This is a genomic window from Mycobacterium sp. URHB0044 (assembly GCF_000620625.1).
Lineage (GTDB): Bacteria > Actinomycetota > Actinomycetes > Mycobacteriales > Mycobacteriaceae > Mycobacterium.
Genome location: NZ_JIAW01000017.1, coordinates 1 through 55539, shown reverse-complemented (window position 1 = coordinate 55539; position 55539 = coordinate 1). Strand labels below are relative to the sequence as shown.

The following is a 55539-nucleotide window of genomic DNA, read 5'->3' as shown; positions in this document are numbered from 1 at the left end:
GTGACGGCGCAGCTGCGCTCGATCGCCATGGCCCGGCTCTCGGTGAGGTCAACCATGGGACGCAACGCGAATGCCCCAGTGAGCGGCAGGCCCGCTCACACCGGTCAAAACGTGCCGATGTTCGAGAACATCCAGTACCAGAACCAGATGATCAGCCCGGTTCCGCCCCACGCGGCGACATACCGAAGCACTTCCCAGACGTAGTCCACGATCCGACCTCCTCGTCGATGAATTTGGCGCGGCCGTCCGTGTCCAAACCTCTTGCACCGCAGCGGGATTTCGCACTCGCGCAAGCCGCGCGACCGTCGTGGCCTGTGCCGTCATGGTGTGATCTTTCTATTACAGTCGCTGACTGAAGTCAATAGAATGCGGTGGCCGGCGATGATCACGCTCCTCAGTCGGAGAAGATCTCGCGATTGACCGTGTGCAGGTACGGGATCGCCAGGAACGGCGTGATGTAGAAGATGTCGTAGAGCCACCAACCCACCACCGGGAGCACCACACCGGCGAACCGGACGTCGGCGAACATCGTCATGTTGAAGACGTAGACGGTCCAGATCACCACGCCCATCCAGCAGGTGACGATCATCCACTGCTGACCCCAGCGCTTCATCTGCAGGAACCCGATCCCCGCGGCGATCCGCATCGTGAAGACCGTGAGGATCAACCCGACCTCCAAGGCCTTCTCGCCCGGTCCGGCCGCACCGCCGACCCACAACTCGTTGTAATGCCAGAAGTAGCCCGCGTCGAACATGTTGCCCCACCCGTTGAGGAGCACCCTTGCTAGCAGTGAGTGGTTGCCGAATAGGTCCAACGCCCACCCGACCGTGTTGATGGCGGCGTCGATGATCACCAGGTAACCGATCAACGTGACGATCATGGGCCGGACCGACAGGCGGTCGCGCTGTGCCCGCCGCAACAACCACACTCCGCGAAGGAAGAGCGGCAGCCCGAAGATGCCCAGTGCCGCAGTGCCGATCAGCAGGGAGCCGGAGATGAGCCACTTGTCGGCCCGTCGTTGCGCCTGCCGGGACTCGTCCAGGTGGTCATCGAGTGAAGGACCGCGATCGGCCTCGATCTGATTCGTCATGAGTGAAACCGCTCCAGAGCCATGCCCCTCCTAACCAGGCCTACCGAAGGGCGCAGCCGGAGCTACGAAGCGATGTAGCGCCACGTGCATGTTTGTAACCGATCTCGGTGACTGATGTCAATGAGTGGCGAGGTTGTAGATGCGCTCCACCAAGAAGAAGGCCTAATGATCGGCGGTTTCATTACTCCGTCGCTAAAGGTCGAGCAGACAGTCACTGACAGAGCTCAACGAGCAGGCGCCGTCCGGGATCATGCTTCGAGAGCGGAAGATTGTTGGCGAAGGGCGCGTCACGCCAGGATGTCCCCCGATCGGTGGACATGGGTTTCATCCTTCGTGGCGGCCGGCTGGTGGACATACATCTCCTGACGAGTGCGACATAGTTATCTCATCGCCGGAAAACACCGGCAGAGAAAGCCAAAAGCCCACTCACCCAAGGAGATTCACATGACCACCATCGCCCGCCGGGTCGCCGCCACCGCCGCCCTGTTCGCCGCCCCCGCCCTGATCGCGCTCGGTACCGCCACCATGAGCCACGCCGACTCCACCGTCACCCAGCACGGCACCTCGATCAGCACCAGTCCCGTGCACCACGACGCCTTCCCGCACCAGGCCAACACCCCCCAGCCCGGCACCTCCGTGCACCACCACCACCAGAACGCCCGCTAAACCCCACAAACGCCGAGAGCCCGGATGCAACCGCATCCGGACACTCGGCGTCGATTACGTCGTCTCTCAACCCTTGAGCCGTGCCACTGCACGGGCCCACTCGCTGCGCACCGTGGTTAGTGCTTCCGCCGCCGTAACGGCCAGTCGGGTTTGTCCCGATATCGATGCCTGCCATTCGGCCTCATCGGGGGCCTTCGTAAACATGAAATCCCGCGGCGGTCCTCCGGTCGGCCCGTGCCGGATGAAGAGTTCCGCCGCCCCCGGCGTAATTGCGTCGGCGTCGGCCAGCGCCCACAAGTCGTAGAGGTCTCTTGGCGCGGCGCGGGAATGCCAGGCCGCCGTCTTCCACGCGGCAAAGGACTCGACAGTCGGCACGACGAGTGTCGCGGCGGGTGCATCGCCGTAGCGCTGTTCGATGGGACGTAGTTCGGCCGGCCATCGTTCGTAGCCGCGCTTGTCGAGCAACTGGACCCGTATGGAGATGCCCGTCGGAGTGCCAACGACTGCGGGTTCGATGTCGCGCGCTCCAAACGGCGGCGACCACGTGAGACGGCCATGCGTTCGCAGCAGAGCGGCGTCGATCGACCTGGCGATGCGCTCGGCGATCTCCCGGCGATCGCCGAGCGCGATCAGATCGATGTCTTCACTCAGCCGCGCGTGCAACAGGTGTGTGCGGCTCAATGCGGTTCCGCCGAAGAAGATTACGTCGTCGCGCGCACTCTTGGAGATGGCGGCGAGAACATGGGATATCGCGTGGTCGCGACGGACTTGCTCCTCGGCGACTCCGAACCGCTGGGTCTCGCGCTCCAAGTCTTGGCGAGACAGTCCGAATCCGCTTGTTGTCACGGCCGCCTCCTGCGCACTCGGTCAAAGGCGCGGCCGAGCCGTTGTGAAGCGGCGATCCGGGCCATGACGGTTTCGTCGCATCGTGGGAGGAGTGCGTCGATGGCGGCTGTCGCCTCACCCTCGAGCTTTCCGAGATTCGGCAAGTGAGCGAGGTCGAGCACCGTCTGCTCAGGCGTCGTCACCAGGCAACCGCCGAGATCGGTTTCGATCATCTCAACGTCTAGCGCGTCGACGTTTCTTACCAGGAATTGCACGCGGGCATTTCGGTCGGTCATCGTCACGGGTCTGCGTCTGCGCGGAGCGGCAATCACCGCAACAGCCACTGCACGTGGGATCGCCCGGTGAAGCCGTGCGGCAGTCGGCCCCATCAATGCGTATCGGCCTGCGCCGAACTCAGCCGCCCCGATGCCGGCTGCCGCACCCTCAAGGGTTGGCATCCACGCGCTGCCGACCCGGTCTTGTGGCACAACGGTGTAGAAGCCAACTGCGAGTCGATGGAGAAGTCCTCGCATCTCCAGTCGAGCCAGCTCCTTATGTGGCTGCGCGTAAGTCGAGACGTCCCGGGCGCGGACAGTGCGTAGCTGAGCCTGAGCGATCTCGGGCGGCACACCCAGGTAGCGGGCGCCCATGGCTCACCCCCGATCAAATCGACGCGTATTGTTACCTCTACCGTAAGAATATGCGCAGTTTCGCGTGATGTACAGAAGTCAATCGTGCCTACAAATGCAAGGACTGAATAGGGAAGCTCTGACGGGCAGCCATGGCGTCGGCGCAGCGCCTCGTGCCCCAGAACGCAATCAAGCCCCCTCCGTAGAGGGGGCTTGACGCATGGTGGCAGGTACAGGATTCGAACCTGTGTAGGCGTTAGCCGACGGATTTACAGTCCGCTCCCATTGGCCGCTCGGGCAACCTGCCGGGGTCGCGACCTCCCCCGCGACGTACCCGGGTTTGGTGCGATAAGCAGGGTACAACGATGATGGCCTCAAGACGAAAACGCACCCGACCCGAGGAGGTACGGATCCAATGGCGGATTCATCATTCGACGTCGTCAGCAAGGTCGATCGCCAGGAGGTGGACAACGCGCTGAACCAGGCCGCCAAGGAGCTGTCCACCCGCTTCGACTTCCGCGGCACCGACACCACGATCGCCTGGAAGGGTGACGAGGTCATCGAGATCGTCAGCTCCACGGAGGAGCGCGTGAAGGCCGCGATCGACGTTTTCAAGGAGAAGCTGATCCGCCGCGACATCAGCATGAAGGCCTTCGACGTCGGCGAGCCGCAGGCCAGCGGCAAGACCTACAAGGTCAGCGGCACCCTCAAGCAGGGCATCGAGAGTGAGCAGGCCAAGAAGATCACCAAGATCATCCGCGACGAAGGCCCCAAGGGCGTCAAGGCGCAGATCCAGGGCGACGAGATCCGCGTCAGCTCGAAGAAGCGCGACGACCTGCAGACGATCATCGCGTTGCTGAAACAGGCCGACCTCGACGTCGCGCTGCAGTTCGTCAACTACCGGTAGGCGCGTCCGCCGGGGCTGCAAGCCGACAATGGCCGTTGTCAACTTTGTTGACAACGGTGTTCGACCGGGCGTCTACTGAGGGTCTGTAACCAGGTAGAGGCGCGTCGAAATGCTTGTCATCGTTGGACTGTTCGTCTTGGCGATCGCCATGGTCGTCGAGGTGGTCGGCGTGCTCAACGATGCGAGCCTGTCCTACCCGTGGTTCGGGTCCGCGGTCGGTGCCGGCGCGTTGGTCGGACTGGGCGTGCTGTTGGTCGGGGCCCGGCAGGCCGTCGTCCGCGTGCACGACACTCGACGCGAAGAAGCACGCTTCCAACGGGAGACGGCGTTCATCAACCGCGACCGCACCGGCGACGCGGACCCTGCCCACGGTCACAGTCTGTAGATCCCCACCAGCTCGAGGAGCCGACATGGCTACCAAGACGACCGTTCTGACCGTCCTCGCGGCGATCGGATTCTTCATGGTCTCAAGCATTCTCGCGATCGTCTTCGTCAAGACGCGGACCAGAGAACCCGTCACCCTCGATCAGGCCGACGACATGCACCACCACCGGCATCAGGACGTACCCGTCACCGAATTCCCGCCGAGGTCGCATGCCGGCCCGAGCACGGTCGGCGAGTCGGCGGCCTCCCACAACGGACAGCGGTAGCGCGTCCGATCAGGCGGTGGCGCCGCCGAACTTTCGCTCCGACGCGGTCTCCGGTGCGTCGTCGGACGTCGCGCGCAGGAAGCGGTTCGGCAGCGACAGCTTGAAGATCGTGCGCAGCGTCAGCAGGTATTGGCGCGCAAGCGATCCGCTGGTGTAGGGCAGGTCGTACTTCTCGCACAGCGCCCGCACGCGGACGGCGATCTCCGGATAGCGGTTGCTCGGAAGGTCGGGGAAGAGATGGTGCTCGATCTGGTAGCAGAGGTTGCCACTCGAGAACGCCATCACCGGCCCCGCGTTGAAGTTCGCCGCGCCAAGCATCTGCCGCAGATACCACTCGTCGCGGGTTTCCTCGTCGAGCACCTTCGCGTCGAACTTCTCGGCGCCGTCGGGGAAGTGTCCGCAGAAGATCACCACGTTGGACCACAGGTTGCGCAGTAGGTTGGCGACGGCATTCGAGCCGAGCGTCCGGCGCCAGCGCCGCAGGCTCAGCGCCGGAAACAGGACGTAGTCCTTGACCGTCTGCCTGGCGATCTTGTTGACCAGCCGCCTGCCCTCGGCCGACTTCGCGGCTGGCGTCTCCACCCGGTCCTGCTCCGAGTACAGACCGTGCAGGGCGATGCCCCACTCGAAGGTGGCTGCCAGCAACAGGTTCCGTAGCGGCTGGAACAGATGCTCGGGCTTCCACGGCTGATCACGGGTCAACCGCATGACGCCGAAACCAAGATCGTCGTCCACGCCGACGACGTTGCTGAACACGTGATGGCGGTAATTGTGCGAGTACCGCCACTGCGACAGCGGCCCCACCATGTCCCAGTCCCAGGTGGTCGAGTGGATCTCCGGATCGTTCATCCAGTCCCACTGGCCGTGGGCGATGTTGTGGCCGAGTTCCATGTTCTCGACGGACTTCGCGTACGCCAGCGACACCGTCCCCGCCCACCAGCCTGCCCTCGAGCGACTCGTCGCGATGAGCAGGCGTGACCCGATTTCGAGCGTCCGCTGAAAGAGAATGGCGCGCCGGATGTAGGCCGCGTCCTTCGCTCCGCGGGACTCCTCGACGTCGCGTCGGATGGTGTCGAGTTCGGCGCCGAAGGCCTCGATGTCCGCTGGCGTGAGATGGGTGTACGCGGCGATGTCGGTGATGGCCATGTCTAATTCCTCGGCTCGTTGCGTCGTGCAGCGGCGAAGTCTGGGCCACCTTCGAAGATGTCTTCAGCCTACCCGTTGACGGGCATGAGGCGAGTTGGAGAAAGTCCCGCCGACGGACTCCGGCGCGGCCTCGACGTTCGCCAGTTCGTCAACTGCCGGTGAAACCGCGTGCCCCCGCAATACCCTGATCGCCATGGCACCTGCACAACGCGATCCGAACGTCGTCGTCCTCGGGGGCGGCTCCTGGGGTACCACCGTGGCGTCCATCTGCGCGCGGCGCGGTCCGACGCTGCAGTGGGTGCGCTCCGAGGACACCGCCAAGGACATCAACGACAATCACCGCAATTCGCGGTATCTCGGCGACGAGGTCGAACTCTCCCCCACGCTGCAGGCCACCACCGACTTCTCGGAGGCGGCCAACGCTGCCGACGTCGTCGTCATGGGTGTGCCGTCGCACGGTTTCCGCGCCGTGCTGCAGGAGCTCGCCAAGGAGCTACGGCCGTGGGTGCCGGTGGTGTCGCTGGTGAAGGGTCTCGAGCAGGGCACCAACATGCGGATGAGCGAGATCGTCCACGAGGTGCTGCCCGGCCACCCCGCGGGCATTCTGGCCGGACCCAACATCGCCCGTGAGGTCGCCGAGGGCTACGCCGCCGCGGCCGTGCTCGCGATGCCCGACCAGAGCCTGGCCGCCAACCTCGGAAAGCTGTTCCGTACCAAACGGTTCCGCACGTACACCACCGACGACGTGGTAGGCGTCGAGATGGCGGGCGCGCTGAAGAACGTCTACGCCATCGCCGTCGGCATGGGCTACTCGCTGGGCATCGGGGAGAACACCCGCGCGATGGTGATGGCCCGCGCGGTGCGCGAGATGTCCAAGCTCGGCGAGGCGATGGGCGGCCACCGCGACACGTTCGCGGGGCTGGCCGGCATGGGTGACCTCATCGTCACCTGCACCAGCCAGCGCAGCCGCAACCGCCACGTCGGCGAGGAACTGGGGTCCGGCAAGACCATCGACGAGATCATCTCGTCGATGAACCAGGTCGCCGAGGGCGTCAAGGCCGCCAGCGTGATCATGGAGTTCGCCGAGAAATACGGGCTGAACATGCCGATCGCCCGCGAGGTCGACGGCGTGATCAACCACGGCGCCACCGTCGAGGACGCCTACCGCGGACTGGCCGCCGAGAAGCCCGGCCACGAGGTGCACGGCTCGGGGTTCTAGACCGTCAGTTGAAGTACGGGTTGGTGCCCTCGGGGCGGTCCAGGAGCGGGTTCGACGCGTTGAGGATGAAGCTGCCCGCCGGGCTCAGCACGAAGCCGGCCTGGTCGAAGTTGTTCATGCACGTCGTGTTGACACCGTCGAAGCCACAGGTGACGTTGCGGAAGCTGATCCGCGAGCCCGCAGGCAGCGGCTTGGCGTCCGCGGCGACGCCCGCATAGATCGGGGCCGCGGCGTTCGAGAAGCCCGGTGCGCCCACCTGGCCACCACTGACCGTGTTGGCGCCCTCAGGGGCGGCGGGCAGCGCGCCGCTGCAGCCGTAGCCACCGGTCGAGCGGCTCAACACGCACGTCACGCCGTTACCGACGGTGAACGAGTAGAAGGAGCCGTCCAGCGCCGCGAACTCCGACGGCTTGACCGGAGTGAGCGCATTGACGTTTGGGGCGGGAGGGGGAGGCGGCGCGGGTTCGGGATCGGCACCGGCCATACCGGCCGCACCAATCACAGCTGCCCCCGCAGCTACCACGCCGATCAGGAATCTGCTCAGCACAGGCTCACCATAGAGGTTGCCAACATGACCCGCAGCACTACCGCCCGGTTACAGCGTCGCGGATGGAATCCGTGATTGGCAGGCGGCTGGATGGGGCATGCCGACTTTCGTATGACGACGACCGAGAACACACAGGTCCGTTGGCACGTCGGCTTGGCGATCGGCGCGCTCTGCGTTTCGGCATCGGCGGTTCTGCTTGGCCTGGCCAACACCACTCCCGCGACGGCGACCGTGGCACGAAGCGCGTTGGCCATCCCCGTCGTTGCCGCCCTGGGCCTCTTCGAGCGACGGCGCAACGGCAGGCTCGAAGCGAGCGAATACCTGCCTGCGGCGGCATGCGGTGTGTTGTTCGCCGGCGACATGCTGTGGTGGACGCAGTCCATCCCCGAGGTGGGCGCGGGGCTATCCACCGTCCTGGTCAACACGCAGATCGCGATCGTTCCCCTGCTGGCGTGGCTGGTCGATCGGGAACGCGTCGGACCACGCTTCCTGTGGTTTCTGCCGGTCATCCTGGCCGGCGTGCTGTTGGCTGGCGGAGTATTCGAGAAGGGTGTCAGCGGTACCAACCCGACCTGGGGCACCGTGCATGCGATCGCGGCCGCCCTCTGCTACTCGGGCTTCCTGTTCCTCCTACGCCGCGGCGGTCGTGGAGGTCGGCCGTTGCAGACCTACGCCGTGGTCCTGGCGTCGGCGACGATCGTCGCGGTCGCCGTGGGACTGGTGTCGAGCAGTCTTGATTTCTCGCCGGGGTGGTCGACGGCCGGGTGGCTGATCCTGGTCACCGTCACCGGCCAATTGCTCGGCTGGTTGCTCGTTGCCGGCTGCTCGCCACGGCTGCCCAGCGATGTTGGCGCCGCACTGCTCCTGCTGACCCCGATCGGTGCCGTCGCGCTGGGGGCGTTGGTGCTCGCCGAGCGACCGTCGCCGCTGCAGCTGACGGGATGCGCGGTGGTACTCGCAAGCAGCTACGTCGGGACCCGCCGCTAGTAGGTTGCCAACATCACCCGCCGGGGCCATTCGCCGGTTTAGGCTTTCCGGCAAAGAGTCGTCCGAGGGGGGCGCGTGAAGTTCAGGCCACTCTGCCGGGCAGTTACAGCCGTCGGGCTCGCCACCGGCATCGTCGTGCTCGCGACGACACAACACGAGGCGCTCGCCCCGCTGCTGGTTGCGCCCGCCGCGCTGATCGTGGTGGGCAGCTCCACCAATCAGGGCGCCGACGGCGTGGCCGACTTCTTCGGCGGACGCTTCAAACCGGCCGACGAGAACGACATCGTCACGGTCCCCTTCCCCGCGGGCCCGGCAGGCATCACGTCGGCCGTCCAGCAGCAGGCCGGTTCCCCCAACGTCATCCTGTCCTCGGGCTGGGGCGCGGCGTACGGCAGCGTCGCGTTGTCGAACATGTTCGCCACGAACGACCCGGCGCTCGCGCAGACGCTGTGGGTGCTCGACAACAACGTCGTCACCCCCAACGGTGGCTTCGGCACGCGTTATCCGTTGTTCTCGTCGCTGACCGGTGTCCCGACGCAACCGACCCCGACCAACACCGGTGTGCCGATCGTGTCGATCGCCTACGAGTACGACGTCAACTCGAATGCGCCGCAGTACGTGCTGAACCCGTTCGCCGTCGCGAACACGTTGGCTGCCTACTTCCAACGACGCCTCACCCAGCAAAACCTCGAGTTGCCGGTCAACGACGACGGCACACCCCGCTGCCCGGGCGGCGCCTCGTCGTGCACGGTGACGGTCGCGGACGGCACTTCCGACGGCATCGTCGCGCACCTCACCCGGGTCGGCAGCGTCACCTTCGTCACCTACGAGACGACGGACGGCCTGCCACTGGTCGCGCCGCTGCGCTCGCTGGGCCCGATCGGCGTCAAGCTGGCCGACGTGCTCGAGCCCGTCCTGACAGCCTTGGTGAACTGGGGCTATCCGAACAACGACCCGATCGCCGACCCGAACACCGTCCACCCCGCCCGGCTCGTCCCGTCGCTGGAGGAGAACGTCCGCTTCATCGGGCAGTTCGTGGCAGGCATCGGGGAGGGGCTCTCCCGGCTGGGCGCGCCCCCGCCTTCGCCCGCGCCTGCGCTCGACCGGACCAGCACGGTCGCGGCCATCGAGTCCGCACCCGTCACCAAGCCCGCACCCGTCACCAAGCCTGCACCCGTCGCCGAGCCGGCGGCCGACCAGGACGAGCCGAAGACCGTCGCGACCAACGTGGTGCGGGAGAGCCCGAACTTCAGCACCAACCGCGCGCCGTCGTTGGAGTCTGGGCTGCCCGAGAAGGCAGTCACACCGGTCGTCGACGAGACGACCACACCGACGGTCGAGGCGCCGACCTCTGCCGCGAAGCCCGCGGCGCCGGCCGATGAGCCGGATGCGGGAAGTGCGGCCAGCACACCGGAGCCAGCCGGCGCCGCCGCGGCGTGACTCCGTCCGTCACACCACTCAGCGAGTTGATGGTGTGTGGTTTGCCCACCTATGCGCGACTTTTTCGTCCGCCGACCGATTCCGAACCAGGAGCCGTCGCAGAAGTCGCGCATAGGTGGGCAAACGCACTATGGCCTCGGCGCCGGGGGCAGGGGGCGCAGGGGGCGCTGGGGGCCTCGGCGCCCGGGTGCAGGGGCGAGGCGGGCAGGGGCGAGGCGGGCAGAGGTTGGGCCCGGGTCCGGGGGTCGGGCGCTCGATCGTGGGGCCGCGACTGTCAGTAGTTGCCCGGTCCGCGGCCAGCCATCTGCTCCAACCGCGCGATGCGGTCCGCCATCGGCGGGTGCGTTGAGAACAGCTTCCCGATCTTCTCGCCGGCCCGGAACGGGTTGGCGATCATCAGGTGCGCCTGATCGGCCAGCTGCGGCTCCGGCGGCAGCGGCGCCTGCTGCACCCCGGCGCTGATCTTGCGCAACGCACTGGCCAGCGCCAGCGGATCGCCGGTCAGCTCGGCGCCGGACTGGTCGGCCTGGTACTCCCGCGACCGGGACACCGCAAGCCGGATGACGGTCGCGGCGATCGGGCCAAGCAGCGAAACCAAAAGAATCGCAAAGGGATTCGCGCCGCCCTCGCGGTTTCCGCCGAACATGCTGGCGAAGAAGGCCAGGTTGGCCAGCGCGGTGATCACCGACGCCATCGCACCGGCGACGCACGAGATGAGGATGTCGCGGTTGTAGACGTGCGACAACTCGTGGCCCAGCACGGCACGCAGCTCACGCTCGTTGAGTAGGCCCAAGATGCCCGACGTGCAGCACACCGCGGCGTTGCGCGGGTTGCGGCCGGTCGCGAACGCGTTGGGCGCGGCGGTGTCGCTGATGTAGAGCCGCGGCATCGGCTGATGCGCGGTGTTGGCCAGCTCGCGGACGATCTTGTACATCACCGGCGCCTGCAACTCGGTGACCGGTTGGGCGTGCATCGCCCGCAGCGCCATCTTGTCGCTGTTGAAGTACACGTACGCGTTCATGCCGACGGCGAACAACACGGCCAGGCCGAGAATGGCCCTGCTCTGGAACAGCGCGCCGATGAACACGATCAGCGCGGAGAACCCGACGAGCAGCACGAACGTCTTGAGCCGGTTCGCGTGTGGATGCCAAGTCATCGTTTGCTTCTTCCTATGAAACTGGGGAAGTCTTCGGTGACTGAACGCCGGGAGGCCCCTCCGCGGTTCCACACGGTCAGCCGTGTCGGTTCACCGTGTAGTCGACGAGGTTGGCCATGGCCAGCCGTCCCGGCACGTCGGGCAGTTTGGCCAGCTCGTCGCGGGCTTCCTTGGCGTAGCGGGCGACGGTCTCCTTGGCATGGACCATGCCGGGTGACGAACGCAACAGCCGCAGCGCCTCCGCCAGATCGTCGTCGTTCTCGACCGGCCCCACCAGCAGTTCGCGCAGCCGGTCGGCCTCGGGGCCGCTCTCGCGCAGCGCGTACAGCACCGGCAGGGTGTGCACGCCCTCGCGGAGGTCGGTGCCGGGCAGCTTGCCGGACTCCTCGGGATCGCTGTCGATGTCGATGATGTCGTCGGAGATCTGGAAGGCGGTTCCGACGATGCCGCCGAGCCGGAACAGCCGCTCGATCTGCTCGTCGTCGGCGCCGGAGAACGTCGCACCGAAGCGGCCCGACGCCGCGATCAGGCAGGCCGTCTTCTCGTACACGACCTTGAGGTAGTGCTCGACGGAGTCGACACCCTCGACCGCACCACGGGTTTCCCGCATCTGGCCGGTGACCAACTGCGCGAACGTATCGGCGATGATGCGCACCGCTTCCGGCCCCAGCCGCGACACGAGACGCGACGCCGTCGCGAACAGGTAGTCGCCGGCGAGGATCGCGATGTTGTTGCCCCACCGCGCGTTGGCGCTCTCCGCGCCGCGACGCACCTGCGCCTCGTCCATCACGTCGTCGTGGTACAGCGTGGCCAGGTGCACCAGCTCGATCACCGCACCGGCGACGCTGACCTGCCAGGCGTTGGGCTCCGGGCCGAGCTGCGCGGACAGCACCGTGAACAGCGGCCGGAACCTCTTGCCGCCTGCCTGGAACAGGTGCTGCACGGCCTCGGCCATCAGCTCATCGGCTTTGCCCAGCTCAGTGGCCATCAGCTCTTCGATGCGCGCCACCCCGTCGCGGACCTCCGCGGCGAAAGCGGCATCACCGAAGTCCACGCCCGCGACCACGGTCGCTGGTGTCTTCATGTGTCCAACATACTGGGAACTGTGAAGCGGTCCGACGTGGTGGTGATCGGTGCCGGACCCGCGGGTTCGGCCGCCGCCGCCTGGGCCGCACGCAGCGGGCGCGACGTGCTGGTGATCGACTCCGCTCAATTCCCGCGCGACAAGGCCTGCGGTGACGGGCTGACGCCGCGGGCTGTCGCAGAGCTGGAGCTGTTGGGGCTCGGCCCGTGGCTGGACGGGCGGATCCGCCACCACGGTCTGCGGATGTCGGGCTTCGGCGCCGACGTGGAGATCCCTTGGCCGGGGCCGTCATTCCCGCCGACGAGTAGCGCCGTACCGCGCACGGAGCTCGACGACCGGATCCGTTCGGTGGCAGCGGACGACGGCGCCAAGATGCTACTCGGCGTCAAAGCGGTTGGCGTCCAGCATGATTCGTCGGGCCGGGTACTATCGGTGACGCTGGACGACGGCGGCGAGATCGGCTGCACCGACCTGATCGTCGCCGACGGCGCCCGTTCCACGCTGGGCCGCGCGCTCGGTAGGACGTGGCATCAGGAGACGGTGTACGGCGTCGCGATCCGCGGCTACGTCGCCACCCCGCGCAGCGACGAGCCGTGGATCACGTCGCACCTGGAGCTGCGCTCCCCCGCAGGCGAGGTGCTGCCCGGCTACGGCTGGATCTTCCCACTTGGCAACGGCGAGGCCAACATTGGCGTCGGTGCGCTCGCAACGGCGAAACGGCCCGCCGACGCTGCGCTGCGCCCGCTCATGGCGTATTACGCCGACCTGCACCGCGACGAGTGGGGATTCGCCGGGGAGCCGCGGGCCGGTCTGTCGGCGCTGCTGCCGATGGGCGGCGCGGTGTCTGGCGTCGCCGGGCCGAACTGGATGCTGATCGGCGACGCCGCGGCATGCGTGAACCCGCTCAACGGCGAGGGCATCGACTACGGGCTCGAGACGGGCCGACTGGCCGCCGAATTGCTCGGCACGGGCGACGTCTCGCAGGCGTGGCCGGAAGAACTACGCCGCCACTACGCCCGCGGCTTCTCCGTCGCACGTCGACTTGCACTGTTGCTCACCATCCCCCGGTTCCTGCCGGCCACCGGACCGGTCGCTATGCGCTCGGAGTTCTTGATGGGCATCGCCGTCCGCGTGATGGGCAACCTCGTCACCGACGAGGACCACGACTGGATCGCGCGCGTCTGGCGGTCGGCGGGGCTGGCGTCGCGGCGGTTGGATCGCCGGCCACCGTTCAGCTAGTCGCTGCTCGACGAGGACGAGCCGGAGTCGCTCGACGACGAGCCGGAATCACTGGACGAGCCGGAGTCACTCGACGACCAGGAATCACCGGATGAGTAGTCATTCGACGACGAGCCAGAATCGGTCCACGACGAACCGGAGTCGGTCGAGGTGAATCCGGCGCTGTTGGACCAGAACGGGTCGGAGCTGCTCGACGATGAGGAGCTTTGGTCGCCGCCGCCGCTGGGCCTGCGCTTGCCGACGGCCGGTGCCTTGTCGGTCGAGCTGGTGATCGCCAACGCGATGAGCACGTCGGCCGCGGTGATGAAGAGCCCCGCCCAATAGGCCCACTTCATGTCCGCATTCGGTTCCACCGCGAAGTAGAGAACCAAGAAGATGGGCCCGACGATGCCGCACACGAACACGAACAGCTGAATCCGGACGTAGCGCCAGAAGGTGGGCATCGCCGCAGCATATCGCGCTGCGCCGGTCGAGAGCTCAGTCGACGGGTTTGCTCGCCGCGTGCAGGGCGACGATGCCGCCGGTGAGGTTGCGCCACCGCACCGCCGACCAACCGGCGGCCGAAATGCGTTGCGCCAGTTGAGCTTGCTCGGGCCACGCCCGAATCGACTCGGCGAGGTACACGTAGGCGTCCGGATTCGACGACACCGCGGTGGCGATCCGCGGCAGCGCCTGCATCAGGTACTCCTTGTAGACGGTGGAGAACAAGCCGTTCGTCGGCGTGGAGAACTCGCACACCACCAGCCGGCCGCCGGGTCGCGTCACCCGCGCCATCTCCCGCAGACCCGCCTCGTGGTCGACGACGTTGCGCAGGCCGAAGCTGATGGTCACCGCGTCGAACGTCTCGTCGGCGAACGGCAAGCGCGTCGCGTCGCCCGCCACCTTGGGCACGGCGCGGGAAGCTCCGGCCGACAGCATCCCGACCGAGAAGTCGCACGCCACACACCAGGCGCCCGACGCTGCCAACTCCACCGTCGACACCGCCGTCCCCGCAGCCAGGTCGAGCACCTTGTCGCCGGGCCCGATCTGCAACGCCGAGCGCGTCGCCCGCCGCCACAACCGGTCCTGACCCAGCGACAACACCGTGTTGGTGAGGTCGTAGCGGCGCGCGACGGCATCGAACATCGAGGCGACCTCGTGCGGGTCCTTCTCCAGCGTCGCGCGGCTCACGCTCGCAGACGCTACCTGTGAATCTGGGGCAGATGGGAATGCGAGCCCCATCCCCGAACTTGAAAACCGGTGACCAGCGAGGGAAGGGAATGAACACATGAGTGAGCAGAAGAACAAGGTCTGGTTCATCACCGGTGCTTCGCGCGGCTTCGGCCGGGAGTGGACCATCGCGGCGCTTGAACGGGGCGACCGGGTGGCGGCGACCGCGCGTGACACCGCGACGCTCGACGACCTGGTGGCCAAGTACGGCGACGCGCTGCTGGCGATCAAGCTCGACGTCAACGACCGCGAGGCCGACTTCGCCGCCGTCAAGCAGGCGCACGACCAGTTCGGCCGGCTCGACGTCGTCGTCAACAACGCCGGCTACGGGCAGTTCGGCTTCATCGAGGAATTGTCGGAGCAGGAGGCCCGCGACCAGATCGAGACGAACGTCTTCGGCGCGCTGTGGGTGACGCAGGCCGCGTTGCCGTTCCTGCGCGAGCAGCGCAGCGGACACATCATCCAGGTGTCGTCGATCGGCGGCATCACGGCGTTCCAGAACGTCGGCATCTACCACGCGTCGAAGTGGGCGCTCGAGGGCTTTTCCCAGGCGTTGGCGCAGGAGGTCGAATCGTTCGGCATCCACGTGACGCTGATCGAGCCCGGCGGATTCTCCACCGACTGGGCCGGCTCGTCGGCCAAGCGCGCCACGCCGCTGCCTGCCTACGCGGAGGCGCGCGAGGCGGCCGAGCGTGCCCGCAGCCAACGGACCGCAACCCCCGGCGACCCGAAGGCGTCCGCCGCCGCGGTGCTCAAGATCGTCGACGCCGAAAAGCCGCCGCTGCGCGTCTTCTTCGGCGCGCTGCCGCTGCAGCTCGCCAAGGCCGACTACGAGAACCGGCTCAAGACGTGGGAGGAGTGGCAGCCGGTGGCAGAGCTCGCCCAGGGCTAGGCGGCCTTGCGGCGGCCCTCGCCCTGCACGGCGTCGTAGTGGCCCAGCAGCTGGTCGCACACCACCGGCCAGGTGCGGCTCAGCACGCTGCGGCGCGCGGCCACCGAGTAGCGCGACCGCTCGGCGATCAGGTGATCGACGGCGTCGGGCAGTCGCGCCTCGAAGTCGGCGACCGGCAACAGCAAGCCGGTGTGCATGGGGGCGACCAGGTCCCGCGGTCCGCCGGCGTCGGGGGCGACGACCGGCAGACCCGAGGCCATCGCCTCCTGCACGGCCTGGCAGAACGTCTCGTGTTCGCCGGGGTGAACGAACACGTCCATGCTGGCGTAGGCGGTAGCCAACTCGGTGCCGTACAGGCCACCGGTGAAAACCGCTGAGGGCATCCGGGTTTCGAGCGCGCCACGATCGATGCCGTCGCCGACGACGACCACTTGGACGTCCCCGCGGGCGGCCAGACCGGCGAGTCGTTCGACGTGCTTCTCGGGTGCCAGGCGGCCGACGAAGCCGACGATCGGCTTGCCGTCCGGTGACCACACCGCCCGCAGCGCATCGTCGCGCGCCGAGGGCACGAAGCCGGTGACGTCGACACCCCTGCCCCAGTGGTGCACCCGCGGAATGCCATGCGCCACCAGGTTTTCCATCGCCGACGTCGAGGGCGCCAGCGTCCGGTCGGCCCGCGAGTGCAGGTGACGCGTCCACGCCCACGCGACCCGTGACATCGCGCCGACGCCATAGCTCTGTGCGAAACCCGCGATGTCGGTTTGGAATACCGCCACCGTCGGCACGTCGAGGTAGCGGGCGGCCTGCAGGCCGCCGTAGCCGAGCAGCGCAGGCGACGCGAGATGCACGACGTCGGGGTCGAATCCCCTCAGCACGCCCACCATCCGCGGCCGGGGCACGCCGAGCGGCAACGAGGTGACCTTGGGGAACATCCGCGACGGCACCCGGTGCACGCGGATGCCGTCGTGCAGCCGGTCGGCGGGTGATTCGCCACGCGGTGTGTCCGGGGCGATGACGAGCGCCTCGTGACCCGTGCGACGGAGATGCTCGATCACCCGAAGCACCGAGTTGGTGACGCCGTTGACATTCGGGAGGAAGCTTTCTGCGACGATTGCAACGCGCACGACAAGAGCGTGCCATCCGCGACTGTCGGCAAGGTTGCGGGCAGGGATACGACACGCAAAGTCTCGCCCCGAAATGGATTGGCCCCCGGCATACTGGGGCTGCTCAACCAATCGAAGGGACACCCCGATGCGCCGGACACCGGTCATTCTCGCGCTCGCGGCAAGCCTTCTGATGCTCTCGACCGCCTGCAGCCGCCAGATCACCGGCACGGCGGAGCTCAGCGCCAACCAACCGCGCACCGCCATCACCGAGGACCAATACGGCATCCGGGCCGGCGACAAGGACGCACCCATCCAGCTCGAGATCTACACCGAGCCGCAGTGCACGCACTGCGCCGACCTGCAGGCCGACTTCGGGGATCAGCTCGCCTACTACATCGGGATCGGGCAACTCGCGGTGACGTACCGCCCGATGACGTTCCTCGACTTCAAGGAGGGCGGCTACTCCGCACGCGTGGCGAAGGCGTTGTTCGCGGCCGCGGCGCCGGCAGGTCCCGAGGATGCGGGCGCCACGCCCGCGCGGGCGTTCCAGAGGTTCGTCGAGGAACTGTGGGCACACCAGGACCCCGGCACCGAAGGGCCGTCGGAGGCCGCGATGGCCGACATGGCGCGCACCGCCGGAATCCCCGGCGCCCAGGTCGACGGCATCGCGAGCGGCGCGTCCGACGTCGACACCAAGGACATGGAGGACATGAACTCCGAGTACCTGTTCGAGATCGACCCGGTGGACAGTGGAACGCCAACGGTTTACGACATGAACAAGGCCGAGAAGCTGGACGTCTACGACAACGACTGGTTGGCCAAGGTGATGGCGTCCTGACGGTCCAGCCGTCGCTGCAGGTAACCCAGGCCGATCAGGGCGGCGCCCGCGATCAACCAGCCGACCACCGCAATTGACCCGGCGGGAATGATCGCCAGCGACGCGTTGCGGTCCTGCACCCGCACCAGGTCGGGGTTGTTCTTGTCGTATTCCACGTAAATCCGCATGCCCGTGTCCAATTCGGACGGATACAGCACGCCGAGCTCCGGCCGGTAGGTGACGCGGTCGGGGGTGACGAACTCGATGGTCGAGCGACGCGGACCTGCGTCGAGCACCTCGGCGGCGGCCACGCCCATGTGCCGCTCGATCTGACGGTCGTTGCGCCACGCGCCGAACACCAACAGCAGCGACTGCAACGTCACCAGGCATGCCACGATGACGACCCCGATGCGCGTCCAGCGGATGATGCGCTGCGGGCGCGTCTCACCGGCGTCGCCGTACAGATGCGGAATCACAGTGGCGCGCAACGCCTTCAGACGTGCGGTCACCGCGTCGATCACAGCGCGGCCCTGATCGACGCGTGCAACGCCCGTAACGACGAGCGGTCGGCCTTCACCTCCAAGACCCGCATGCCGTCGAATGATTCGTTCAGCACACCGGGGAGATCGTCGACCTCGACCTGGCGGCTCTCGACGTGATACGCGCGGCAGAGCGCGCCGACGTCAACGTCGTGCGGGGTGCCGAAGATCCGGGACGACACGTCGGAGAACCGGGGATCGCCCTGCTCCAGCAGTTCGAAGATGCCGCCACCGTTGTCGTTGGACACCACGATGGTCAGGCTCTTCGGCGTCGGCTCCGTGGGCCCGATCAGCAGGCCCGAACTGTCGTGCACGAACGTCAGGTCCCCGATGAGAGCGACGGTCCGGGGCACGCGGTCACCGTCGCCCGTCCGCTCGTGGGCCAGCGCCGCGCCGATGGCCGTCGACACCGTGCCATCGATGCCAGCGACACCGCGGTTGGAGCGCACCGTGACGTTCGACCGCGCGTCGATGAGCCCGGCCAGTGCCACGTCGCGCACCGGGTTGGATGCACCGAGCACCAGCTGGTCGCCGTCGCGCAGGCCCGCGCTGACGGCGGCGGCGACGTGCAGCCCCGTCGTCAGCGGGTGCGCCTCGAGTTGGCTGCGAACCGCCTCGACGGCATTGGCGTTCGCCTCGGCGCAGCGGCGCAGCCAGCCTGGGTCGGGTGTACCGGAGGTGACCGCACGGGTGCCGGTGGCCTGCGAATTGCCGGACACGTCGGGCCAGCGCGGGCCGGTGGTCAGCGCGAACACCGGCACCGAGGGGTCCGCCAGCAGCGTCGAGACCGGACGGTGCAGCGTCGGGCGGCCGAGCATGATGACCTGCTCGGGATGCAGCTTCGGCAGGGCCAGCGGGTGCAGCGGATTCACCGCGGGCGGGGCCGTCGGTTCGGCGACGGTGGGCAGCAGCGCGAGGTTCTCCTGCACGCCTGCGCCGTGGCCGGCGATGACGACGGTGTTCGGCGTCAGGTCGATGTCCACCGGCTGGTCGAACGTCACCGGGGGCGTGTGGGTCCACGACTTGCCGTCGGGCCGGCCCGCGGGGGCGTAGTCACCGTGCTCCACCGCGTCGGGAACCAGCGGCTCGCGCAACGGGATGTCGAACTGCACCGGACCGGCATTCGCGCTGCGAGAACCCTTGGCCGCCACCAGGACTCGGCACGTCGCCGAGCGCCACTGGGCATTCAGGGCGTCCAGCCCCTCGTGCGCGCCCTCGGCGAGACCGAGGCTGATGGTGGCACGCACCTGGGTGCCGAAGTAGCCGAGCTGCTCCATCGTCTGGTTGGCGCCGGTGCCGAGCAGTTCATAGGGCCGGTTGGCGCTGAGCACGATCAGCGGCACGCGAGCGTAGTTGGCCTCGACGACGGCGGGCCCGAGGTTGGCCACCGCGGTGCCCGACGTCATGGCGACGCAGACGGGTGCTCCCGCCGCGACCGCCAATCCGATCGCCAGGTAGCCGGCGGTCCGCTCGTCGATGCGGACGTGCAGCCGCAGCCGGCCGTCGCGGTCGGCGTCGTGCAGGGCGAATGCCAGCGGCGCGTTACGGGAACCAGGGCACAGCACGACGTCGCGGACGCCGCCGCGAACGAGTTCGTCGACGACGACACGCGCCTGTGTCGTCGATGGGTTCATGACTTACAGCGTGTCACACGCCCGCGGCGAAGAATTCCAGCGCCGCAGCGTTCACGGCGTCAGGCCGCTCGATGAAGCCGAGGTGCCCGGCGTCGGGTATCTCCAGGTAGCGGCCGTTTTGCAGGACGTCGGCGACCTCCTGGCTCAGATGCGGCGGCAACACCACGTCGTCGCTGAAGCCGATCACCAACGTCGGCGCGGTGATGTTGCGGTAGGCCAGCAGCCGGTTGCCTTCCGGCGCGATCCTGGTCTGGCTGCGCAGTCCGGGCGTCGGCTTCGACGGCCACATGGTGAACATGTCGATCCAGTCCCGGACGGCGTTGTCGTCGTTGAGCGTCTTGCGCGAGAAGCTCTCCAGCAGCCGCAATTTCGCGTCGTACGTCGGGGGCAGCTCAATGCCCGCCTTCTGGAAGTCGTACTCCGCGGACCGGAAGAATTCGCGGGTGCGGTCCTCGCGACCACGGGTGGCCATCAGGACCGCCGAGGACACCAGGTCGGGGCGGGCGAACATCAGCTCCTGGGCGATGAACGAGCCCATCGACGCCGCGACCACGCGGACCGGCCCGGTGTGCAGCTTCTCGATCAGCGCCGCCGTGTCGCCGACCATCTGATCGGTGGTGAAGCCCTGTGCGTTCTCGGTGGCGCCGACACCGCGGTTGTCGAACGTGATCACGCGGTAGCCGGCCCGCTGGAAGGCGGGGACCTGGTGCAGGTGCCAGGTCCGGCCGGCTCCCCCGCGGCCGGCGATGAACAGGACGGGCTCCCCTGAGCCGCGGTCGTCGTAGGCCAAATTCACTCCGACGACCCTACTTGGAGCGATTTGTGGAGTCTCATCGGCGCTGACCACCGCTGAGACTCCACAAATCACCGGGTGGGGACTCGGTGGCGCTTCTTGCCGCGGCTGCGGGCGGCGCGGATGGATTGCTCCCACAGCAGCAGTGTGGTGGCCTTGAGCTGCGTGGGCTTCATCAGATCCTTGGAGAACAGCGCGGTCGCGGCGGCCTTCGTGGCCACCGTTGCCTTGGACAGGTGGCCGGAGTCGAAGGGCGGCTGCGGGTCGTACTCGATGCCCAGCTGGATGGCCTTGGCCGTGCCCTCGCCTGCAATCTCACCGGCCAGCCAGAAGCCCAGGTCGATGCCCGCCGACACCCCAGCGCACGTGACGATTCGGTGCGCGCCGTCGGCATCCGCCTCGACGATCCGCTCGTCGCCCACCGGCGTCACCCCGAAGGCCTTGAGCGTCGGCACGGCCAGCCAGTGCGACGTGGCCCGCTTGCCCTCGAGCAGCCCGGCCGAGGCCAGGATCACTGACCCCGAGCAGACCGACGCCGTCCACGCCGCGCTCGCGTGCGCCTGACGCACCCAGGCCAGCAGCTTCTCGTCGCGGGCGTGCTCGAAGGTGGTCATGCCGCCGGGGACCAGCAGCACGTCGGGTGACGGCGTCTCGTCGAACGAATGGGTGGCGCCGACGACGAGCACACCCGAGTCCGCGGTGATCGGGCCCGGCCCGTGCCAGACGAAGCGGACCTCGGTGCCGGGCATATTGCGCAACACCTCGTAGGGGCCGATGAAGTCCAGTGCGGTGAATCCCGGGTAGACCACGATGGCTATTTGCATGGTTTTCTCTCTTTCCTCAAGCGAAGGTCTTGCGGTACTGATCGGGCGAGATACCCAGGCGCCGAATGAAATTGCGCCGCATGGTCTCCGCGCTGCCGAAACCACATCGTTCGGCGATCACGGTGACGGTGTCGTCGGTCTCCTCCAACTGCCTACGCGCGGCTTCGGTGCGGATGCGCTCGACATAGGCTCCTGGCGCCTCGCCGACCTCGATGGTGAACACCCGGGTGAAGTGTCGGGGGCTCATGGCAGCGCGCCGGGCGAGGTCCGTAACACTGTGTGCCCCACCGGGTTCGAACTCGATGGCCTCCTGGACGTCGCGGATGGGCGCCCGTTTGGCGCGCGGCATCCACACCGGCGCGGCGAACTGGGTTTGGCCGCCGGGGCGACGCAGGTACAGCACCAGCCAGCGGGCCACGGTCTGCGCGACGTCGGTGCCGTAGTCGTCCTCGACGAGCGACAGCGCCAGGTCGATGCCGGCGGTGACGCCTGCGGCCGTCCACACGGTTTCGGAGCTGCGCACGAAGATCGGCTCGGGATCGACTCGGACGGCAGGGAATTCGCGCGCCATCTGCCCGGCGAACGCCCAGTGCGTGGTGGCGGGGCAGCCGTCGAGCAGGCCGGCCTGCGCGGCCAGGAACGCTCCGGTGCAGACGCTGACGACGCGCCGAGACGTCTTCGCGGCGCGCTGAATCCACGCGATGGCTTCGGCGTTCTGGCGGGCGGCGTCGATGCCGCCGCCACCCGGGAGCACGACGGTGTCGATCGACTGCCGCGCGTCGGGCAGCGGCTTGGCGACGATCTCCATGCCGGTGCCGGTGCTGACGGGCCTGCCGTCGAGCGAGGCGATGGTGACGTCGTAGCCGTCGTCGTAGCGTTCCTGGCTGGCCAGGTAGATGGTGGCGCCGGTGAAGACCTCGAACGGGCCGACGAGGTCGAGGGCTTGCACGCCCTCGAAGCCCACGATGACCACCGACCGTTTCACGAACTCAGTGTTCGCCACGGCGGCCGTGTCGTCTATGCCCGGGATCCCACAGATTAGGACATCAGAGTTTCTTGAGCCGGTGCACGATTCTGCTGAACGGCACCGCACCCGCCAACCCCTTGCGCAGGCTGCGCTGAGCGAACGTCATGTTCATCAGCACGATGTAGCGAACGCCGTGGTCGCGCCACTCGGCCGCCTGCTCCAACACCTCGTCCGGCGGCCCGTTCAGTGCGACCTCGCGGAGCAACGACTTGGGGATGGTCTTGATGTAGGACAGCGCGGTCTGCTCGTCCATGTCCTGCGGCAGGAAGTCCTGCGCCCCGGTGAACCCGACACCGAGCGGGTGTTGCGCGCCGTGCCGGGCGAACATCTCGTCGGACGCCAACAACCCACCCGCCTTGATCACCTCCGACTCGAGTGCCTCGTCTACGTCGGCGCGGCTGCTGCCGGTGACCACGGGGAGAAGAATCGCGGGCGTGATCGCCATCGGGTCACGGCCGGCGTCGGAGGCTGCCGTGCGTATCGCCTCCAGTCGGTGGGCGTAATCCTTCGGGGCGTGCGGGAAGGCCGGAAAGTAGCCGTCGGCGTAGCGGCCGACCGCGCGCAGCATCCGGGGCCCGTGCGCGGCAATCCAGATTTCGGGCCACCGCCCGCGGTAGGGCGGCAGGTCGAAGATGGCATTGCGCAACGGGAAGTACGGCGAATCCCGGTTGACCAGTGCGCCGCCCGAGTTCCACAGTGCCCGGATCGTGGCCAACGCCTCCTCGAAGCGGGCGACGGGCTTGGACCAGTCGACGCCGTAGGGTTCGTTGCCCTCTCGTTCACCGGCGCCGATGCCGAGGATGGCCCGTCCGTGCGTGAGCAGGTGCAGGGTCGCCGCGGCCTGGGCGGTGACGGCGGGGTTACGCCGACCGGTGTCCGTAACTCCCACACCGAGATTCAGGCGGCCGACGCGGTTGCGCGCGGCCGTGTGGCCGAGCATCGTCCACGGCTCCAGGTAGGCATCCGCCGACGGCAGTATCTTCGCTGCGCCGCAATACTTTTCGTTCCATAGCGAGCGGGGGAACAACGCGTTGAGGTGGTCGGGCACCCAGAACGAGTCGACGCGGCTGGCGACCGCACTCAGATAACTCGCCCGGGTGAAGCTGTCGGCGACAGGACGCCCCGCGATGATCTGATCCAAGATGCCCACGCGGAAGCCGGCCATGTCCGAGCCCTTCGTCGATGTCGATCGGTTCGGGCAAGTGTGTCGACACGGCGGCGCGGCGGCCTAGAGTAGCCGGCTACCTGAAAAGTAGCGGGTAGCAGGCCTTGACGCGCTCGATCCACCATTGCCGGCGCTCCGGCGACGCGGCCAACGCGTCCAGCCGCGCGGGATCCGGCGCCACTGGGCCGACGGGCAGATACCCATCGACTGGCGGCGACGGATCCACGACGTCCTCGACGAACAGTCCGCCGGTTCCCAGCCCGCAGGCGTGCCGCAGGTCGGGCAGGCACGCGGCGGCCAGTAGCCCCCGCGACATGCCGACGGCCGAGTCCAGCGCACTCGACACCACGATCGGGACGTCGATCTGACCGGCGATGCGCAGCATCGTCGCCACTCCCCCGAGCGGCGCGACCTTGAGCACCGCGATGTCGGCGGCACCCGACCGCACGACGTGCAACGGGTCCTCAGCCTTGCGGATGCTCTCGTCGGCGGCGATCGGAACGTCGACGCGGCGCCGCAGCTCGGCCAACTCGGGCACCGTCGCGCACGGTTGCTCCAGGTACTCCAGCGGCCCGTCGGCGGTCAGCGCCGCGGCCGCCTCCGTCGCCTGCTCGACGGTCCAGCCGCCGTTCGCGTCGACGCGGACCGTCGGCACGAGGGCGCGCACGGCATTGACCCGCGCGACGTCGTCGGCCAGTGTCTGGCCGGGTTCGGCGACCTTCACCTTGGCCGTGCGGGCCCCGGGAAATCGCGCGAGGACGTCGGGCACGCTTTCGGGGTCGATCGCGGGGACGGTGGCGTTGATCGGGATGCGATCGCGCACCGGCGACGGCGAATGCTCGTAGGCGGCTTCGACGGCCGACGCCAACCAGTGCGCGGCCTCGTCGGGCCTGTACTCGAGGAACGCGCCGAATTCGCCCCAGCCTGCCGGCCCGTCGAACAGCGCGACCTCGCGGACGTCGATGCCGCGGAACCGCACGCGCATGGGCAGGGCGACGACCCGCAGGCGATCCAGGAGGTCGTCGAGCGTCGGTGGCACGCAGCCAGGCTAGACCGTCGAGCGATCCCCGTACTTCTTGCGCAGGTCCTTCTTCAGGATCTTGCCGGTCGGGTTGCGCGGCAGCTCGTCGACGACCTCGACGGTCTTCGGGCACTTGTAGGCGGCCAGCCGCTCGCGCGCCCAGCTGATCAGCTCCTTGTCGGACACCACGCCCTCAAGTGAGACAACGGCTTTCACCGATTCACCCCATCTGTCGTCGGGTACGCCGATGACGGCGACCTCGGCGACGGCGGGATGTTCGGCGAGCACCCGTTCGACCTCGATCGAGTAGATGTTCTCGCCGCCGGAGATGATCATGTCCTTGAGCCGGTCCTCGACGAAGACGTACCCGCCGTCGTCCACCCGGCCGATGTCTCCGGTGCGGAACCAACCATCCTCGGTGATCGCCTCGGCCGTCGCCTCCGGCTTGTTGTGGTAACCCTTCATCAATTGCGGTGAGCGGAACCACAATTCACCCTGCTCGCCTCTCGGAACGTCCTCGAGGGTGTCCGGGTCGACGACGCGCACCTCGGCGTTGGGAACCAACGTTCCCGCGCTGGAGAGCCTCTCCTCGTGGTCCTGTTCGCGGTGCGCCTCGGGCAGCAGATGGCTGATCACGCCGCCCAACTCGGTGAGGCCGTACGCCTGGATGAAGTCGGTGTTCGGCCACGCCTTCAATCCGGCCCTCAGCAACGGCAGCGGCATCGGTGACGCCCCGTACGCGAACGTCTTCAACGTGCTGAACAGCTTGACGGCGTCGTCGCCGGACTCCAACACCTTGGCCAGCACCGCGGGCACGAGGAATGTTCTGTTGGCGCCCTTGAGGATTGCGCCGGCCAGCGACGCGCCGTCGACCTCCCGCGTCATCACGCTCGGGAAACCGTCGTGAATGCCGAACTGCACGTACGACGACCCGCCGACGTGGAACAGGGGCATCGACACCATGTTCTTGTCGCCCTCGTCGAACTCGAACCCCTCGTGCGCGTTGACGGTGTGCGCGATGATGTTCGCCTGCGTCAGCTCGACGCCCTTGGGGCGGCCGGTGGTGCCCGAGGAGTACATGATGATGGACACGTCGTCCGGCTGGACGTCGTCGCCGCGGCCGACGGGCGTCGCCCCGGCGAGCAGCGCCTCGTACTCGTCTCCCTCGCCACCTTCCGGGGTCACCTCGATGACGTGCTCGACGTTCGTGAGTTCGCCACGGATCTTGTCGATCGACGGTTTGAGTTCCTTGCCGACGATCAGCAGCTTGGCGCCGGAGTCGTTCAGGACGTAGTCGAGTTCATCGGCGGCAAGCCGAAAGTTGATGATCGCGTTGGCCGCGCCCAGCGACGCGGCGGCGATGGTCAGCTCGACACATGCCGGGTGGTTCTTGTCGAGAAACGCGACCACGTCGCCCCGCTTGACGCCATGCTCGCGAAGCGCACCGGCCAGTCGGCGCACGCGGTCGTTCCACTGCGCCCACGTCCACGTCCGGTCGAAGTAGATGAACGCCTCGGCGTCGGGTGTGGTCTCGGCCCAGTGGGCCGTTCGGTCGTCGAGGAAGCGGGGTTCAGCCAGGTCAGACATGGACGAAGCGTGCCATGGCGACTGCGGGCGGCGGCCGGGTTTCGCTCAATCGGCGTGGATGCGACGAAGGCCCCTGCGGTCGTAGATGCGCGTGACGACGCCGCCGATCACCAACCCGATCACCAGGCCGATCGCCGTCATGGTCAAGGCGCGCGCGAGGCCGGCGTCGGCGCGCCCGTCGAAGTAGAGCAGAGCCCGCGCACCGAGGAAGACCTGGTGCATGGGCTCGAACTTCGCCAGCCACCCGAAGATTCCTGGCGACGCCTCCAGCGGAATGGTGGCACCGTTCGACGGCAGGCCCAGCATGACGAAGATGAAGAGGTTCACCAGCAGCCCCATCGAGCCCAGCGCGGCGATCAACGACGTCGACGTGATGCCGACGGCCGCGATCGTGAACACCCCGTACAGCCACAGCAACCAGCCGTTGGGTATCGGCATGCCCAACCAGGTAGCGATGCCGATGTAGGCCGCGGACGTCAGCACCGCCATCACGACCATTAGCCCCCACTTGACGAGCAACGTCCTGAAGCGGGAGATGTTGACCTGCTCGGCGAATCGGTATACCGGACCCAGTTCGGCGGGCACGTAGCCCAGCATGGAGTCGACCAGGGAGCTGACGATGATGCTTCCGGTGAAGCCGGCGAGCAACAGCAGCAAGGCGTAATAGAACGCCGACAGCCCGTTGCCGGTGCCGCTGGGCAGCGGATCGTGATCGTCGACCTGGATCTCGATGGGGGCGGACAGCACGAGCGCCGCCCCGCCGGGCAGCGGTGAGCCACTCGCCTGCGCTACCTTGGCCGAAAGCTGTTGGCCGACCTTGCCATTCAGCTCCTTCATGGCCTTCGCCAGGGTTAGCCCCGCGATGCTCGAGCCCAGCTCACCCGCGCGCGGATTGGTGGAGATGGTGATGACCGGCTGAGTCGGGTGGCCGGGTTGCAGCGCGCCCTGCCCCAGCGCGTGCAGCTTGGCCGAGAAGTCTTGCGGCACCTGCACCAGTCCGTAGATGCGTGCGGTCCCCATCTGCCGGTCGGCCTCCTCGGCCGACAGCACCCGCACGTCGAACTGGTCCGGATTCAGCCCGGCCACCAGGCCGTCGACCACCTGCTTGCCTTGTGGCCCGGCGTCGGAGTTGACGACGGCGACCGGAAAGTGCCGCAGATTCGACGTCGGGTTGAGGATGCTGCCCAGATAGAGGGCGCCGAGCGTGGAGAACACGATGACCGCGACCACGATCGGCGTCAACCAGAAGCGCGGCGTGTGGATGGTGGCCAACGGATCTGGCGCAGCGTGCCGGTGATGCACGGGTTCAGGCGTCATGCGCCGAAGACCTGCCGGCCCGCGAGGTACGTCGCCCGCACTTTCAGATCGGCGATGTCCTCCGGCGGCACCGTGCGCGGATCGGCCGACAGCACCACCATGTCGGCGTACTTGCCGACCTCCAGGGAGCCGACGACGTCGTCGGCGAACAGCTGCCACGCCGCATCGATGGTCTGCGCGCGGATGGCCTGCTCCACGGTCAGCCGTTCCTCCGGGCCGAGCACCCGCCCGCTCGGCGCGGTGCGCGTGACGGCCACGCTGATGTTGCGCAGCGGCTCCTCCGGCGTGACCGGCGGATCGTTGTGCAGCGAGATCCGCATGCCCGTCTTGACCGCGGATCCGCATGGCATCCAACGGTTTCCGTGCTCGGGTCCGAACAGGCCGTCGACGATGACGTCACCCCAGTAGTGGATCTGGTCGACGAAGATGCTGCACGTGACGCCGAGGTCGTGCGCCCGCTGCAGCTGCTCGTCGGAGATGGCGCCGACGTGTTCGAGCCGCAGCCGGTGATCGGGTCTGGGGTGCTTGCGCAGTACGTCTTCGTAGACGTCGAGGATCGTGTCGACGCCGGCGTCGCCCTGTACGTGGCACGCCATCGGCCAGCCGAGCGGGAAGTACGCGCCGACGATCTCGGTGAGTTGTTCGCGGGTGTAGTTGGCGTGCCCGCAGGAGCCGGGCGTCACGCCGATGGTGCGGACCGCGTCGGTGTCCAGATACGGGAAGGACAGGTCGATGTTGCCGATCCACGGTGAACCGTCGACCCAGATCTTGATGCCGACCTGGCGGAAGACGTCGTCGCCGTTGTCCGGGGTGGCGTCGGTGGTCATCTGCGCGTTGGAGATCTCGTAGGCCCGCAGCCGGACGGTGAGGTGGTCGCGCAGCTGCTCCACCACGGGCCGGAACAGCGGGTCGAACGCCATCTCCGAGCACGTGGTGAGGCCGACGCGGTTGAGCCGGGCGCACTCGGCCAGCAGCATCGCCGGGTAGTCGCTCGGCTGAATGGCCCCCGTGAGCAACGAGAACACGGCGCCGGTCTCCTCCGCGGTGCCGTCGAGGTCGCCGTTGGCGTCGTGACCGTACTTGGCGCCCTTGGGATCCGGGGTGTCGCGGGTCAACCCGGCGCGCGCGGCGGCCGCGGAGTTGAAGTAGGCCTTGTGCCCCGAGTTGTGGATGATGACCAGCGGCGTGTCGGGGGCCATGGCGTTGAGCCACTCCAGCGTGGGCTCCGGCAAGCCCTCTTGCAGCAGCGGGTCCCAGCCGTTGAGGTACGCGCCCTCGGGCCCGCGCGTCGCCACCTCGTTCCGGACGGCATCGACGACGTCGGCCACGGCGCGCATGGTGACCGGCCGGATGTCGACCATTCGGTCGGACAGCACGATCGCCTCCGCCAACGGGTGCCCGTGGGCCTCGATCAGTCCCGGCATCAGGCAGCCGTCGCCGAGTTCGATGACGTCGGTGCCCGACCCGATCCAGCCGGCGACGTCGGCGCGACTGCCGACCGCTGCGATCCGTCCATCGGCCACCGCGAGTGCCTCCGCGGTGGGTCTCGCGTCGTCGACGGTCAGGACGGTTCCGTAAATCACCAGGTCAGCAGGCATGAAGTGGTTCCCGTGAAGTCACGGGAAGAATTCTTCTGAATTCTTTTCCGCCGCGTGTCGATTTCGGGGGGTTGCCGTTCGACGTAGTTGCGAGGGCACGATGGACGCGCCCCTTCACCACTGACAGAAGGAGACACAACGATGTCGCGTTACATGCTGATCATGCGGTCCACCCCCGAAGCCGAGCAGGCGATGGCGGAGCAGAACATCGACTTCAACGAGGTCATCGCGTCGATGGGCCGCTACAACGAGGAACTCATCAAGGCCGGCGTGATGCTGGGCGGCGAGGGACTCACCGGACCCGACGAAGGCTTCGTCGTGGACTTCAACGCCGATCCACCGGTGGTCACCGACGGCCCGTACACCGAGGCCAAGGAGCTGTTCAACGGGTTCTGGCTGCTCGAGGTGTCCTCGAAGGAAGAGGCCAAGCAGTGGGCCAGGAAGTGCCCGCTGGGCGCGGGCGTCAAGCTCGAGGTGCGCCGCGTCGCCGAGACCGACGAGTTTCCGCAGGACAACGAGTGGGTCCAGAAGGAAATCCAGTGGAAGGCCGACGTGGCCGAGAAGCTGGCCGCCGATGCCCGCAAGGCCGCCGGGCGCTGATAAATGCGGATGCGCAGCAGCTCGTTCTGTAACACGTTCTAGTCTGTCTCGTATGAGTGACGAGCTGCTGCGCCATCCCATCCACTCCGGACACCTCACCGTCGGCGCGTTGAAGCGCAACAAGGACAAGCCGGTGCTGTTCCTCGGTGACACGACGCTCACCGGCGGACAGCTCGCCGAGCGCATCAGCCAGTACATTCAGGCGTTCGAGTCGCTCGGCGCGGGCACCGGCACGGCCGTCGGCCTGCTGTCGCTGAACCGGCCCGAGGTGCTGATGATCATCGGCGCCGGCCAGACCCAGGGCTACCGGCGCACGGCACTACACCCTCTCGGCTCGCTCGACGATCACGCCTACGTGCTCTCGGACGCCGGCATCACGTCGCTGATCATCGATCCGGTGCCGATGTTCGTCGAGCGGGCGCTGGGCTTGCTGGAGAAGGTGCCCTCGCTCAAGCAGGTGCTGACCATCGGCCCGGTTCCCTCCGAACTCGCGGACGTGGCCGTGGACCTGAGCGCCGAGGCCGCGAAGTACCCGCCGAAGCCACTGGTCGCCGCGGACCTGCCGACCGATCACATCGGCGGGCTGACCTACACGGGTGGAACCACCGGCAAGCCCAAGGGCGTCATCGGCACCGTGCAGTCGATCACCACGATGACGACCATCCAGCTCGCCGAGTGGGAGTGGCCCGAGCATCCGCGCTTCCTGATGTGCACCCCGCTGTCGCATGCCGGCGCGGCGTTCTTCGTGCCGACGGTCGTCAAGGGCGGCGAGATGATCGTGCTGTCGAAGTTCGACCCCGCCGAGGTGCTGCGGGTGATCGAGGAGCAGAAGATCACCGCGACGATGCTGGTGCCGTCGATGATCTACGCGCTGATGGACCATCCGGATTCGCACACGCGCGACCTGTCGTCGCTGGAGACGGTGTACTACGGCGCCTCGGCGATGAACCCCGTGCGGCTGGCCGAGGCCATCCGGCGTTTCGGCCCGATCTTCGCGCAGTACTACGGCCAGTCCGAGGCGCCGATGGTGATCACGTACCTGGCCAAGGGCGATCACGACGAGAAGCGGCTGACGTCGTGTGGGCGCCCGACGCTGTTCTGCCGGACCGCGCTGCTCGGCGAGGACGGAAAGCCGGTGGCGCAAGGTGAAGTTGGCGAGATCTGCGTGTCGGGGCCGCTGCTGTCGGGCGGCTACTGGCACCTGCCGGAGGCGACGGCCGAGACGTTCCGCGACGGCTGGATGCATACCGGCGACCTGGCCCGCGAGGACGAGGACGGCTTCTGGTACATCGTCGACCGCACCAAGGACATGATCGTCACCGGCGGCTTCAACGTGTTCCCGCGTGAGGTCGAAGACGTTGTCGCAGAGCATCCTTCGGTTGCACAGGTGTGCGTGATCGGCACGCCCGACGAGAAGTGGGGCGAGGCCGTGACGGCCGTGGTGGTGTTGCGGCCCGACGCGCCAACCGACGACGAGTCGGTGGCGACGATGACCGCCGAGATCCAGGCCGCCGTCAAGGATCGCAAGGGTTCGGTGCAGGCGCCCAAGCAGGTGATCGTCGTCGACTCGGTGCCGGTGACCGCGCTCGGCAAGCCCGACAAGAAGGCCGTGCGCGCGCAGTTCTGGGAGGGCGCGGGCCGGGCCGTCGGGTAGGACTTTCCTGCGCGGCAGAATGGGCGCGTGGCCACCGACCTCCAGGAGACCGTCGACGCGGTGTGGCGGATGGAGGCCGCGAAGATCGTCGCGACGCTGACCCGCGCCGTCGGTGACGTCGGCCTGGCCGAGGACCTGGCGGCCGACGCGCTGGTCGACGCGCTCGAGCAGTGGCCCACCACGGGCGTGCCGCGCAACGCCGGCGCGTGGCTGACGACCGTCGCGAAGCGCAAGGCGATCGACTACTGGCGTCGGCAGGACCGCCTCGACGCCAAGTACACGACGCTGGCCCGCGAGTTGGAGACGCACGTTGATGAGGCGTGGGATCCCGACCGCATCGACGACGACGTGCTGCGGCTGATCTTCATCTCGACGCACCCCGTGCTGAGCCGGGAGAACCAGATCGCGCTGACGCTGCGGGTGGTCGGCGGTTTGACCACCGAGGAGATCGCGCGTGCGTTCCTGGCGCCCAAGGCGACGATCGCCCAACGCATCGTTCGGGCCAAGAAGACGCTCGGCGACGCGGGGGTGCCGTTCGAGGTGCCCGACCCGGCGGAATATCCGCAACGGCTCTCGGCGGTGCTTGGCGTGATCTACCTGATCTACAACGAGGGCTACTCCGCCTCGTTCGGGCAACGCTGGATCCGTGACGAATTGTGCACCGAGGCATTGCGTCTCGGCCGCAGTCTGGCGGCGCTCATCCCCGACCAGGCCGAGGTGCACGGGCTGGTGGCGCTGATGGAATTCCAGTCGTCACGGTTCGGCGCCCGCACCGACGCCCACGGTCGACCGATCCTCCTGGAGGACCAGGATCGGACGAAGTGGGACCGCGCCCAGATCCGACGCGGCGTCGCCGCACTCGAGCGCGCCGCGGAGACGTTGCAGCGCAAGGGAATCGGTTGGGGCCCCTACGCGCTGCAGGCCGCGCTGGCCGAATGTCACGCCGACGCTCCCACCGCCGCCGACACCGACTGGAAGCGCATCGTGTCGCTATACGACGGGCTGCTGCAGATCTCGCCGTCGCCCGTCATCGAACTGAACCGCGCCGTCGCGGTGGCCATGGCCTCGGGCCCCGCCGAGGGCCTCGCGCTCGTCGACGGGATCACCGGACTGAACGGCTCCTACCTGTTGCCCAGCGTGCGCGGCGAACTGTTGATGCGACTGGGCCGGCGAGGCGAGGCCGCCGCCGAGTTCGACGCCGCGGCAGCCCTGACCACGAATGAGCGAGAACGAGAAGTGTTGGCCGGCAAGGCCGAGCGCGCCCGCGGCGGCTGACGACGCTGGCTGCCAGCTAGATGTGGGAACATCTGTCGATGAACCCCCAAGATCCCGAGCAGCGCGTCGCGGAGCTCGAGCGGCAGCTGGCCGAGGCGAAGGCCACCGCGCTGTTCGAGCAACTGCGGGCGGGCGGCGGTCCAGGGGGTTACTCCAGTTGGCTGAATCCCGGTGCGCAGCAACCGGTGTCGTCGGGCGAGTACGGGGCGCCGCTCGCGTCGGCTCCCCGGAGGGTTCCGTGGGAGTTCCTGATCGCCGAGATCCTGCCGTTCCGCTGGTGGTACGTCTTCTTCCTCTTCATGGTCGCGATCCCGCCGATCATCGTGTGGATCACGCTGCCCGAAGCGTTCCTGCCGGCGGCGGTCCTTTCCCTGCTCGGCATCTATGGACTCCACGTTCGGGGCGCGATGACCCGGTTGGCGCTGCTCAAGTGGGGCCAGGTGGCAACGGTCACCGGCACCGAGGTGCTTTCGCAGGCGACGTACTTCAGTGGCACCACCTATTCCAACGTGGTCCTTCCCGTTGCGCGCGGATGGCAGGTCAGCCGCCCGATGTGGAGCGGGCCGAAGACGAAGACCCGGATTCGCTACGCGCTCGACGGCCAACAGGGCGAGCTCGTCGTCGGCGGGCGGGAGTACATCGACGGCGTGATCCTGGCCGATCAGCGGAAACCGTCGCGGGCGTTGTGCGTGACCGCGTTCCCGTACGACCTCGACCGGGACGAATCGGGCCAATGGGTCGGCAAGCTGCGGATCCGGTTGGTGATCGGGATGGTGTGCTGGTTGCTCATCATGGTCGGCTGGATTGGCCTGGCCGTGTTCTTGTTCTCGGCGTCGAAGACGGCCGTCACGGCGGGCGTCTCCCCCGCACCCCGTACGACGGTGCGAATCCCCACTTCGTCGGTCATCCCGGAACCGGGCGCGGAGGTGTTGGTCAGCGGCGCCAATCAATACGAGAGCATCACCTGCAACCTCAACGCGGTGACGGTCAGCGGCTCCGCGGACACCGTCGACATCACCGGGCACTGCCTCAGCGTCACCGTCTCGGGCGTCAACAACCACGTCGCCGTCGACGTCGCCGACACCATCACGGCCACGGGCAGCCACAACGTCATCACGTTCCGCGCCGGCGCGCCCGAGATCGACAACGGTGGAATGGACAACACGATCCTTCCGGGCTGACAACTGCCCATGCCCGATTGAGTTGTATTGCTTGGCTTTTCACCGTGAGCGGCGAAGCAGTGGCGGCGGATGGCACGATGACACCATGGAGCGAGTGCGCGCAGTGCTCTTCGACTTCTCCGGGACGCTCTTCCGACTGGAGGAGGACGACAGCTGGTTCGCCGGAATGGAGGTCGACGAGCGCGAGGTCGACGGTCACGTGCAGGCCGAGTTGATGCGTCGCCTCACCGCGCCGACCGGGCGGTCCGTCGACATGGACCCGAAGACCTACGAGGCGTGGGTGAACCGCGACCTGGCCCCGCACCTGCACCGTGAGGCCTACCTGCACGTGCTGCGGGAATCCGGGCTGGCCGACCATCACGCCGAGTCGCTCTACAGCCGCGTCATCGAACCGTCCAGCTGGACCCCGTATCCCGATACCGCCGCCGTGCTGGCGGGCCTGCACGACCGCGGCATCAAGACCGCGATCGTCTCCAACATCCCGTTCGACGTCCGGCCGGCGTTCCAAACGATCGGAGCGGCCGACCACGTCACGGAGTTCGTCCTCTCCTTCGAAGTCGGCGTCGTCAAGCCGAACCCCGAGATCTTCGAGACCACGCTGTCCCGGCTCGGCGTGAGCGCGGCCGAAGCCCTCATGGTGGGCGACAGCGAAGAGGCCGACGGCGCCGCTCAAACCGTCGGCTGCGGCTTCGCACTCGTCGACCCACTGCCCACGACCGAACGGCCCGACGGCCTGATCGAGGCACTGAAGGCGAACGGCATCGCCGTCTAGGATTCAGACCATGGCTGACGACACGCGTATCAAACCGCCGTGGTGGCTCAAGCCGATGAACAAGGTCTTCATGTTCATGCTGCGGCGGGGCCTGCCGATCTCGGGCAAGGAAGGTCCCGTCGTGCTGACGGTGCCCGGCCGGGCGTCGGGAGCGCCGCGCTCGACGCCCATCACGCCGATGACCGTCGATGGCAAGCGCTACGTCGTCGCCGGTTTTCCAGGGGCGGACTGGGTGAAGAACGCCCGCGCCGCCGAGACCGCGACACTGACGTCCGGCAAGGTCGCCCAGACCGTCCGCATGGTGGAACTCGGCGCCGACGAGGCCCGTCCGCTGCTGCGCCAGTTTCCGATCCTGGTGCCGACGGGCGTCAGCTTCATGAAGCGCTCCGGTCTGGTCACCGACGGCACGCCCGACGAGTTCGAGGCACTCGCCGGGCGGTGCGCCGTCTTCCGGTTCGACCCGGTGTAACGCTCGGCTACAGGTGCGGCGCCTCCTTGATCTTGCTGTCCTGCTTGCCCGCGGTCTGACAGAACGTCATCACCGACAACCGGGTACCGGTGATCTCCAGCTGAGCCGCATCGGTGCCCTTCTCGTCCTTCAGCATCTTCGCGACCGCATCGTTCTGGCCCTTTTCGTCCGAACCGATGTAGTCCTTGCACTTGGTATCCCCGCCCGTGACAGCCGGCGAGCAACCGACGAGCATCACGCCCGCAACCATGGCCGACACAATCACGCCTGCTGACCGCTTCATCGTGGTCCTCCCTGTTCGTGGTGCGGTAGCGCACCGTCGCGGCGATCTTGTACCCCTGGGCGGTGTCTGTGAAACGCCGCTCTACAGTCGACCGGGTGAGCGCTGACAACCCGTTCGACCCGTCGCTGTGGCAGCCCGTCGCCGGATTCGACCTGACCGACATCACCTACCACCGCCATGTCATCGACGGCGTCAGGCAGCCGACCGTCCGCATCGCGTTCGATCGGCCGGAGGTACGCAACGCATTTCGGCCGCACACCGTCGACGAGCTCTACCGCGTGCTCGATCACGCGCGGATGTCGTCCGACGTCGGCGTCGTGCTGCTCACCGGCAACGGGCCGTCCCCCAAGGACGGCGGCTGGGCGTTCTGCTCCGGCGGGGACCAACGCATCCGCGGCCGCACCGGCTACCAGTACGCCTCCGGCGAGACGGCCGACACCGTCGACCCCGCGCAGGCGGGCCGGCTGCACATCCTGGAGGTGCAGCGGCTGATCCGGTTCATGCCCAAGCCCGTGATTTGCCTGGTCAACGGGTGGGCCGCCGGCGGTGGCCACAGCCTGCACGTGGTGTGCGACCTGACGCTGGCCAGCCGCGAGCACGCCCGGTTCAAGCAGACCGACGCCGACGTCGGCAGCTTCGACGGCGGCTACGGCAGCGCGTATCTCGCCCGTCAGGCGGGACAGAAGTTCGCCCGCGAGATCTTCTTCCTCGGCCGCCCCTACACCGCCGAACAGATGCACGCGATGGGCGCCGTCAACGAAGTCGTCGACCACGCCGAGCTGGAAACCGTTGGGCTGCAATGGGCTTCGGAGATCAACGGCAAGTCGCCGCAGGCCGTCCGGATGCTGAAGTTCTCGTTCAACCTGATCGACGACGGGCTGGTCGGCCAGCAGGTGTTCGCCGGTGAGGCCACCCGATTGGCGTACATGACCGACGAAGCCGTCGAGGGCCGTGACGCGTTCCTGGAGAAGCGCGACCCCGACTGGTCGAACTTCCCCCGCTACTTCTAAGCGATTTGTGGAGTCTCACCGGCGGTCACCGCGTGTGAGACTCCACAAATCGCCGGGTGGGGGCGATGCTCCCGCCTTCCGACCGATGCTCTTTCGCGTCCTACGTCCGTTTTCTACATCAGGGTCGTCGTTCGACGCGGTACGCCTGAAATGACGACCGGGATGTAGAAAACGCGCTTAGCGTTGCGCAGGGGTAGTCAGGCGCTCCACTTCAGCTGCACCGACGGACGTCCTGCACTGGACAACAAGGAGAACGATTGGTCTACTGTAGGTAGATCGATCGGTCTATAGGGGTCGGCAGGCAGCGCGAAGGGGCGCGGGTCAGCTCGGTGCGCGTCGACTTCGCATAGCCCGCATCGGAAGCGGCGCCACTACATAGACTGCTCACCGGAACCGAGGTGAGCAGACGTGGTAGGGCTGGATCTACATCTCGAGCGGCCGCACGGCCGTGCGCGAGACAGCGTGATGGACGCCCTGCGCGACGCGATCCGCTCGGGCAGGCTGGCGCCGGGGACTCGGCTCCCGTCGAGCCGCACCCTGGCCGTTGATCTGGGTTTGGCGAGAAACACCGTCGCGCGGGCGTACTCGGAACTCGTCGCCGAAGGTTGGCTGACGACTCGGCACGGTTCCGGCACTGCGGTGTCGCAACGCGCGGCCGGCGTCATGCGATCGGGGGCCGCACGTCCCAAGCGACCGCCACCGCGGCGGCCGGAACACGACATGCGCCCCGGCCACCCCGACCTGTCGTCGTTTCCCCGCGAGGAGTGGAGCCGCGCCGTCAAGCGAGCGCTGCAAGCGGCGCCCTCCGAAGCGTTCGGCTACGCCGACACATACGGCAGGCCCGAGCTGCGCACCGCTCTTGCGGAATACCTCGCGCGAGCACGCGGAGTGCGGTCTCGGGCCGACAACATCGTCGTATGTTGCGGCGCCGCTGAGGGTTTGAGCCTGGTAGCCGGCGCCTTGGTCGACACCGGAGTTGGCGCACTGGCCGTGGAGGCGTTCGGCTTGCCCGAGCAACGAGCGATACTGGCCGGGCGCGGCCTGCGCTGCCCACCGCTCGCGATCGACTCCGACGGCGCCGACGTCGATGCGCTGGACGCCATGCCGGAGGTGGGCGGTGTGCTGTTGACACCGTCGCACCAGTTTCCGATCGGCGTGCCGCTGCACTCCGACCGCCGCGCCGCCGTCATCGACTGGGCGCGCAGGACCGGCGGCCTGATCATCGAGGACGACTACGACGGCGAATTCCGCTACGACCGCAGCCCCGTCGGCGCGCTGCACGGCGTCGACCCCGACCGCGTGATCTACATGGGTACGGTCAGCAAGTCGTTGGCCCCCGGGCTTCGGCTCGGCTGGCTCGTCGTGCCGGATCGGCTCGTCGAGGCGGTGGCCCGGCAGAAGGGTGATACCGAGCCGACGTGTGGCTTCGTCGATCAGTTGGCGATGGCCGAATTCATCCAATCCGGTTCGTACGACAGGCACATTCGCACGATGCGCACGCAGTACCGCCGCCGCCGTGAGCAGCTCGTGGCAGCGGTCGCCCGGTCGTCGCCGGACACCCGGGTGACCGGCATGCCCGCGGGACTGCACGTCGTCCTCGAACTTCCAGGCGGCAACGAGAGCGCCGCCGCTCGAGACCCGGCGTGGCAGCGTCTCGCCGTCGAAGGCCTCGACCTGTTCCGCCACCCCGACGCCGACACCAGCCGTGACGGCCTGGTGATCGGCTTTGCCGCGCCAGCCCCGAGCGCGTGGTCGGCAGCGCTGCAGGCGTTGACCGGCTTGCTGTGACGGCGCGAACCGTCCCCCGTTCACAGCGCAGAAGTGGCCCACGAAACCCGCTCCAGCGGGGCTAGTGTCGAGAAGATGTTGGTAGCAGGAAACATCAAGGTGTCCGATCTTCTGTCCGTCACGCCACCGCCGGTTCCCGACGGCGCGCACGCGATGACGCAACTCGTCGAACTCCCGCCCGCGGACGACGGGCCTGCGCCGCACCGTCATTCCGGCCCCGTTTTCGGATACGTTCTCGAAGGCCGGGTCCTCTTCGAGCTCGAGGGTGAGGCGCCCCGCGAAATCGTTGCAGGCGAGGCGTTCTGGGAGCCCGGCGGCGACGTGGTGCACTATCAGGTCGCGAATCTCGAAGCCGATCGCTGGAGCCGGTTCCTTGCCGTGTGCATCTGCGCACCAGACGTCGACATGATCACCATGCTCGAACCCGACGAGATCATCGCCCGCGATCACCTGCGCCACCCGAGCGCACGCCGGAACGCCGAGTGACCGCCATGCAGGCAGTCGTTGCCCGCGACCGGGCCGCCGGCATCTCCGGCCTCGAAGTCGCCGAGATGCCGTATCCACATGCCGCCGAGAACGACGTCATCGTTCAGGTCCACGCGGCGAGCTTCACACCAGGCGAGCTCGACTGGCCGGGAACGTGGACCGACCGCTCCGGGCGAGACCGGACACCGGCGATTCCCGGCCACGAAGCATCCGGCGTCGTCGCCGGACTCGGCTACGGCACCACCGGGCTGACCGTCGGCCAGCGGGTCTTCGGGTTGACCGACTGGGCCCGCAACGGCACACTCGCGGAATACGTTGCGGTGGAGGCGCGTAACCTCGCACCCCTGTCGGGCAGCGTCGACCACGTCGTCGCCGCAGCACTGCCCATTTCCGGCCTGACCGCATTGCAAGGCCTGTTCGACCACGCCCATCTCGTGACCGGGCAGACCGTCCTGATCCATGGCGCAGCAGGCGCCGTGGGATCGCTCGCGGTGCAACTTGCCCACGAAGCGGGAGCGCACGTGATCGGCACCGGACGCGCCGAGCACCGCGAAACGGTTCTCGGCCTCGGCGCCAACGACTTCCTCGATCTGCAGGGCGACCGCCTGGAGGATGTCGGCAAGGTTCACGTGGTGTTCGACGTCGTCGGTGGTGAGATCCTCGATCGTTCTGCAGCGCTGGTGCGTTCGGACGGCGTCCTCGTCACCATTGCGGAGCCGCCCCGGGTGCGGCCGGACGACGGCCGGGCGGTGTTCTTCGTCGTCGAACCGGATCGCTCCGGTCTCATCGCCCTGGAACGCCGGCTCCGGGAGGACCGGTTGCGCCCGATCGTGGGAACGGTATGCCCACTGGCACAGGCACCGTCGGCGTTCGACCCCGCCAACCGCACCGCCGGGAAGACCATCGTCCGAGTCGTGCCGGACGGAGGCGACCGATGACGAAAGAGATTGCGGGGGTGGCCATTCCGGACTCTCCGATGGCAAGAGAGGCCACCGAGCTGGTGGCTGCGGCCGCGGACGAGCTGCTGTTCAACCATTCGCGGCGCGCGTATCTCTGGGGCATGTTGCACGGCCGCGCGCGTGGTCTGCAACCCGACCCCGAGCTGCTCTACGTCGGGACGATGTTCCACGACCTTGGCCTCACGGCGAAGTACCGCCGGCTGGATCAGCGGTTCGAACTCGACGGCGCGGACCTCGCGCGGGGTTTTCTGCGAGACCACGGCTACTCGGCGAACGAGGCCCGAAACGTCTGGCTTGCCATCGCCTTGCACAGCACGCCGGAGGTGCCGGATCGCATGGAACCCGAGATCGCGCTGCTCATTGCCGGGGTGGCGACCGACGTGGTGGGCGCCGGGCTCGACGCGTTGACCGCGGAGCAGATCGCCGAGGTGGTCGCTGCGCACCCGCGGGAAGGGTTCACCGACGGCATGTTGCGCGCCTTCCACGCGGGCACGAAGGACCGGCCCAACACCACGTTCGGCACCATGAACGACGACGTCCTCGCCCACTTCGACCCGACGTTCACCCGAACGAACCTCGTCGACCTCATGCGGCACAACGAATTACCGCAGTGAGTCGGATCTAGAAGGCCAACTGGAGCCGCAGCGTCGCATCGAGGTGCTCACCGACGACGTCCAGCGGCTGCGTCGAGCGGTAGGCCAGGCACTGGACGACGGCGCCCTCGATCGCCGACACGGTGAAGCTCGCGAACGAGGCGGCCGCCGGAGCACTCAGGCCGGCGCGACGCAGCTGGTCGGACATCGCCTCCTGCCAAATGGTGAACACCGATGCGGCTTCCCGCGCCAAGTCGGGAGTCTCGAATGCGCTGAGGCCCGCGACTGGATCATCGGCTTGCGTCAGCGTTCCGATGGGGCCGGTGGACTCCGCGCCGACCCGCCTGGTCGCCTCGATCAGCAGCTGCATCTTTCCCTCGGGGAAGTGCGTGTACAGCGATCGTCGCGCCGCCCCGCTGAGCTCCACGATCTCGGCGACGCCGGTCGCCGCCACGCCGCGGCGCCGCAGCAGATCGACGGTGGCCGCGACGAGCCGTTCCCGAGCGCTGCTCATCACGGTTCTCCTTCCAGCCAGGTATACCAATCAGTCTACATGCGGGCGATCGGCGGGTCTTGGAGGCCGTGCGCCGATCGATATTGACGTTTCCGTAGACGCCGCCGGGGTATGCACCTCGACGGATGAGGAGGTGCCCACGATGCCGAGTTGGGGATGGATTCTGATCGTCGCGGCGGTGGCGATCGCCGCACTCGCGGTGGCCGTCGTTCTGGCGACCCGGCGCAGGAAGACGCAGCAATTGAAGCAACGGTTCGGTCCCGAATACGCCAGGACCGTCTTCGAAGCTGGGGACGAAAAGGCGGCGGAGAAGGAACTGACCGCCCGCATACGCAAGCGCGACGAGCTCGACATTCGTCCACTGACGCGCCAGGCGCTGGACGGCTACGTCAGGCGCTGGCGGGTGGTTCAGACCGCATTCGTCGACCATCCGTCGAGCGCGGTGGGCGAGGCCGACGTCCTGGTCACCGAGGTCATGCGCGAACGGGGCTATCCGATCGACGACTTCGAACGGCGGGCCGCCGACATCTCGGTCGACCACCCCACCGTCGTCTCGAACTACCGCGCCGCGCACGACATCCATCGGCGACAACTGAAGGGCGACGTCGGGACCGAGGAGCAACGCAAGGCGTTCGTTCACTACCGCGCACTGTTCGAGAAGTTGCTCGAAGCCGAGACCAGGGACACGTCACAGGAGGCAAGCGCATGACCACCCAAGATCAGTACACGCAGGCGGAAACCGCGCAGGCGCAGACCAATTCGATGACGCCGGCACATTCTCGCGCGCGCACCGAGTCCCCGATGGAGCAGACCCAGCCGTTCCAGCCGGTCGATGAGTCGGCGGACGGCTCGACCGAACGGTCTTCCGAACCGGACGAATCATCAAGCAAGAGACTGCTCTTCGCCGACGACGTCCTGGACGGACTGCGTACGCGCTGGGACGACGTTCAGGCGTGTTTCGTCGACGACCCCCGGGAGTGCGTGCAACGGGCCGACGCCCTGGTGGCCGATGTCGTCGACATGCTCGTCGCCGGCTTCACCGACGCGCGTTCGCGGCTCGAGGAGCAGTGGGCGCGTGGCGAAGAGGCCTCCACCGAGGATCTTCGCATCGCCCTGAAGCGCTACCGCGCGTTCTTCCAGCGACTGCTCACGGTGTGACCATCGCAGGGAGGCTGCGGGCCTAAGCTCGGGCGGTGAGCAAGAGTCCCCTTCGCCGCCTGGCCGACAGCGCGTTGCTGACCAGCATGCGGCCCCCACTGTCCGATCGCGTGCTGTCCTACCGGCCCAACCGCGAGGCGGTGGACCTGAGAGGCAAGCGCATCCTGCTCACCGGGGCATCGTCGGGCATCGGCGAGGCGGGTGCCGAGAAGCTGGCCCGCGCGGGCGCCACCGTCGTCGTGGTCGCGCGGCGGCAGGAACTGCTCGACGCCGTCGCTGCCCGCATCACCGACGCGGGCGGTGACGCCCGGGCCCACGCCTGCGACCTGTCCGACCTCGACGCCATCGACGAGCTGGTCGCCACGCTGGAGCGCGATCTGGGCGGGATCGACATCCTGATCAACAATGCAGGCAGGTCGATCCGCAGGCCGCTGGCCGAGTCCTTGGACCGCTGGCACGACGTCGAGCGGACGATGGCGCTGAACTACTACTCGCCGCTGCGGTTGATCCGCGGCCTCGCCCCCGGCATGCGCGAGCGCGGCGACGGCCACATCATCAACGTCTCCACCTGGGGCGTACTACAGGAATCCGCTCCGCTGTTCGCCGTGTACAACGCTTCGAAGGCGGCGCTGACCGCAGTGAGCCGCGTCATCGAGACCGAATGGAGCAAGGACGGCGTGCATTCGACCACGCTGTTCTACCCGCTGGTGAAGACGCCGATGATCGCGCCCACCCGCGCGTACGACGGGCTGCCCGGTCTCAGCGCGGCCGAGGCCGCCGACTGGATGGTGACGGCAGCGCGCACCAGGCCGGTGCGGATCGCGCCGCGGATGGCCGTCACCGCGCATGCCATCAACAGCTTCGCGCCTGCCGCCGTCGACGCCGTGATGAAGCGCCAACGGGTCCAACCCAACGGCTAGCTACGGTCCGATCACCCGGCGGCGGCTACCGTGTCGCGGCCGAATCCGGCACGTGACGTGCTAGACACGAACGCATGGAGATCCTGGCCAGCCGGGTGTTGTTCCGGCCGGCCGACTACCAGAGGTCACTGACCTTCTACCGCGATGCCATCGGCTTGGCGATCGCCCGCGAGTACGGCGCGGGGACGGTGTTCTATGCGGGGCAGTCGCTGATCGAACTAGCGGGGCATGGAGGGCAGGAGCGAAGCGACCCGGGAAATGTAGATGGGCATGCTACAGACGCCTCGTCCAGCTTCCCCGGCGCGCTGTGGCTGCAGGTTCGCGACGTCTACGCCACCCAGGCCGAACTGGAGTCGCGAAGCGTGCCGATCGCCCGCGAGGCCAAGGCCGAACCGTGGGGCCTGCACGAGTTGCACGTCACCGATCCGGATGGCGTGACCCTGATTTTCGTCCAGGTTCCGGAGACACATCCGCTGCGGCGGGACACCAGAGGTTAACGGAAGGCGAACATCATGCGGCCACTTAGGGTTGACCTGCGAATTCTTTGCTCAACGGTTTTACAGCAAGCCTAAGTAACGGACAGAATTCCAGCCGTGGACCTTCAGCTCTTTCTCCTGATCATCGTGGTCGCAACTGCGCTCGCATTCGACTTCACGAACGGCTTTCACGACACCGGAAACGCCATGGCGACATCGATTGCCAGCGGCGCACTCAAGCCGAAGGTCGCGGTGGCGCTGTCAGCGTCGCTGAACCTCGTCGGCGCCTTTTTGTCCACCGCCGTCGCGGCCACGATCGCGAAGGGGTTGGTGCAGTCCGGCTTGGTGACCCTCGAGATCGTGTTCGCCGGCCTGGTCGGTGGCATCGTGTGGAACCTGCTCACCTGGCTGCTGGGCATCCCGTCGAGCTCCTCGCACGCCCTGATCGGCGGCATCGTCGGCGCCATGCTCGCCGCCGTCGGCGGCCACGGCGTCATCTGGAAGGGCCTGGTTTCCACCGTCCTGATCCCCGCCGCGCTGGCGCCGTTCATCGCCGGCCTCGTCGCGACCGTCGGCACCTGGCTGGTCTACCGCGCCGTACGGGGTGTGCCGGAGGAGCGAACCGACAAGGGGTTCCGCTACGGACAGATCGGCTCGGCCTCGCTGGTCTCGCTGGCCCATGGCACCAATGACGCGCAGAAGACGATGGGCGTCATCTTCCTGGCCCTGATCTCCTACGGCGCCGCCGACAAGTCCGACGCACTGCCTCCGTTCTGGGTCATCCTGTCCTGCGCCGCGGCGATCGCGGCCGGCACCTACCTTGGCGGCTGGCGCGTCATCCGCACGCTGGGCAAGGGCCTCGTCGAGATCAAGTCCCCGCAAGGCATGGCCGCTGAAACCTCGTCGGCCGCAATCATTCTGCTGTCGAGCCACTTCGGTTACTCGCTGTCCACCACGCACGTGGCGACCGGCTCGATCCTGGGAAGCGGCGTGGGCAAGCCGGGCGCCGAGGTCCGTTGGGGTGTGGCAGGCCGGATGGCGGCGGCCTGGCTGATCACGCTGCCGTCGGCGGCGCTCGTCGGTGCCATCACCTACTTCATCACCCACTTCATCGGCGGCTACGCCGGTGCCGCCGTTGGCTTCCTGCTCCTGGTGGCAGTCGCCACCGCCATCTGGCTGCAGTCGCGCAAGGCACCGATCGACCACACCAACGTCAACGAGGAATGGGAAGGCAGCCTGACCGCGGGAACCAGCGAGAAGGCTCCCGCGCCCAAGGCCGAGTCCACTCCCGCCGTCTGACCGTCGACCCGATACCGAGAGGCTCTACATCATGAACGGCTGGATCAACCCCACCGCGGTATTTCAGATCATCGTCGCCGGCCTGATCATCGGCGCCGGCCTGCCTGCGCTGTTCTCCATCGGGGTACGGCTCAACGCCGAAGGCGTCGGCGTGGTTTCGCACGACGGTGCGCCGGCGAACAAGAACCCGGCACTCGCCGCACTGAGCTGGTTGCTCTTCGCGATCGTGTTTGCCGCGGTCGTCATCGGCGTGCTGTTCATCGCGCGTGACTTCGTCGCGCACAACACCGGCCTGTACCTCCTGGGCGCCAAGCACAAGTAGCATTGGCAGCTCAACTGTCGGCCGGGTGCATAGTTCACCCGACATTGGGAAAGTTGAAGGCATGAACGGATTTCTCGGCAAGATCGTGGCGTGGATCAACGCCGGATATCCCGAAGGCGTGCCCGGTCCCGACCGAGTTCCGCTGTTCGCCCTCCTCAAGCGGCGGCTCACCGACGACGAGGTCAAGGCCGTCGCGCAGGGTCTGCTCGAGCGAGGCGAATTCGACCACGTCGACATCGGCGTGCTGATCACCGAACTCACCGACGAGTTGCCGCTGCCCGAGGACGTCGAGCGGGTCCGGGAACGGCTGGCCACCAAGGGCTGGCCCCTCGACGACCCACGCGACGCCGAAGACTCGGCGGGCGACGAGAAGGATCCCGCATAGCCCCACTTCGTGCACTCGTCATTCCGGACATCCCGTCGACGCTGTCGCTTCTGACGGCGCTGGAGGGGGTGCTGGACGGGCAGGAATCGGCGATGCTGCCGGTACCCGCCGACGACGCGCGCCAGGCCGAGCTGTTGACGACGTCACTGCGGGTCGGCGAGGAGATCGACGACGACGTGGCGATCGTCGTGTCGACCTCCGGAACCACCGGAGTGCCGAAGGGCGCCATGCTGACCGCTGCCGCGCTGATCGCCAGCGCGTCGGCCACCCATGACCGGCTCGGCGGCCCCGGCAGTTGGCTGTTGGCCCTGCCGCCCTACCATGTCGCCGGCCTGCAGGTGCTGGTCCGCAGCACGTTGGCCGGTACCACGCCCGTGGCCGTCCCACCGAGCTTCGACGTCACCGAATTGCCTGCCGCCATATCGTCTTTGGGCGCCGGTCGGCGGTACGCCTCCTTGGTCGCCGTGCAGCTGGACAAGGCACTGGGCGACGAGGCCGCCACTGCCGCACTGGCCGAGCTGGACGGGATACTGATCGGCGGGGGCCCAATGCCGGCCGCGGTTGCGGAAAGAGCTGCCGCAGCGGGCATTTCCGTCATCCGCACGTACGGCATGAGCGAGACCGCCGGCGGTTGCGTCTACGACGGCGTCCCTCTCGACGGCGTCGAGGTGCGCATCGACGACGGCCGCGTGGTGCTCGGCGGTGACACCGTGGCCAAGGGCTACCGCAATCCGGTGGATCCCGATCCGTTCAGCGAGCCGGGATGGTTTCGCACCGATGACGTTGGCGTACTGGATGATTCGGGTGTCCTGCGGGTCCTTGGCCGCGTCGACGACGCGATCAGCACCGGCGGGCTGACCGTCTTGCCGCAACTCGTCGAGACCGCGCTGGCCACCCACCCCGCGGTCGCCGACTGCGCCGTGTTCGGCGTCCCCGACGAGCGGCTCGGGCAGCGCGTCGCCGCCGCGATCGTGCTGGCAGGAGATTCGGCCATGCCGACGATCGCCGAGCTGCGCGCACACGTCGAGCAGACCCTGGACGCCACCGCCGCACCGCGCGAGGTGCACGCCGTCGAGGAACTGCCCCGCCGCGGCATCGGCAAGCTGGACCGAAGGGAGCTCACCGCCAGGTTCGGCGCCGGAGCATGATGTGGGGCATGCGTCGTGAAGTCACCTCCGTCGAAGACCTGCGCGCGATCGTCGGGCATCCCCTTCCCGCCACCGCCAACAAGGTGAAGGACCGGCTGTCGGAAGCTCAGCAGGACTGGCTGTCGCACGCGCCGCTGGGATTCGTCGCCACCACGGACGCCGAAGGCCGAGTGGACGTCTCGCCGAAGGGCGACCCTCCCGGCTTCGTCCACATCATCGACGACACCACGATCGCCATCCCCGAACGACCCGGCAACAAGCGGGTCGACGGTTACCTCAACGTGCTCCAGCGGCCCCGCGTCGGCACGGTATTCCTGATCCCCGGCCGCGGCGACACGTTGCGCATCAACGGCACCGCGCGGATCGTCGCCGACGCCGACTACTTCGACGCCCTGACCGTCGACGGGAAGCGGCCCATCCTCGCGCTGGAGATCGCCGCCGAAGAGGTGTTCTTCCACTGCGCCAAGGCATTTCTGCGGTCGAACGCCTGGAAGCCGGAGACGTGGGACCCGACGGCCGTGCCCAGTGTCGCGCAGCTCGCCAAGGCCATCAAACCCGACATGAGCGACGAACAGCTCAACGAGTACTACGACGAGGACAACATGCGGAAGATCCTCTACTAGAGCGTGCCGCCCGCAAACGCGCGCGGTCGCGGGAAATGGGCAAATCGCTTGGGAGGTTTGGAACTTACGGATGCGGTAATTCCGTGCACAGGGAAGAACCCTCTTCCTGCACGGATTGGAGAAACGATGATCGTCCTCGGTGTGATTCTGCTGCTCCTTGGCTACTTCCTACACGTCGGCATCCTGTCGACGATCGGCATCATCCTGCTGGTCGTCGGTGCGGTGTTGTGGCTGCTCGGCGCCGTCGGGCGGCCCGTTGGAGGCAGAAAAGTCTGGTTCTAGTGGATGACTCCGACGCGAAGTCGGTAAGTCCGCCCATACGACGGGCCGCGGCGTGGTCATGGCGATTGCTGGTGATCTTCGCCGCGGTCGTCGTCGTATTCGAGGTGCTGCGCCGGTTCGGCCTCATCGTCGTACCGGTCGCGCTGGCGCTGACGCTCGCCGCAATGCTGCTCCCCGCCGTCGACTTCCTCGACCGGTACGGGGCGGCTCGCGGCGGCGCGGTGGCGTTCGTGGTGGTCATGGGTCTCACCGCGGTCGTGGGCATCCTGGCCTTCGTCGTCAACCAGTTCGTGGAGGGCCTGCCAGGGCTGGTCGACCAAGTGGCGCACAGCATCGACTCCGTGCGCGACTGGTTGATCAACGGACCGATGCACCTCAGCGGCGACCAGCTCAACAACGTCGGCGACACGGTCATCCAATCGCTGCGCGACCATCAGGAGCAACTGACCAGCGGAGCACTGTCCACGGCGGGCACCGTCGCGCAGCTGCTCACCGCTGCGCTGCTGACGCTGTTCACCCTCATCTTCTTCCTGCTCGGTGGCCGCAGCATCTGGGAATTCGTCACCCGCGCGGTGCCCCAGGAGAACCGCTCCCGCATCCGGGAGGCCGGAGCCGCCGGCTTTCACTCCCTCGCCGGCTACGCGCGCGCCACGTTCCTCGTCGCCCTCGTCGACGCGGCGGGCATCGGAATCGGCTTGGCAATCATGGGAATTCCGCTGGCACTACCGCTCGCCTCGCTGGTCTTCCTCGGCGCATTCATCCCCGTCGTGGGTGCCGTGCTCTCCGGCTTTCTGGCCGTGATCGTCGCGCTGCTCGCCAAGGGCTTCATCTTCGCGCTCATCACCCTGGGCCTCGTCATCGCGGTGCAGCAGCTCGAGGCGCACGTGCTGCAGCCACTCGTCATGGGTCGCGCGGTGTCGCTGCACCCGCTCGCCGTGGTGCTCGGCATCGGAGCGGGAAGCGTGCTCGCCGGCATCGTCGGCGCGCTGCTGGCCGTGCCCACGATCGCGTTCTTCAACAGCTTCGTCCGCGTACTGATGGCACCGGACCCATCCGCTCGAGGTGAGGCTCTCGAAGAGGAGTCGGACCGGTTGCTGGAAGCCGACGTCGACCGGGAGACGTAGCGGGTCCCCACGTTTGAGCATCGCCTGGCCGGGTACGAACGCGGCATGACTTCGCTGTGGCTGTCCGACCGCGTGGAATCCGCAATGGCGCCCGGCGCCATCGACGGCGCCGTGTACGACGTCGTGGTCGTCGGTGCCGGCATCACCGGCCTCACCACCGGCGTCCTGCTCGCCAGGGCCGGAAAGCGGGTGGCGGTGGTCGAGGCCCGCTACGTCGGCGCCTGCACCACGGGAAACACCACCGGCAAGGTCAGCCTGCTGCAGGGCACCAAGTTGTCCCGCATCGCCGCCAAGCACGGCAGCGACGTGCTGCGCGCGTACGTCACCGGGAACACCGAGGGCCGCGACTGGCTGCTGAGGCACTGCGACGACCACGGCTTGAGTTACCAACGCGAGGACGACTTCAGCTACGCGCACACCACCGCAGGCGTCGAGCAGGCCAGGGCCGTACTCGCCGCTTGTCGGGAGGCCGGTCTCAACGCCTCCTGGCAGGACGAAGCCGACGTGCCCTTCCCGTTCCAGGGTGGGGTGCGCCTGCCCGATCAAGCGCAGATCGACCCGATGCCGTTCCTGGACAGCCTGGTCGTCGAGTTGGAGACGCACGGCGGAGCGCTGTTCCAGGGACTACGCGTGCACTCCGTATCGGGCACCGACCCACTGCGTCTCGCGCTGCGAACGACGCACGGTGCCAGTGATCCTGCGCCGCAGGATCTTTCGATCACCGCCCGAAAGTGCGTGCTGGCCACTGGGATTCCCATTCTGGATCGCGGACTGTTCTTCGCTCGGCTCAAGCCGCAACGCTCCTACTGCCTCGGCTTCGACGTGCCGGGCGACATCACCCGCTCCATGTTCATCAGCGTCGACTCGCCGACCCGGTCGGTGCGCTACGCGCCAACGGCCGGAGGCGAGAAGCTGATCGTCGGCGGCGCCGGGCACACGGTCGGTCGTGCCACCTCGCCCGCCGAGTCGGTGAGCGAGTTGGCGCGGTGGGCGAAACTGCACTATCCCGGCGCCGTGCAAACCCACTTCTGGTCTGCCCAGGACTACCACCCCGTCGACGAGATCCCCTATGTCGGCCCGCTGTTGCCGGGCAGCGACAAGATCTACGTGGCAACGGGTTTCGACAAATGGGGCATGACCAACGGCGTGGCGGCCGCGCTGGCGCTGTCGTCGCGCATCCTCGGCGGCCGGATGGACTGGTCGTCGGCGTTCGCCAGCTGGCGCAAGCACGAAGTGTCCGGCATCCCGACCGCGCTGCAGGCCAACCTCGAAGTCGGCTTCCATCTGGCGAAGGGCTGGGTGACGCCGGCGATGGCCAGTTCCGCCGAACCGACGGAGGGGGACGGCGTCGTCGCGGGACCGCCCTGGCACCTGCGCGGCGAGGACGTCGTCGACGGCGTCAAGCACACCGTGTCCCCCGTCTGCCCTCATCTGGGCGGAATCGTCAACTGGAACGACGCAGACCAGGCCTGGGAGTGCCCGCTGCACGGATCCCGGTTCGCACCCGACGGCGAATTGTTGGAAGGCCCCGCCACCCACGGGCTGTCGCAGTCACGGCAGTCGGCGAGCTACGCCCACTGAGCGACGCGCCTCTTCGCGCCAGCCGCTGTTTTGTCTCCGCCGCATCGGGGCACCCGGCAAGGGAACGGTACGAGCGAAGGGATGATCATGGAACCCGACCGATTTCGGCCGCTTGCCTCGGGGCACGGCCCGTTCGCATCGGTGTACTTCGATGATTCGCATGACACCGAGGACGCGGCAACCCAACTCGGCGTGCGGTGGAAGGACATCGCCGACCAATTGACCAAGCTGGGCGCCGACACCGACCTGACTGCCCGCGTCCAGCAGGCGGCGATCGACGAACCACCCGCCGTTGGCCGTCGCGGTCGGGCGGTGATCGCCGGCGAGGACGTCGTGCTCAGCGAGTACCTCAGCCACCCACCCGAGAACATCGTCGTGCGCGTCTCGGAGCTGCCCTACCTCGTCCCCATCGTCGCGGACGGGATGGTGTCGCCACCCCACCTCGTCGTCGTCGTGGATCATGAAGGCGCCGACATCACCGTGCACCACAACGGGCAGGTACGCACCGAAATCGTCTCTGGCGGAGAGTATCCCATCCACAAGGCGTCCGGCGCCGAGAACCCCGGCTACGGTGATCCGCAACCACGCGCCGAGGAAGCGGCCCGCAGGAACATCCGCGTGGCGGCCGACCGCGTCGCCGAGCTCGTCGACCAAACCTCGCCAGAGGTGCTCTTCGTCGCTGGTGAAGTGCGCTCCCGCAGCGACTTCATCGACGCCCTGCCGAAACGCGCCGCGCAGCGGGCCGTCGAGGTCAGCGGTGGCGCCCGGCATGGCGGCGGCGACGATGTCGCTCTGCACGAACAGATCTCGGCCATCTTCGAGAATCGCCGCAATGCCACGGCCGACGACGTCGCGCAGCGGTTCCAGGCCGAGCTCGGGCGCGGCGGCGGACTGGCCACCGAAGGTCTCGACGGCGTCTGCGCGGCGCTCCGCGAAGGTGCAGTCGAGACGCTGCTCATCGGCGACCTCGGCGACGCGACCGTGCTGCGTGGCGACACACACGAGACCATCGCACCCAACGCGAACGTGCTCTCCGAATTGGGCACGGCGCCGGCGTCCCCGGTGCGGGCCGATGAGGCCCTTCCGCTTGCTGCGGTGGCGATCGACTCCGACCTCGTGCTGATCGGCGACCGCGTGGCCCCGCGTGACGGGGTCGGCGCCGTCCTGCGTTACGCCCCGAGGACCTCCGCGTCCGGCTGACGCCCGGAGGTCACCGAACGACCTTGATGGTCTTCAACTCTGGGTCGGCCGGGTCGGGCAGGTTCATCCCCGCCTCGACTCCCGTTCGCAGGTACTCGAGGACGGCATCGTTGAGCCGCTCCCCCGGCACCACGGCCGGTATGCCGGGCGGGTAGGGCGTGATCTGCTCGGCGGCGATGCGTCCGCTGGCCTTCTCCAGCGGCACGTCTTCGGTCGCGCCGAAGAAGGCGTCCCGGGGTAGCTCGACGGTTTCCAGTTCGAGTTCCTCTGGCGACGGCAGCCGAATGGCCTGCGGCGGTTCGAAGTCGGCGGCGGCCCGGCGCCACGCGGTCAGGCCGTCCATCAGACGGCGGGCACTGTCCGCGTCGTCCGCGAACGACAAGGTGGCCAGGATGCGGCGGTGGTCGGTCATGCCCATGTCGATCTGACGGTGCTCCCGCAGCCAGTCGGCCGCCTGGTAACCCGACGTTCCGGTCGCGGAGACGTCCAGCAACACCTGCAAGCGATCGAGATCGTGTGAGGCCTCCACGCCGAGCAGTTCGTCGTCGAGCACTTCCACGCCGTCGATCGTCTCGATGTCGCTTCGCAAGCCCTTGGCGAGATCCAGTGCGGCACCGAGCAATTCGTTTCCGCGCTGCACCATCTGGCGCCGCCACCCGTCGATCGCCGAATACACCAGGACGTTGGGGCTGGTGGTCATCAGCAGATCCGCGCACGCCGACAACCGATCCTGGTCGACGAGGTCACCCTGCAGGTGGAACACCGAGCCCTGCTCGAAACCGGCGCCCATCTTGTGCACGCTGACCACGCAGACGTCGGCCCCGGCGTCCATGGCCCACGTGGGCAGGTCGTCGTGGAACGGCAGGTGAGCACCCCAGGCCTCGTCGACGATGAGCGGTTTGCCGCGGTCGTGGCACACCTTGGCGATGCCTGCCAGGTCTGCGCACGTGCCGTACGGGCTCGGGCTGACGATCAGCGCACCGGCCGCGTCGGGATAGCGCTGCCACGTCTCTTCGACCTGCGCTGGTGACGGCGGATGCGAGATGTGCCGATCGGCATCCCAGCGCGGCGTGATCCACCGCGGTTGAACGCCGGAGAAGATCAGGCCCGCGACGATCGACTTATGGCTGTCGCGGCCTACCAGCAGGCTGCCGTCACCGCCTGCGACGGCCATCATCGCGGCCTTCACCGACAACGAGCTGCCGCACGTCGAGAACCAGGCGACGTCGGCGCCGACGGCCTCGGCCATCAGGTCCTCGGCGCGCTTCAGGTACTGGTTGCTGGTGCGACGATCGTCGAGGCCACCGCTGGCCAGCACGTCGTCGCGGAACGGTTCGCGGCCGAGCACGTCGAGCACCCGTTCGTCGGTACCGCGGCCCTGGCGGTGTCCTGGCGGGCTGAAGCCGTACCGGTCGGCCTTGTGGTAGTCGACGAGCGCATCGAGCAACGGGGCTTCGGATTGATCCATGGCCGTGGGGTTACCCCCAAGCGCTCGTTTCAACATCAATCGCGTGGGTACTTCGGCTGTGCCCTTAGGACGGCGTAGGAGGAGTCATGCGCGTTGCATTTCAAGCCCAGCTCGACCGGTTGACGGCCGAATTGGGCGACATGTGTGAACTGGTGGCCGACATCATGCAATGCGCCACGGCCGCACTGGTGCGGGCCGACATGGAGTTGGCGGCACAGGTCACCGTCGATCTGCAGCGTCTCGATGAACTGAACGGCTGCGTCAACGATCGTGCGTTCGCGCTGCTGGCCCTGCAGGCTCCGGTGGCTCGCGATCTGCGCGTGGTGGTCTCCGCGATCCAGATCGCCGCCAACGCCGACCGAATGGGCGGACTGGCGGCGAACGTCGCGAAGGTCGCCCGTCGGCACCATCCGGCGACGGCGGTTCCCGCGGAGGCTCTCGAGCACTTCACCGAAATGGGTCGAATCGCCGTGGAGCTCGCCAACCACTTGCACATCGCCGTCCTCACCGGCGACATCGAACTCGCCCGGCGAATCCGGGACGACGACGCCGTGATGGAAGACCTGCACGCCCAGCTGTTCTCCCTGGCCAGCGACGGCCGGTGGACACATGGCTCAGCAGCGGCGGCCGACATGATCCTGCTCGGGCGGTTCTACGGGCGCTTCGCCGACCACGCGGCGGAGATCGCCCGCCGTGTCGTGTTCCAAGAACAGGGCCGGATCGCGTCACCCGATGACGACCCGCTTCTCCTTCACCCGACCGGAAAGGTGTGACATGCCCGACGCGAACGTGCCCCGACTCACCGGAGCCGCAGCCCTGACGGCCCTGACCGACCTCGGGTTGGCGTCGATCGCCGCCGGCGCCATCGCCCGTCGCCGGCCGGTGATCCGACTGTTGGAACGCACCCAGGCCGACGCCCGCGGGGTGTCACGGTTGCGCGCGCTGCACAAGGAGTTCGGTTCCGGCCCAGTGGAACTCGCGATACCCGGCCGACGCATCCTGGTGATCCTCGACCCGGACGACGTCGGCCGCGTGCTCGCCGAGTCACCCAACCCGTTCGACCCGGCCAACCGCGAGAAGCGTCAGGCGCTGCAACAGTTCCAGCCGCATGGCGTGTTGATCTCCACCGGTCACATGCGCGACCGTCGGCGGGCGGTCAACGAGGCGGCACTGGACACGCCGTTAGCGCTGCACCGGCTCGCCGAACCCTTCACGCGGGCAATAGAAGCCGAAGCAGGCGAGCTGGCGGCCGAGGCACTTCAGCGCGGCAGCCTCGACTCCTCCGCCTTCATGACGGCGTGGTGGCGGCTGGTGCGCCGACTCGTGCTTGGCGACGCCGCCAGGGACGACGGCGCGATTACCGACGACCTGTGGCGGCTGCGTTCGGCGGGCAACTGGGCATTCCTCGGCCTGCCACATACCCGGATGCGGGAGCGGTTCTTCGACCGCCTGTACGGCTACGCCGAGGCGGCCGACCCGAATAGTTTGGTCGGTGCGCTCGCGCAGGTGCCTGCCGAGGGTGCGGTCGATCCGGTCGGCCAGATTCCGCAGTGGCTATTCGCGTTCGACGCCGCAGGCATGGCCGCGCTGCGTGCCGCTGCGGTGCTCGCAACGCACCCCGCGGCTTTACAGCAGTGCGAGACAGGTGATCTCGGCCAGGTCGCGGTGCGACCGTTCCTGCGTGCCTGTGTACTCGAATCGGTGCGGCTATGGCCGACGACACCGACACTGCTGCGCGATACGTCCACCGAAACCACGTGGCGTGACGGCGCGTTCACAGTGGATGCGGGTGCCGCCGTGATGATCATCGTGCCTGCGTTCCACCGCGATCCGGACCTGCCGTTCGCCGACGAGTTCGTGCCCGACATCTGGCTGGACGGCCGCGCGCAGCAGTATCCGCAACTGGTGCCGTTCAGCGCCGGACCCGTGGAGTGCCCCGGCCGCAACCTGGTGCTGTTCGCCACCAGTACCCTGCTGGCAAATCTGTTGGGGACCACCAGTCTCGAGCTTCGGTCGACGCCACGACTCGAGCCGTCGAAGCCGTTGCCCGCCACGCTGAATCAGCTGACCCTGGAGTTTGGCGTTGCGCCGGTGTCGGCTCGAGTGCCGTGACGGGTTGATCGGGCATGTGCTGCGAGCGCGCGCGTTTGCGGGCGACACGCCGGGGAATCACCGTACTTTGCGCGCGCTCGGCGGATCAGTGAAATCCCTTGCACCACTTTGGTTTCACTAGCCACAAATTGGCGTTTCTTGTCGGTGCATCGAACTAGTGTTCGAGTCATGCAGGCAGAGGTGCTCCGGGCGAAGATCGCCGCACTGCGCGCCGCCTACGACGAGATCGCCGCCTGCCCCATCGACACCCTCACCCACGCCGAGCTGCTGCCCGAGATGGACGAACTCGAAGCCTTGGCGTGTCAGCTGCCCACCCAGCGCCACCGCATGCTGACCCAACTGCAAGGCCAAACCACACCACGCGAACTGGGCGCCAAATCGTGGCGGGAAGTGCTGATGACCCGCTCGCGGCTGTCGGGCGCCGAGGCCAGCCGGAGGATCACCGAAGCGACCCTGCTCGGCCCGCGGAAAGCGTTGTCGGGTGAGCCGATGCCGCCGGTGCTGCCCGCCACTGCTGCCGCGCAAGCGTTGGGGTTGATCACCGAAGAGCACGTCGACGTGATCCGCAAAGGCGGGGCCAAACTACCCGGCTTCGTCGACACCCCCACCCGCAGCCAGATCGAAGTGGACTGGGTCCGCACGGCCGTCGGCACCGGACCGAAGGAGCTCGCCGACACGGTGAAACGCACCGTCTTCCTGCTCGATCAGGACGGACCGGTGCCCGACGACGCCGAACGCGAACG

General features: G+C 67.7%; 60 protein-coding genes, 1 tRNA gene and 1 pseudogene (1 of these 62 only partly in view). 37 read left to right on the top strand and 25 right to left on the bottom strand.

From position 1 onward, the window contains the following. Together N536_RS0126410 and N536_RS0126400 are read right to left on the bottom strand one after the other, a co-directional pair. Window positions 1-56, bottom strand: the start of a protein-coding gene (locus tag N536_RS0126410; RefSeq protein WP_029116377.1) for a nitric oxide reductase activation protein NorD. 1477 nt of this gene lie to the left of the window's left edge; only the first 56 of its 1533 coding nucleotides appear in the window; it begins with the start codon at window positions 54-56; its stop codon lies off the left edge, out of view. Between the two features lie 338 nt (window positions 57-394). Next, window positions 395-1090, bottom strand: coding sequence for a hypothetical protein (locus N536_RS0126400; RefSeq protein ID WP_029116376.1), 696 nt, complete (start codon window positions 1088-1090; stop codon window positions 395-397). 444 nt (window positions 1091-1534) lie between these two features. Here N536_RS0126400 and N536_RS0126395 point away from each other — a divergent pair, with 444 nt between their 5' ends. Then, the gene (locus tag N536_RS0126395; protein ID WP_029116375.1) at window positions 1535-1756 is read left to right on the top strand and encodes a hypothetical protein; all 222 of its coding nucleotides are present in this window, start codon (window positions 1535-1537) and stop codon (window positions 1754-1756) included. A gap of 66 nt (window positions 1757-1822) precedes the next feature. Here the strand turns inward: N536_RS0126395 and N536_RS0126390 are convergent, their stop codons facing one another. The 3 genes from N536_RS0126390 to N536_RS0126380 all read right to left on the bottom strand — a co-directional run bounded on the left by N536_RS0126390 (window position 1823) and on the right by N536_RS0126380 (window position 3517). Continuing rightward, the gene (locus tag N536_RS0126390) at window positions 1823-2602 is read right to left on the bottom strand and encodes a nucleotidyl transferase AbiEii/AbiGii toxin family protein (RefSeq protein ID WP_231514637.1); all 780 of its coding nucleotides are present in this window, start codon (window positions 2600-2602) and stop codon (window positions 1823-1825) included. Continuing rightward, window positions 2599-2970, bottom strand: a complete 372-nt coding sequence (locus tag N536_RS43110; RefSeq protein WP_231514648.1) for a type IV toxin-antitoxin system AbiEi family antitoxin — start codon at window positions 2968-2970, stop codon at window positions 2599-2601. Before N536_RS43110 ends, N536_RS0126390 begins: the two co-directional genes overlap by 4 nt. 461 nt (window positions 2971-3431) lie before the next feature. Beyond that, window positions 3432-3517: transfer RNA gene (locus tag N536_RS0126380), tRNA-Tyr, on the bottom strand. Between the two features lie 108 nt (window positions 3518-3625). Here N536_RS0126380 and N536_RS0126375 point away from each other — a divergent pair. From N536_RS0126375 to N536_RS0126365, 3 genes are all read left to right on the top strand, one after another. Next, window positions 3626-4117: a YajQ family cyclic di-GMP-binding protein gene (locus N536_RS0126375; protein ID WP_029116372.1), complete on the top strand. Its 492-nt coding sequence runs from the start codon at window positions 3626-3628 to the stop codon at window positions 4115-4117. 109 nt (window positions 4118-4226) lie between these two features. After that, window positions 4227-4502: a hypothetical protein gene (locus N536_RS39485; protein WP_051574776.1), complete on the top strand. Its 276-nt coding sequence runs from the start codon at window positions 4227-4229 to the stop codon at window positions 4500-4502. Between the two features lie 25 nt (window positions 4503-4527). Beyond that, complete coding sequence (locus tag N536_RS0126365; protein WP_029116371.1) at window positions 4528-4767, top strand: hypothetical protein; 240 nt, start codon at window positions 4528-4530, stop codon at window positions 4765-4767. Between the two features lie 9 nt (window positions 4768-4776). Here N536_RS0126365 and N536_RS39480 read toward each other — a convergent pair whose 3' ends face one another. After that, window positions 4777-5913, bottom strand: a complete 1137-nt coding sequence (locus N536_RS39480; RefSeq protein WP_036437680.1) for a fatty acid desaturase — start codon at window positions 5911-5913, stop codon at window positions 4777-4779. A gap of 193 nt (window positions 5914-6106) precedes the next feature. On the opposite strand from N536_RS39480, the gene N536_RS0126355 reads away from it, so the two are divergent. Then, entirely contained in the window at window positions 6107-7132 is a 1026-nt protein-coding gene (locus tag N536_RS0126355; protein ID WP_029116370.1) for an NAD(P)H-dependent glycerol-3-phosphate dehydrogenase, read from the top strand. Window positions 7133-7136: 4 nt separating this feature from the next. Here the strand turns inward: N536_RS0126355 and N536_RS0126350 are convergent, their stop codons facing one another. Next, entirely contained in the window at window positions 7137-7679 is a 543-nt protein-coding gene (locus tag N536_RS0126350; RefSeq protein ID WP_029116369.1) for a hypothetical protein, read from the bottom strand. A 111-nt stretch (window positions 7680-7790) separates the two neighbouring features. Here N536_RS0126350 and N536_RS0126345 point away from each other — a divergent pair, with 111 nt between their 5' ends. Next, window positions 7791-8666, top strand: coding sequence for a DMT family transporter (locus N536_RS0126345; RefSeq protein WP_029116368.1), 876 nt, complete (start codon window positions 7791-7793; stop codon window positions 8664-8666). 75 nt (window positions 8667-8741) lie between these two features. Then, window positions 8742-10106, top strand: coding sequence for a PE-PPE domain-containing protein (locus N536_RS39475; RefSeq protein ID WP_051574775.1), 1365 nt, complete (start codon window positions 8742-8744; stop codon window positions 10104-10106). 274 nt (window positions 10107-10380) lie between these two features. Here N536_RS39475 and htpX read toward each other — a convergent pair whose 3' ends face one another. Then, a complete protein-coding gene (gene htpX, locus N536_RS0126335) occupies window positions 10381-11262 on the bottom strand; it encodes a zinc metalloprotease HtpX (protein WP_029116367.1) in 882 nt (293 codons plus the stop codon). Between the two features lie 76 nt (window positions 11263-11338). After that, window positions 11339-12346, bottom strand: a complete 1008-nt coding sequence (grcC1, locus tag N536_RS0126330) for a nonaprenyl/(2E,6E)-farnesyl/geranylgeranyl diphosphat synthase (protein ID WP_197040234.1) — start codon at window positions 12344-12346, stop codon at window positions 11339-11341. 12 nt (window positions 12347-12358) lie between these two features. On the opposite strand from grcC1, the gene menJ reads away from it, so the two are divergent. Then, the gene (menJ, locus tag N536_RS0126325) at window positions 12359-13585 is read left to right on the top strand and encodes a menaquinone reductase (RefSeq protein ID WP_197040243.1); all 1227 of its coding nucleotides are present in this window, start codon (window positions 12359-12361) and stop codon (window positions 13583-13585) included. Here the strand turns inward: menJ and N536_RS43615 are convergent. Both N536_RS43615 and N536_RS0126315 read right to left on the bottom strand, forming a co-directional pair. Beyond that, window positions 13582-14028, bottom strand: a complete 447-nt coding sequence (locus N536_RS43615; RefSeq protein WP_064751589.1) for a hypothetical protein — start codon at window positions 14026-14028, stop codon at window positions 13582-13584. The genes menJ and N536_RS43615 overlap by 4 nt on opposite strands. Window positions 14029-14062: 34 nt before the next feature. Continuing rightward, a complete protein-coding gene (locus tag N536_RS0126315; protein WP_029116364.1) occupies window positions 14063-14755 on the bottom strand; it encodes a demethylmenaquinone methyltransferase in 693 nt (230 codons plus the stop codon). A gap of 97 nt (window positions 14756-14852) precedes the next feature. Here N536_RS0126315 and N536_RS0126310 point away from each other — a divergent pair, with 97 nt between their 5' ends. Beyond that, the gene (locus tag N536_RS0126310) at window positions 14853-15686 is read left to right on the top strand and encodes an SDR family oxidoreductase (RefSeq protein ID WP_029116363.1); all 834 of its coding nucleotides are present in this window, start codon (window positions 14853-14855) and stop codon (window positions 15684-15686) included. Here N536_RS0126310 and N536_RS0126305 read toward each other — a convergent pair. Continuing rightward, window positions 15683-16810 carry a glycosyltransferase family 1 protein gene (locus N536_RS0126305; RefSeq protein ID WP_029116362.1) on the bottom strand — a complete coding sequence of 376 codons (1128 nt, stop codon included), beginning with the start codon at window positions 16808-16810 and terminating at the stop codon, window positions 15683-15685. The genes N536_RS0126310 and N536_RS0126305 overlap by 4 nt on opposite strands. A gap of 127 nt (window positions 16811-16937) precedes the next feature. Here N536_RS0126305 and N536_RS0126300 point away from each other — a divergent pair, with 127 nt between their 5' ends. Beyond that, a complete protein-coding gene (locus N536_RS0126300; protein WP_029116361.1) occupies window positions 16938-17630 on the top strand; it encodes a thioredoxin domain-containing protein in 693 nt (230 codons plus the stop codon). Here N536_RS0126300 and N536_RS0126295 read toward each other — a convergent pair. From N536_RS0126295 to N536_RS0126250, 10 genes and pseudogenes are all read right to left on the bottom strand, one after another. After that, on the bottom strand, window positions 17591-18085 hold the full coding sequence (locus N536_RS0126295; protein WP_369798474.1) for a DUF3592 domain-containing protein: 495 nt from the start codon (window positions 18083-18085) through the stop codon (window positions 17591-17593). The genes N536_RS0126300 and N536_RS0126295 overlap by 40 nt on opposite strands. 41 nt (window positions 18086-18126) lie before the next feature. Beyond that, complete coding sequence (gene menD / locus N536_RS0126290) at window positions 18127-19782, bottom strand: 2-succinyl-5-enolpyruvyl-6-hydroxy-3-cyclohexene-1-carboxylic-acid synthase (RefSeq protein WP_029116359.1); 1656 nt, start codon at window positions 19780-19782, stop codon at window positions 18127-18129. 13 nt (window positions 19783-19795) lie between these two features. Next, a complete protein-coding gene (locus N536_RS0126285) occupies window positions 19796-20578 on the bottom strand; it encodes an alpha/beta fold hydrolase (RefSeq protein WP_029116358.1) in 783 nt (260 codons plus the stop codon). A 68-nt stretch (window positions 20579-20646) separates the two neighbouring features. After that, window positions 20647-21399: a DJ-1/PfpI family protein gene (locus N536_RS0126280; protein WP_029116357.1), complete on the bottom strand. Its 753-nt coding sequence runs from the start codon at window positions 21397-21399 to the stop codon at window positions 20647-20649. A 16-nt stretch (window positions 21400-21415) separates the two neighbouring features. Then, complete coding sequence (locus tag N536_RS0126275) at window positions 21416-22384, bottom strand: GlxA family transcriptional regulator (protein ID WP_029116356.1); 969 nt, start codon at window positions 22382-22384, stop codon at window positions 21416-21418. Window positions 22385-22445: 61 nt separating this feature from the next. Next, window positions 22446-23591 (bottom strand): LLM class flavin-dependent oxidoreductase, encoded by a 1146-nt coding sequence (locus tag N536_RS0126270; RefSeq protein ID WP_029116355.1) that lies wholly within the window; start codon window positions 23589-23591, stop codon window positions 22446-22448. Window positions 23592-23667: 76 nt separating this feature from the next. Further along, a complete protein-coding gene (locus N536_RS0126265; RefSeq protein ID WP_029116354.1) occupies window positions 23668-24630 on the bottom strand; it encodes an o-succinylbenzoate synthase in 963 nt (320 codons plus the stop codon). 9 nt (window positions 24631-24639) lie between these two features. Further along, window positions 24640-26199, bottom strand: coding sequence for a long-chain-fatty-acid--CoA ligase (locus tag N536_RS0126260; RefSeq protein ID WP_029116353.1), 1560 nt, complete (start codon window positions 26197-26199; stop codon window positions 24640-24642). A gap of 57 nt (window positions 26200-26256) precedes the next feature. Then, window positions 26257-27516: pseudogene (locus N536_RS39465) on the bottom strand (DUF3533 domain-containing protein); the annotation flags it as partial. Then, complete coding sequence (locus tag N536_RS0126250; RefSeq protein ID WP_029116352.1) at window positions 27513-29114, bottom strand: amidohydrolase; 1602 nt, start codon at window positions 29112-29114, stop codon at window positions 27513-27515. The pseudogene N536_RS39465 and the gene N536_RS0126250, both read right to left, overlap by 4 nt. A gap of 141 nt (window positions 29115-29255) precedes the next feature. Here N536_RS0126250 and N536_RS0126245 point away from each other — a divergent pair, with 141 nt between their 5' ends. From N536_RS0126245 to N536_RS0126220, 6 genes are all read left to right on the top strand, one after another. Beyond that, window positions 29256-29714, top strand: coding sequence for a YciI family protein (locus N536_RS0126245; RefSeq protein WP_029116351.1), 459 nt, complete (start codon window positions 29256-29258; stop codon window positions 29712-29714). Window positions 29715-29766: 52 nt separating this feature from the next. Continuing rightward, window positions 29767-31368 (top strand): fatty-acid--CoA ligase FadD8, encoded by a 1602-nt coding sequence (gene fadD8 / locus N536_RS0126240; RefSeq protein WP_029116350.1) that lies wholly within the window; start codon window positions 29767-29769, stop codon window positions 31366-31368. Between the two features lie 69 nt (window positions 31369-31437). Next, on the top strand, window positions 31438-32643 hold the full coding sequence (locus N536_RS0126235) for an RNA polymerase sigma factor (RefSeq protein ID WP_197040241.1): 1206 nt from the start codon (window positions 31438-31440) through the stop codon (window positions 32641-32643). Between the two features lie 38 nt (window positions 32644-32681). Then, entirely contained in the window at window positions 32682-33824 is a 1143-nt protein-coding gene (locus tag N536_RS40905; protein ID WP_197040233.1) for a DUF3060 domain-containing protein, read from the top strand. Window positions 33825-33909: 85 nt separating this feature from the next. Further along, window positions 33910-34596, top strand: a complete 687-nt coding sequence (locus tag N536_RS0126225) for an HAD family hydrolase (protein WP_029116348.1) — start codon at window positions 33910-33912, stop codon at window positions 34594-34596. A 10-nt stretch (window positions 34597-34606) separates the two neighbouring features. Next, window positions 34607-35065, top strand: a complete 459-nt coding sequence (locus N536_RS0126220) for a nitroreductase/quinone reductase family protein (protein ID WP_029116347.1) — start codon at window positions 34607-34609, stop codon at window positions 35063-35065. A 7-nt stretch (window positions 35066-35072) separates the two neighbouring features. Here the strand turns inward: N536_RS0126220 and N536_RS0126215 are convergent, their stop codons facing one another. Then, window positions 35073-35348: a hypothetical protein gene (locus tag N536_RS0126215; RefSeq protein WP_029116346.1), complete on the bottom strand. Its 276-nt coding sequence runs from the start codon at window positions 35346-35348 to the stop codon at window positions 35073-35075. A gap of 95 nt (window positions 35349-35443) precedes the next feature. On the opposite strand from N536_RS0126215, the gene N536_RS0126210 reads away from it, so the two are divergent. The 5 genes from N536_RS0126210 to N536_RS0126190 all read left to right on the top strand — a co-directional run bounded on the left by N536_RS0126210 (window position 35444) and on the right by N536_RS0126190 (window position 40205). Then, entirely contained in the window at window positions 35444-36358 is a 915-nt protein-coding gene (locus tag N536_RS0126210; RefSeq protein WP_029116345.1) for a 1,4-dihydroxy-2-naphthoyl-CoA synthase, read from the top strand. Window positions 36359-36823: 465 nt separating this feature from the next. Further along, window positions 36824-38146: a PLP-dependent aminotransferase family protein gene (locus tag N536_RS0126205; protein WP_081809379.1), complete on the top strand. Its 1323-nt coding sequence runs from the start codon at window positions 36824-36826 to the stop codon at window positions 38144-38146. A gap of 75 nt (window positions 38147-38221) precedes the next feature. Continuing rightward, entirely contained in the window at window positions 38222-38632 is a 411-nt protein-coding gene (locus N536_RS0126200; RefSeq protein WP_029116343.1) for a cupin domain-containing protein, read from the top strand. Between the two features lie 5 nt (window positions 38633-38637). After that, complete coding sequence (locus N536_RS0126195; protein ID WP_029116342.1) at window positions 38638-39570, top strand: NADP-dependent oxidoreductase; 933 nt, start codon at window positions 38638-38640, stop codon at window positions 39568-39570. After that, window positions 39567-40205 (top strand): HD domain-containing protein, encoded by a 639-nt coding sequence (locus N536_RS0126190; protein ID WP_029116341.1) that lies wholly within the window; start codon window positions 39567-39569, stop codon window positions 40203-40205. The genes N536_RS0126195 and N536_RS0126190 overlap by 4 nt, the downstream gene beginning before the upstream one ends. A gap of 7 nt (window positions 40206-40212) precedes the next feature. On the opposite strand, the gene N536_RS0126185 is transcribed toward N536_RS0126190, so the two are convergent. Beyond that, complete coding sequence (locus tag N536_RS0126185) at window positions 40213-40698, bottom strand: TetR/AcrR family transcriptional regulator (protein ID WP_036437675.1); 486 nt, start codon at window positions 40696-40698, stop codon at window positions 40213-40215. Between the two features lie 142 nt (window positions 40699-40840). Between N536_RS0126185 and N536_RS0126180 the strand changes: the two genes are divergently transcribed. The 13 genes from N536_RS0126180 (at window position 40841) to N536_RS0126120 (ending at window position 51216) form a co-directional block, all read left to right on the top strand. Beyond that, entirely contained in the window at window positions 40841-41407 is a 567-nt protein-coding gene (locus N536_RS0126180; RefSeq protein WP_029116339.1) for a hypothetical protein, read from the top strand. Next, a complete protein-coding gene (locus tag N536_RS41745) occupies window positions 41404-41856 on the top strand; it encodes a hypothetical protein (RefSeq protein ID WP_029116338.1) in 453 nt (150 codons plus the stop codon). Before N536_RS0126180 ends, N536_RS41745 begins: the two co-directional genes overlap by 4 nt. Before the next feature lie 35 nt (window positions 41857-41891). Then, complete coding sequence (locus N536_RS0126170; protein WP_029116337.1) at window positions 41892-42776, top strand: SDR family oxidoreductase; 885 nt, start codon at window positions 41892-41894, stop codon at window positions 42774-42776. A 74-nt stretch (window positions 42777-42850) separates the two neighbouring features. Next, a complete protein-coding gene (locus N536_RS0126165; RefSeq protein ID WP_029116336.1) occupies window positions 42851-43273 on the top strand; it encodes a VOC family protein in 423 nt (140 codons plus the stop codon). Between the two features lie 96 nt (window positions 43274-43369). Next, window positions 43370-44551 carry an inorganic phosphate transporter gene (locus N536_RS39450; RefSeq protein ID WP_051574773.1) on the top strand — a complete coding sequence of 394 codons (1182 nt, stop codon included), beginning with the start codon at window positions 43370-43372 and terminating at the stop codon, window positions 44549-44551. 31 nt (window positions 44552-44582) lie between these two features. Further along, a complete protein-coding gene (locus N536_RS0126155; protein ID WP_029116335.1) occupies window positions 44583-44873 on the top strand; it encodes a hypothetical protein in 291 nt (96 codons plus the stop codon). A gap of 61 nt (window positions 44874-44934) precedes the next feature. Next, window positions 44935-45258 carry a DUF3349 domain-containing protein gene (locus N536_RS0126150; RefSeq protein WP_029116334.1) on the top strand — a complete coding sequence of 108 codons (324 nt, stop codon included), beginning with the start codon at window positions 44935-44937 and terminating at the stop codon, window positions 45256-45258. A 92-nt stretch (window positions 45259-45350) separates the two neighbouring features. Further along, on the top strand, window positions 45351-46406 hold the full coding sequence (gene menE / locus N536_RS0126145; RefSeq protein ID WP_036437713.1) for an o-succinylbenzoate--CoA ligase: 1056 nt from the start codon (window positions 45351-45353) through the stop codon (window positions 46404-46406). 8 nt (window positions 46407-46414) lie between these two features. Next, window positions 46415-47029, top strand: a complete 615-nt coding sequence (locus N536_RS0126140; RefSeq protein ID WP_029116332.1) for a pyridoxamine 5'-phosphate oxidase family protein — start codon at window positions 46415-46417, stop codon at window positions 47027-47029. Between the two features lie 126 nt (window positions 47030-47155). After that, window positions 47156-47311 (top strand): DUF6131 family protein, encoded by a 156-nt coding sequence (locus tag N536_RS42335; RefSeq protein ID WP_155948726.1) that lies wholly within the window; start codon window positions 47156-47158, stop codon window positions 47309-47311. Next, window positions 47302-48435 carry an AI-2E family transporter gene (locus N536_RS0126130; protein WP_029116331.1) on the top strand — a complete coding sequence of 378 codons (1134 nt, stop codon included), beginning with the start codon at window positions 47302-47304 and terminating at the stop codon, window positions 48433-48435. Before N536_RS42335 ends, N536_RS0126130 begins: the two co-directional genes overlap by 10 nt. A gap of 45 nt (window positions 48436-48480) precedes the next feature. After that, entirely contained in the window at window positions 48481-50016 is a 1536-nt protein-coding gene (locus N536_RS0126125; RefSeq protein ID WP_029116330.1) for an FAD-dependent oxidoreductase, read from the top strand. Between the two features lie 87 nt (window positions 50017-50103). Next, entirely contained in the window at window positions 50104-51216 is a 1113-nt protein-coding gene (locus N536_RS0126120; RefSeq protein ID WP_029116329.1) for a hypothetical protein, read from the top strand. Between the two features lie 10 nt (window positions 51217-51226). Here N536_RS0126120 and N536_RS0126115 read toward each other — a convergent pair whose 3' ends face one another. Beyond that, window positions 51227-52684 carry an aminotransferase class I/II-fold pyridoxal phosphate-dependent enzyme gene (locus N536_RS0126115; protein WP_029116328.1) on the bottom strand — a complete coding sequence of 486 codons (1458 nt, stop codon included), beginning with the start codon at window positions 52682-52684 and terminating at the stop codon, window positions 51227-51229. A gap of 86 nt (window positions 52685-52770) precedes the next feature. Between N536_RS0126115 and phoU the strand changes: the two genes are divergently transcribed. The 3 genes from phoU to N536_RS0126100 form a co-directional block, all read left to right on the top strand. Next, the gene (gene phoU / locus N536_RS0126110; RefSeq protein ID WP_029116327.1) at window positions 52771-53457 is read left to right on the top strand and encodes a phosphate signaling complex protein PhoU; all 687 of its coding nucleotides are present in this window, start codon (window positions 52771-52773) and stop codon (window positions 53455-53457) included. A gap of 1 nt (window position 53458) precedes the next feature. After that, entirely contained in the window at window positions 53459-54796 is a 1338-nt protein-coding gene (locus N536_RS0126105) for a cytochrome P450 (protein ID WP_029116326.1), read from the top strand. Between the two features lie 168 nt (window positions 54797-54964). Further along, window positions 54965-55539: DUF222 domain-containing protein (locus tag N536_RS0126100; RefSeq protein WP_036437670.1), on the top strand; the 575-nt coding region annotated here is incomplete at its 3' end.

Excerpts from the sequence above, each read along its gene's own strand:
- N536_RS0126185 (WP_036437675.1), bottom strand. The coding sequence starts at position 40,698 with ATGAGCAGCGCTCGGGAACGGCTCGTCGCGGCCACCGTCGATCTGCTG.
- N536_RS0126225 (WP_029116348.1), top strand. The coding sequence starts at position 33,910 with ATGGAGCGAGTGCGCGCAGTGCTCTTCGACTTCTCCGGGACGCTCTTC.
- N536_RS0126235 (WP_197040241.1), top strand. The coding sequence starts at position 31,438 with ATGGAGGCCGCGAAGATCGTCGCGACGCTGACCCGCGCCGTCGGTGAC.
- N536_RS0126215 (WP_029116346.1), bottom strand. The coding sequence starts at position 35,348 with ATGAAGCGGTCAGCAGGCGTGATTGTGTCGGCCATGGTTGCGGGCGTG.
- N536_RS0126190 (WP_029116341.1), top strand. The coding sequence starts at position 39,567 with ATGACGAAAGAGATTGCGGGGGTGGCCATTCCGGACTCTCCGATGGCA.
- N536_RS0126270 (WP_029116355.1), bottom strand. The coding sequence starts at position 23,591 with ATGGCCGGCTTCCGCGTGGGCATCTTGGATCAGATCATCGCGGGGCGT.
- N536_RS0126365 (WP_029116371.1), top strand. The coding sequence starts at position 4,528 with ATGGCTACCAAGACGACCGTTCTGACCGTCCTCGCGGCGATCGGATTC.
- N536_RS43615 (WP_064751589.1), bottom strand. The coding sequence starts at position 14,028 with ATGCCCACCTTCTGGCGCTACGTCCGGATTCAGCTGTTCGTGTTCGTG.
- N536_RS0126125 (WP_029116330.1), top strand. The coding sequence starts at position 48,481 with ATGACTTCGCTGTGGCTGTCCGACCGCGTGGAATCCGCAATGGCGCCC.
- N536_RS0126180 (WP_029116339.1), top strand. The coding sequence starts at position 40,841 with ATGCCGAGTTGGGGATGGATTCTGATCGTCGCGGCGGTGGCGATCGCC.
- N536_RS0126245 (WP_029116351.1), top strand. The coding sequence starts at position 29,256 with ATGTCGCGTTACATGCTGATCATGCGGTCCACCCCCGAAGCCGAGCAG.
- N536_RS0126310 (WP_029116363.1), top strand. The coding sequence starts at position 14,853 with ATGAGTGAGCAGAAGAACAAGGTCTGGTTCATCACCGGTGCTTCGCGC.
- menD (WP_029116359.1), bottom strand. The coding sequence starts at position 19,782 with ATGAACCCATCGACGACACAGGCGCGTGTCGTCGTCGACGAACTCGTT.
- N536_RS0126155 (WP_029116335.1), top strand. The coding sequence starts at position 44,583 with ATGAACGGCTGGATCAACCCCACCGCGGTATTTCAGATCATCGTCGCC.
- N536_RS43110 (WP_231514648.1), bottom strand. The coding sequence starts at position 2,970 with ATGGGGCCGACTGCCGCACGGCTTCACCGGGCGATCCCACGTGCAGTG.
- N536_RS0126280 (WP_029116357.1), bottom strand. The coding sequence starts at position 21,399 with ATGCAAATAGCCATCGTGGTCTACCCGGGATTCACCGCACTGGACTTC.
- N536_RS0126165 (WP_029116336.1), top strand. The coding sequence starts at position 42,851 with ATGGAGATCCTGGCCAGCCGGGTGTTGTTCCGGCCGGCCGACTACCAG.
- N536_RS0126250 (WP_029116352.1), bottom strand. The coding sequence starts at position 29,114 with ATGCCTGCTGACCTGGTGATTTACGGAACCGTCCTGACCGTCGACGAC.
- N536_RS0126200 (WP_029116343.1), top strand. The coding sequence starts at position 38,222 with ATGTTGGTAGCAGGAAACATCAAGGTGTCCGATCTTCTGTCCGTCACG.
- N536_RS0126105 (WP_029116326.1), top strand. The coding sequence starts at position 53,459 with ATGCCCGACGCGAACGTGCCCCGACTCACCGGAGCCGCAGCCCTGACG.
- N536_RS0126345 (WP_029116368.1), top strand. The coding sequence starts at position 7,791 with ATGACGACGACCGAGAACACACAGGTCCGTTGGCACGTCGGCTTGGCG.
- N536_RS0126115 (WP_029116328.1), bottom strand. The coding sequence starts at position 52,684 with ATGGATCAATCCGAAGCCCCGTTGCTCGATGCGCTCGTCGACTACCAC.
- N536_RS0126375 (WP_029116372.1), top strand. The coding sequence starts at position 3,626 with ATGGCGGATTCATCATTCGACGTCGTCAGCAAGGTCGATCGCCAGGAG.
- N536_RS0126400 (WP_029116376.1), bottom strand. The coding sequence starts at position 1,090 with ATGACGAATCAGATCGAGGCCGATCGCGGTCCTTCACTCGATGACCAC.
- N536_RS41745 (WP_029116338.1), top strand. The coding sequence starts at position 41,404 with ATGACCACCCAAGATCAGTACACGCAGGCGGAAACCGCGCAGGCGCAG.
- N536_RS0126355 (WP_029116370.1), top strand. The coding sequence starts at position 6,107 with ATGGCACCTGCACAACGCGATCCGAACGTCGTCGTCCTCGGGGGCGGC.
- N536_RS0126395 (WP_029116375.1), top strand. The coding sequence starts at position 1,535 with ATGACCACCATCGCCCGCCGGGTCGCCGCCACCGCCGCCCTGTTCGCC.
- N536_RS0126120 (WP_029116329.1), top strand. The coding sequence starts at position 50,104 with ATGGAACCCGACCGATTTCGGCCGCTTGCCTCGGGGCACGGCCCGTTC.
- N536_RS0126260 (WP_029116353.1), bottom strand. The coding sequence starts at position 26,199 with ATGTCTGACCTGGCTGAACCCCGCTTCCTCGACGACCGAACGGCCCAC.
- fadD8 (WP_029116350.1), top strand. The coding sequence starts at position 29,767 with ATGAGTGACGAGCTGCTGCGCCATCCCATCCACTCCGGACACCTCACC.
- N536_RS39485 (WP_051574776.1), top strand. The coding sequence starts at position 4,227 with ATGCTTGTCATCGTTGGACTGTTCGTCTTGGCGATCGCCATGGTCGTC.
- grcC1 (WP_197040234.1), bottom strand. The coding sequence starts at position 12,346 with ATGAAGACACCAGCGACCGTGGTCGCGGGCGTGGACTTCGGTGATGCC.
- N536_RS0126205 (WP_081809379.1), top strand. The coding sequence starts at position 36,824 with ATGGACGCCCTGCGCGACGCGATCCGCTCGGGCAGGCTGGCGCCGGGG.
- N536_RS39480 (WP_036437680.1), bottom strand. The coding sequence starts at position 5,913 with ATGGCCATCACCGACATCGCCGCGTACACCCATCTCACGCCAGCGGAC.
- N536_RS0126300 (WP_029116361.1), top strand. The coding sequence starts at position 16,938 with ATGCGCCGGACACCGGTCATTCTCGCGCTCGCGGCAAGCCTTCTGATG.
- N536_RS42335 (WP_155948726.1), top strand. The coding sequence starts at position 47,156 with ATGATCGTCCTCGGTGTGATTCTGCTGCTCCTTGGCTACTTCCTACAC.
- N536_RS0126195 (WP_029116342.1), top strand. The coding sequence starts at position 38,638 with ATGCAGGCAGTCGTTGCCCGCGACCGGGCCGCCGGCATCTCCGGCCTC.
- menE (WP_036437713.1), top strand. The coding sequence starts at position 45,351 with ATGCTGCCGGTACCCGCCGACGACGCGCGCCAGGCCGAGCTGTTGACG.
- N536_RS0126140 (WP_029116332.1), top strand. The coding sequence starts at position 46,415 with ATGCGTCGTGAAGTCACCTCCGTCGAAGACCTGCGCGCGATCGTCGGG.
- htpX (WP_029116367.1), bottom strand. The coding sequence starts at position 11,262 with ATGACTTGGCATCCACACGCGAACCGGCTCAAGACGTTCGTGCTGCTC.
- N536_RS0126150 (WP_029116334.1), top strand. The coding sequence starts at position 44,935 with ATGAACGGATTTCTCGGCAAGATCGTGGCGTGGATCAACGCCGGATAT.
- N536_RS0126220 (WP_029116347.1), top strand. The coding sequence starts at position 34,607 with ATGGCTGACGACACGCGTATCAAACCGCCGTGGTGGCTCAAGCCGATG.
- phoU (WP_029116327.1), top strand. The coding sequence starts at position 52,771 with ATGCGCGTTGCATTTCAAGCCCAGCTCGACCGGTTGACGGCCGAATTG.
- N536_RS40905 (WP_197040233.1), top strand. The coding sequence starts at position 32,682 with ATGAACCCCCAAGATCCCGAGCAGCGCGTCGCGGAGCTCGAGCGGCAG.